Source organism: Micromonospora sp. BQ32 (assembly GCF_059358895.1).
Genome location: NZ_JCADBI010000017.1, coordinates 1 through 57,671, shown reverse-complemented (window position 1 = coordinate 57,671; position 57,671 = coordinate 1). Strand labels below are relative to the sequence as shown.

Below are 57,671 nucleotides of genomic sequence, written 5' to 3'. Positions count from 1 at the left end.
CGCGGCCAGCCGCTCCGCGCTGTCCTCGGCGAACTCCACCAGCAGCGCGGCGTGGCCGGTGACCGTCAGCCCGCGCAGGGTCGGGCTCGCACCCGGGTCGCGCTGGCTGACCCGCAGCGCGGCCGCGTCGAGCAGTTCGGCGGTACGGGCGCCGGCGGCGAGCAGGGCCGGCAGCGCGTCGGTGGCGTCGGTGAGACCGGGCAGGATCAGCAGGCCGGTGGCGGCGTGGTCGTGGATCTCGACGGTACGGAAGACGGCCTCGGCCACGAAGCCGAGCGTGCCCTCGCTGCCGATCATCAGGTGGGCGAGCATCTCGACCGGGCTGCTGTGGTCGAGCAGCGAGTTCAGCCCGTACCCCATGGTGTTCTTCATCGCGAACAGCCGCTCGATGGTGGCGCGCGACCCCGGCGCGGATCGCACCCGGTCGCGCAGCCGCAGCAGCCCGGCGTGCAGCTCGGGCTCGTCGACCCGCAGCCGGTCGTCGGCGTCGCGGGCGCCGGAGTCGACGACGGTGCCGGACGGGAGCACGAAGCGCAGCGACTCCATGGTGCGGTACGCGCTGTCGGTGGTGCCGCAGGTCATCCCGCTGGAATTGTTGGCCACCATGCCACCGACCGTGCAGGCGGCCTCGCTGGCCGGGTCCGGGCCGAGCCGGCGTCGGTAGCGGGCCAACCGGGCGTTGGCCTGCCGGATGGTCAGGCCCGGCTGGAGCCGGATGCGGCGGCCGTCGTCGAGGACCTCGGCGTGTCGCCAGTCGGTGCGGACGTCGACCAGCACGCCCGCGCCGCCGGCCTGCCCGGCGAGGCTGGTGCCGCCGCCGCGCAGGGTCAGCGGCACGCCGGCCTCCCGGGCGCCGGCCATCAGCGCCCCCACCTCGGCGGCCGAGGTGGCGCGAACCACGGCCTGCGGCTCGAACAGGTACGGCGAGGCGTCGTGTGCCGCCGCCAGCCTCCGGGGCAGCTCGGCGCTGGCCCGGCTCGGATCATCGAGGCGCGAGCGCAGCAGCTCGGCGACCGCGCGGGCGCGAGCGCCGGCCGCGGTCGGCGGCGGCACGGGTACGACGGGTCTCATCGACGGATCCTCCCGGGAACGTGGTCAGCCGGCCACCGGCGGCACGGCGGGACGGCCGACGATCAGCAGTCGGCGGGGTGTGGTGCTGGCCGGTGCCGGCAGCCGCAGCGGCTGCCGGCCGGGGGTGATGCTGCCGAGCACCGAGGCGTGCCGCGCGCCGGTGCCCGAGCGCAGGGTGCCCGGCAGCCCGTGCACGGTCAGGTAGCCCAGCAGCGCGAAGGCCAGGGCCTCCTTGGCGTCCGACGCGATGCCCAGCTCGTCGCTGGACGACAGTTGGACGCCCGGCAACTCGTCGGTGATCATCCGCATCAGCGTCGGATTGCGTGCCCCACCGCCGGAGACGACGAGCCGGGTAACGCCGTGGTCGCGGCAGGCGTCGGCCACCGTGACCGCCGTCAGCCGGGTGAGCGTGGCCAACACGTCCTGCGGGTCCGGCGTGGGCGCGTCGGTGAGGGCGGCGAGCAGGTAGGGCAGGTGGAACAGCTCCTTCCCGGTGCTCTTCGGGCCGGGCAGCCGGTAGTACGGCTCGTCGAGCAGCCGCCGGAGCAGGTCCGGGTTCACCTGCCCGGCGGCCGCCCCGCGCCCGTCCCGGTCGTACTCCTCGGCGCCCCCGCTGAAGTGGCGGACGGCGGCGTCGAGGAGCGCGTTCGCCGGACCGGTGTCGAAGGCGAGCGGGTCCGCGCCCGGCGCGACGACAGTGATGTTGGCGATGCCGCCCAGGTTCAGCGCGGCCGGGACGCCGGGCAGACCGCCCAGCAGCAGTGCGTCGAAGAGGGCGACCAGGGGAGCGCCCTGACCGCCGGCGGCGACGTCGCGGCTGCGCAGGTCGGCCACGACCGGAAGGCCGGTGGCCTCCGCGATCCAGGCCGGCTGACCCAGCTGAAGCGTGCCCCGAACCGTGCCAGCCTCGACCCAGTGGTGCATGGTCTGCCCGTGCGAGACCAGCAGGTCAGCGTGGCCGTCGCACAGCTGGGCGAGGGCCCGCACGCCGGCCTCGGCGAAGGCCTGGCCGATGCCGGTGTCCAGCACGCAGATCGCCTCGGTGGTGGTCGGCGCGGGCGGCAGGGCGGCGGCGATCTGCGCGCGCAACTCCTCGGAGTACGGGTGGCTGAGCCGGCCCAGGGGGCGCATCCGCAGGGTGTCGCCGCTCAGCTCGAACTCGGCCGCGGCGGCTTCGATGCCGTCGTAGGAGGTTCCGGACATCAGGCCGATCACGCGCATCACGTCCTCCTTCACGCCCGGCCGGCGGGCGCCGCCGCTGCGTCGTCGTCGACCTCGTCGCTACGTCCATGGTCGTACGGCGTCTCCGGGGCCGGGTGGAACCGGCTGGACACCGCGCCGACGACCAGTGTGATCAGAACGCCGATCGGGACCAGCCACTGCGCGGCGATGGCGGTGGCGGTGGTGGTGCCGGCCGTCGTCACATCGATCTTGACGTAGCGGACGATGTAGGTCATCACCGCCACGGTGACGAGGAAGGCGATCATCGCGTCGACCTGGTTGGCCCGCTTCACGAGGCGGCCGAGCAGGAAGGCCCCGAGCAGCGCCCCGTAGGTGTAGCCGGCGATGGTCAAACCGGTCAGGTAGACGTTTCCGGTGCTGGAGCTGAACGCGCAGGCGAAGACCGCCATCAGCACCGCCCAGACCAGGGTCATCACCCGGGCGAGCCGGAGCATCGTGTCGTCCGACGGGACCTTGCGGAAGAAGCTGTGGATGAAGTCGGCGACGGTGGAGTTCGACATCGAGTTCAGCGCCGACGACAGTGAACCCATCGCGGCGCCGAGGATGCCGGCCACCAGCAGACCCGAGATGCCCACCGGCAGGGCGTGCAGGATGAAGCTCGGGTAGAGGTTGTCGCTGCTGGCCAGGCCGAGTTCCGTGAAGGTCTGACCCTTGTTGTACGACCACAGCAGCGCGCCGACCAGGGAGAACGCCGCGAACTGGATCACCACGAAGATGCCCGAGGAGATCATCGCCTTCTGCCCCTCGCGCAGCGTGCGGGTGGACAGGATGCGCTGGACGATCAGCTGGTCAGACCCGTGGCTGGCCATCGCGAAGATCGCGCCACCGATGATCGCGGTCGGCAGGGCGAACGGGCTGGTGAGCACGTGCGCGAGGGTGAAGTTGGTGTCGAAGAGCTGGAACTTGCCGGCGTCCAGCGCCTGCGAGTAGCCGTCGAAACCGACGGCGTGGCTGAGCACCGCGATGGCCAGGATCGCCCCGCCCAGGTACAGCCCCATCTGGATGGCGTCGGTCCAGATGACCGCCTTGATGCCACCGAGGTAGGTGTAGACCACCGTGATGAGCGTGAGAACGATGATGATGGCCTGGTAGCCGACATTCAGCCCGAACTCGTCGAGAAGAAGCTTGATGGGGATGGCCGAGGCGAACAGCCGTACGCCCTCGGCGAGCAGTCGGGTGAAGACGAACGTCACCGAGGCAAGGCCCTGGACTTTCAGGCCAAACCGCTCACCGAGGTACTGGTAGGCGCTGACGAACCCACCCCGCTTGTAGAGCGGGATGAGCACCGCGGCCACGACGACCCGACCGATGACGTAACCCAGGGCCAGTTCGACGTTGCCGAAGCCCTGACCGCTGTAGGCGCCGCCGGGAACACTGATCACGGTCAGGACGCTGGTTTCAGTGGCGACCACGGAGAACGAGACGGTCCACCAGGGCAGCCGACCCTCGCCCACGAAGTAGTCCTTGGCGGACTTCTGTTTACCGGACAGGCGTAGTCCGACGTAGGCGATCACCACGAGGTACAGCACGATCACGACGAGGTCGAGTTGACGCACGGCTCGCTCCCAACCAGCAGTTGTCAATAAGTGACGTTCGCCCACCCTAACGCGAAACTTTTTGTCACCGCCCGTCCGGGCTGGTTACGCTGTGGTTTCAGCCTGCTGATACGGGGACTGTTCGCAGCTGCGCCCTCGGCCTGGCCGCGGCTGCGGGTCGCGAGGACGCGCTCGACGGTGAGCCGTCGACGGCCGCCGGGCGACCGGAGACCGCCCTCCCCGCCGGCCGGCGACTGCACACCAGCGAGAGGAACGAGCACCCCGTGGACCTCAGCACCCTCGGCACCGAGACCCGCAACGACAAGACCAGCGACCTCGACCGGATGTCTCCCACCGAGTTGCTTCTCGCGATGAACGACGAGGACCAGACCGTCGCCGACGCCGTCCGCCGGGCCGTGCCGGACATCGCGGCCGCCGTCGACGTCATCGTGGCGTCGCTCCGCCAGGGCGGACGGCTGATCTACCTCGGCGCGGGCACCAGCGGCCGGATCGGCATGCTCGACGCCGTCGAGATCCCACCCACCTTCGGTACGACGCCCGACCGGGTCGTCGGTCTGCTCGCCGGCGGGGCACGAGCCTTCGGCGTCGCCGTCGAGGGCGCGGAGGACGACCCGACCCGCGCCGTCGCCGACCTCGACGCGGTCGGCCTGACCGCCCGCGACACGGTGGTCGGGCTCGCCGCCAGCGGCCGTACCCCGTACGTGGTCGGCGGGCTGGACCACGCCCGCGCGCGTGGCGCGGCGACCGTCTCCGTGGCCTGCAACACCGACGCGGTGACCAGCCGGCACGCCGACGTCGCCATCGAGGTGCCCACCGGCCCCGAGGTGCTCACCGGCTCCACCCGGCTCAAGGCCGGCACCGCCGAGAAACTGGTCTGCAACATGCTCTCGACCGCCGCGATGGCCCGGCTGGGCAAGGTCTACGGCAACCTGATGGTCGACATGAACGCCACCAACGAGAAGCTCGTCGACCGGGCGCGGCGGATCGTCGCCGAGGCCGCCGACACCGACCTCGACACGGCGGCGCGGGCGCTCGCGGCGGCGCACGGGCACGCCAAGACGGCCATCGTGCTGCTGCTGGCGAACTGCACCGCCGAGGAGGCAGCGGCCCGGCTGCGCGCCGCCGACGACGACGTCCGGGCGGCCGTCGCGGCCTGACCCAGGGGGTTCGCCGTGGCGTCGTGACCGGGTCGGGGTGAGGGTGAGCGGTAGCTCGTTGCCCGGCTCGGGTCAGTCCTCCAGGTCGAACGCGAAGGTGCCCGCCTCGATGCGGTCGATGAGCTGGCTGACATCGTCGGCTTGCCGGATGGCGCTGTCCCACCCGCCACTGGCGATGTCGACAAGCAGCACCGGGGCGGGGTCACTGCGCAGGTCGAGCACGAGCTGTTCGCTGGAACCGTCACCGCCGATGATCGCGATACCGGGGTGCGCGACGGTGGCCTGGCCCCACGCCTCGTGCAGCTCGAGCATCTCGCGTGGCGAATTGAGCCACACGTAGGCATCGGTGGTCGTCCAACCTCGCCGGAACCACGACTCGCCCTGGAGGTAGGTGCGCCACGCCTCAGGCAGCGTCCGGCCCAGGGCCTCCTCCGCGTCGGTGAACTCCTCGTCGTCGACGGGGCCCCGGTACTCGGCCTCCGCGATGATCGCGCCGACGAGGTGGGCGTTGAAATCGTCAAGCTCCTCGGCGGGGACCCAGTACTCCAGCACATCGCGACCACCGGCCTGCTGCACCTGGTAGCGGTCCAGATAGGAACGTCGCACGTCGAACCGGGTCACGTAACCGACGCCTTTGGCGGGGACGTTCCACTCCCGGGCGATCTTCGTGGCGTACCAGCGGTTGAGCACGGGGTAGAAGATCGGCTGGTCGGGCAGGCGTGGTGGCCAAGCCCGCCAGCCGGCTGCCGCCACGAGGTCGAGTTCGGCCTGCCCGGTGGGCCGCCACAGCGTGATCGTGTCGGAGTTGCCGATGGTCTGCTCCCTGTCAGTCCCGGTGATGGCGGCATGATGCCACCGCCCGACATTCTGGTGGTACGGGTTTCCCGGGTGGGTGCCGCGGCTCGTGCCGGCGGCGATCGCCGTGCTGTCGGCACGGATTCGCTGTCGGTCAGCTCGCCTAGAGTGCGCCGCATGTACTTCGTCTGCCGGTGGCGCGAGGAATCGCCGTTCAGCAAACGGGTGGTCACCGTGCCCGACGCGACCCCGCTCGAGTGGTTCCGTCGGGGCTGGGGTCGCGACGACCCACGAGAATGGATCGAGAGCGAGCTGGGCGAGGACGTCTACGGCCTGGACTCGATCTTCGAGGAAGCCCGGGAGCGGCACCTGCCACCGCCGGAGACGGTTGACGAGCTGCGCGACCTGCTGAACGAGCACCTCTGGGTGGAGGGCGACGACGACACGTTCATCCGGCTCGGTGAGCACGCCCTGCGTGTGCGGACCGACGACGACGAGGTGGATCTGGCCTACTATTTCGTCGACGAGGACGCCGCCGCCGCGTCGCCTGACCGGCTCGCGTACCTGCTCCACGACACCTGGCCGCTGCCCGCGCACGCCGCCGCGCCCGGTGCGGTCTTCGAGCATGGCGTGCCGGTCCGTACCGTCCGCATCGCCCCGCCCGGTCCGGAGTCCGTCTTCTCGGTCCGGTTGTGCTGGGATCCGTCTGACACTGACACGAACCTGGACCTGGCTGGCGCCCTCGTCTTCCCCGGCCTCACCCTGCCGGACCTCGCCGCTGGTCTTCGGGCCGCCGACGCGCCCGGCACCCGGCTTTGGCCGCCCGACGCCCGGCTGCTGCGGGCCCTCATCGCGCCGGACGAGGAGGACGTTGGCGTGGCGCTGGAACGTTACGCCCGGCTGCCCGGATACGACCCGTCGCCCGCCAACCTCGACCGGGTGTCCGCGCACGACGAGATCCACCGGGAGACGCTGGAGATGATGGCCCCGGAGCCGTCCGTCGGGTCGCTGATCCGGTTGGATGCGCACATCGCACAGGTCGCTCGATACATCGACGATTTCTTTGGGTTCGACCAGTGGTTCCTCTTCGACACCAGATGGGCGGCGGCAAACAAGGACCTGGGCCGCTCACTGCTGCGCTATGCCGCGCACTGGGACCCGTACGACGGCCAGATTGACGAAGCGCCCCGTCCATAGCGGACGGGGCGCTTCGTGGTGTCAGCCGAACTGTGTGTCCGGAACCGTTTGGTCCTCGTCCGCGTCGCCGTCGGGGGAGCTGGCCAGCTCGATCCGGGGGGACCGGTCCGGCGGGAGGTGGGCGAAGTCGGCGATGACGACGACATCCACCTCCCCGTCGATCATCGTCTGCTCGACGGTCTCCCACGGGGCCCGCATGATTCCTGCGAATCGGTAGGAGTGTCGGCGAAGGTGGCTGAGACACCTCGCGACGGCAGGCTCCGACGGCTCGATGTGGGCCGGGATCCAGATAACGGCGATTTCCATGAACCTCTCCTGATCAACGTCGTGGACGCGGGTGGGTGATCAGGAGTTGTCGGGGCGGGGGAGGACCCCGCTCGACGGGACGGCTGGTGGCGCGCATGTCGACGGCGGTGATGGTGAGCCCTGGCCGCAGCGGCGAGATGGGCGGCGAAGCGTCGGCTGTCGACGTGGGTGGATCAGCGCCGCCGGCGCCGACGCCGGTTGGTGCGGACGCGAGCGCCAGCACGAACGCCGGTGGCCCCGGTGCGGGACGGGCGGGCGGGTTGGGCCGTTGTCCGGTGACGGCGGTCGTCGTTGCCCGCGCCTGCTTCGACGCCCGGCCGTCGGCCGTGCCGTGGCCGGCGTCCCGGGTCACCGTCGCCGACGCGCGTGTCGACGGTGCCGGCGATGGCGGCGAGACAACGCGTGCCGTCGATGCCGCCGAGGTCGACGATGCGGGTGTGGCCTGCGGCGACGACGATGGCGTCCGGGCCGGCCGGCTTGCTGGGGTGCTGGGTTTGGCCGACGGCGTCGGCAGCGGAACGGCCGACGGCAGGGGCAGCGGGTCCGTCGACGGTAGAGGCACGGGCAGGGAGACGACCGCGGTCGGCAGGGGCAGGGGGACGGTCAGCTGCACCTCGACCACGTCGGCCACCGAAACCTTGACGGCCTCCGGCGAGGTGGCGACCTCCACCAGCGGGAGCCGCGGCGGCGACGATGTGTCGGCATGGGCGGGGTTGGCATTGAGAGCCGCGCCAAGGGCCATCGCGCCGAGCGCCACCGGGGGGAGGCTGCGCCTCAGCCGCATCAGACGGAGGCTGCCGACAGCGGTGTCGCCAGCCCTGCCCGGTCCGATTCACCGGTGCGGTGCCGCTGGCCGAGCAGTTGCCCCTCGCGCCCTGCCGTTCCCTCCATGCGCGGGTTCTTGCCCCCGGAAGCCGAGGGCTACACCTTCTGTCGATATCTCCACTGAGCGATGTGGACGGACCGGGAGCGCACCTGGCCGGTTCACACCCGGGCCTGAGTGGGTGTCGGCGTGGGGTCGAGCGGCAGGTCACGCAGTCGGCGGATCGGCGTCGACAGGTAGATGATCGGGGACAGCACGGTGAGCGCCCCGAAGATCAGCAGGGTGGTACGGGCGCCGAGTGGCCCGGCCAGGATGCCGGCGAGCAGGCCGCCGACCGGGATGGCGCCCCAGGAGACGAACTTGACCGTGGCGATCACCCGGGACAGCAGTTCCGGTGGGCTGGCGAGCATCCGGTAGGTGCGGGTGGTCACGCTGAGCACCACAGTGGAACTCGCGAAGATGAGGTTTCCGACGGCGAAGGCCAGGAACGCGGCGGTGCCGGTGCCCAGCGGGATGATGAGCGCGCCGGCCACACCGACGAAGGCCGCGATGATCAGGCCGCGTGCGGTGCCGAACCGATTGGTGAAGCGGGTCGTCAACGCGGCGCCGATGAGCGCGCCGAGGCCGTCGGCGGCGAGCAGCAGCCCGACCATGAGCGGCGATGCGTGCAGCTCACGCACCAGGTAGTACGGGAACAGGGCGAGCATGGCGCCGTTGACGAAGTTCGTCGCGGTGGCGTCCCACATGGCCGGTCCGATGATCGGGTGCCGGAGCGCGAAGTGCCAGCCCTCACGGATCATCGTGGTCATCGGCGGCCGTTCGGTCGGTCGCTGCACCCGCCGGGCCGGAAGGGTGCGCAGCAGCGTGGCGGAGAGTAGGTAGCTGACGGCGTCCACGAACAGTGTCGGCACCGCGCCCAGCAACTGCACCGCGAGACCGCCCAGGGATGGCCCGCCCAGCGCGGTGGCGGCGTGCGTGCCGGAGGTGAGGCTGTTGCGGGCCTGCAACTGCGCGGCCGGCACGATCTCCGGCAGGAAGGTCTGGTTCGCCACGTCGAACAGCACGTTGGCGAAGCTCACCACCAGGGCGACCGCGACTAGCTGGGCCACCGTCAGCATGTCGAACCACCAGGCCAGCGGGACCGACGCGATGGCGAGGGCCCGGACCAGATCCAGGGCGACCTGCATGCCGCGCAGCGGCAGGCGCTGCACGATCACGCCCGCCGGCAGGCTGATCAGAAGGTACGCCAGGTAGCCCGCCGCCGTGATCAGACCCATCTCGAAGGCCGATGCGTGGAGCACGGTCAGCGCGGTCAGCGGTAGGGCCAGCGCGCCGACCGCCGAGCCGAGTTGGCTGGTCGTGCCGGCGACCCACCACCGCCAGAACACAGTAAGTCCCATAATGGAACTCACTATAGGGGCGCGCGGGAGAAGACGTCGACCCCGCCGATGCGGGCTCGACCGAGAACCCGCCGCCTATCCCGCTCGGCGCACCATTTCGCCGATCCAGGTGGGCGCGAACGGGGACGTGCAGCCGGGGGAGGTGGGGTAGTCCTTGAGCACCTCAAGGCGTTCGCCGATGTCGATCGCCCGGGCGCGGTGCTCGGCGTGCTCGATGCCGATCTGCGCCAGGCAGTGGTTCATCGCCCACTGCAGGCGATCCGGCGCGTCCTTCATTCCGGTCTCGATCACATCGAGCAGTCCCGGGAGGTCGAGAATCTCGGGCTTCCTCGTCACGCGCTCGGTGGTCAGCGCCCAGCCGGCACTCGCGACCACGGGACCCGGGTCGGCGAGCCAGGCCAGCCGCAGCTCCTCGGAGTGCGGATGCTTCTTCACCACGTAGTTCACAAGCCAGTCGTGCACCTTTGGGGTGCGCGCCTCGCGCACCATGACGTCCAACTCGTCCCGCTCGAACGCCCGGGGACGGCAGATCAGAATCGCCAGCAGCCGCGCCGAGGCATCACCCGTCGCCCAGAGCTGGCGCGCGAGATCGTGCTGCGTCTTCAGCCGCTTGGCGAGGGCGCGAAGCGCGCCGAGGTGCACACCATGATCGTCACCGTGTCTGGCGTTCACCTCCCGTGCCTTCGGATCCTCCAGCTCGGCCAGTTCGGCCGTCACCTCAATCAGCGTCATCGCAGCCACCGCAGCCTCCTGCCCGTCGGGTTGATGCACCTTACGGCGAAGGTGGGACACCGGCCGGTCCGGCGCGGGCCCGGCGGGGTGCCACCGACACGTTCGGCCGGACGGGCGCAAGCCGTCGGGACGGCACGTTTCACACTCGCGTAACGGGTATCCAGGCGTACCAGTGCGACCGGCGGTGAAGAGCTTCACAGAGTGAGGGGGCCACCTATCATGCCTGATCCACAGCCCACCATCGTGCTCGTGCACGGCGCGTTCGCCGAGTCGGCGAGCTGGAACGGTGTGCTCGAGCGGCTGGGCGCCGGGTACGACTCGGTGGCCGTCGCGAACCCGCTGCGGAGCGTCGCAGGCGACGCCGCGTACGTGCGGGATGTCGTCCGTGGGATCGGCGGGCCGGTCGTCCTCGTCGGCCACTCCTACGGCGGCATGGTGATCACGCAGGCCGCGGCCGGCGAAACCGTGGTGCGGGCCCTCGTGTACGTCAACGCCTTCGCCCCGGACACCGGTGAGTCGGCGCTGACGCTGTCCGCGAAGTTCCCGGGCAGCACCCTGGCCGACACGCTGGTGCAGTATCCGGTGTCGACCGGTGGGAACGAGGTGGCGATCGGCCAGGACCAGTATCACGCCCAGTTCTGCGCGGACGCGTCGGACGACATGGCCGCGCTGATGGCCCGGACCCAGCGGCCGATCACCGAACAGGGCCTGGGTGACAAGCTCACCGGCGACCCCGCCTGGCGATCGCTGCCCAGCTGGTTCGTGTTCGGTGACGCTGACAAGAACATCCCCCCTGAAGTGCACCGCTTCATGGCCGAACGGGCCAAGCCCCGGGGGCAGCGCGAGGTCGTCGGCGGCTCGCACGCGATGACGGTGGCCCGGCCGAGCGAGGTCGCCGAGACGATCATCGAGGCGGTTCGGGGCGTGAGCTGACGGCCGGACGGGCAGCTGACGGTGGGCCGACGACGAGAGGTCGCCGGCCCACCCTGCCTGCTCTCTAGCGAACCCGCAGCCGAGACTGGCGAGCACCTCGACGGGCGTGCTGCCGCAGCCTGCGGGTTTTCCCAGCTGGCCGCCGCTCGGATGGCAAGGTGATGGCCATGGACAGGAAGCACGTCGAGGAATGGCTCGCCGCCTACGAGGGGCTCTGGCGGACCCCGGGCACGGACGCGCTGGTCACCCTCTTCACCGAGGACGCGACCTACCAGCAGGGGCCGTACTGGACGCCCGTCGTCGGCCTACCGGCCATCGCCCAGATGTGGGAGAAGCAACGCAAGGGCCCCGACGAGGTGTTCGAGATGACCACGGAGATCGTCGCGGTCGAGGGCGACACCGCGGTGTCGCGCCAGGAGGTCCGCTACGGAGACCCGGTCGACCAGGAGTACCGCGACCTGTGGGTGATGCGGTTCGCCGACGACGGACGGTGCCGGTCATTCGAGGAGTGGCCGTTCTGGCCGGGGCAGCAGCCGGCCGACCAGCCCGACGGCGCCTGAACCCTGAAACGGTTGCGGTGACGCCCCAGCCGCCGAACTACCTACCCTGAGCTGGGGCGTAACCGCGACGACGGGGACGCGTCAGACCGGGGCGGCCGGGCAGCTCGCGCCGACCGGCGGTGTGGTTCTGGAGATGAGATACCGCTCCACCTGGCGACGCGTGCAGTCGGTCCGTGGGTAGCTGGCGTGGCCTGACCCCTCGTAGGTGAGGAGGTGGCCCTGGCTGCCGAGCTGGCGGACCACCCGCTGGGCCCCGTCGTACGGGGTGGCCGGGTCGTACCGGCCGTTGAGCACCAGCAGCGGGGCGCTCGTCTGTACCCGCAGGCGATGTTGCGGATTGTTCGCTGTCCAGCCCAGGCAGATCGCGGTGAAGCGGACGGCCACCGGGGAGGCGCGCAGGTGCGGTGCCGCGGCACGGGACAGTTCGAGATACCGGTTCCACTCGGCGAACCCGTCGACCGGCAGCGACCAGTCCTGGCAGAACGCCGGTAGCGCGTACTCGGTCAGGTCCTCGTCGCTGTTGACCGGCACCATCGGGGACGCGAGCGCAGCGGGCTCGCCCCGCTCCAGCGCGAGAAGCATGTTCGCGAGATCGGCCCAGGTCGCGTCGAAGAAGTTGACGAAGGTCGCGAATCCCAGCTCGAACCAGGTCAGCGTGGCGCCGGTGCCCGCGTCGACAAGCGTGCCGGCGTCGGCACGGCGCATCAGTCGGTCGTAGAGCGCCGGCACGTCGCGTCCGTGCAGCGCGCAGCCGGGGCTCCGCTCGCACCAGGTCACGAACTCGTGGAACAGCGCCTCATTACTGGCCGCTCCGCTGCGGAAGTAATCTTTAACCCCCTGGCTGTGGTCCATCACGCTGTCCATGACCAGTGCGCGGACGCGGTCGGGAAACAGTTCGGCGTAGGACTGCCCGATCAGGGTGCCGTAGGACCACTGGTAGAAGCTGAGCTGCCGCTCGCCGAGCGCCGCCCGGATGGCGTCCGTGTCACGCGCGACGCTCACACTGTCCAGGTGGTCGAAGAGTGGGCCGCTGTGAGCGCGGCAGTCATCGCGCAACTGGCGGTTGTAGGCACGCAGTCCCTCGAACTCCGCCGCGTTGGCAGGTGTCAGGGAGGGGTGCCGGGCCAGCATCGCCGATGAGCAGCGCACCGGCGCGCTGCGGACCGTGCCCCGAGGATCGAAGCCGACGATGTCGAAGCGGCGCAGGACGTCCGGCCCGAGCTGGCTGTCGGCCGTCAGCGCCACATCCACGCCGGACAGGCCGGGCCCGCCGGGGTTGAAGACCAGAACACCGATGCGGGCGGCCGGATCGGTGGCGGTGCGCCGGGCTAGGGCCAGTTGGAACGTCTCCCCGTACGGTCGGGCCCAGTCGACCGGCAGGCGCAGGGTGCCGCATCGCGTGCCCGGATCGTCGGGCCGTTCCGGGCACGCCTGCCAGTCGATCCGACCGTTCCACCCGCCGGTGATGTCTGCGGTGACCGGCCCGTTGCCGCCGGTCACCGCAGACGTGGTGGCAGCGAACGACGGTGGGGTGTTGAGCGACAGGACGAGGAGGATCGCGACGACGGCCGAGAGGCTGCCGAGGGGCCGCCGGCGTCGACGGTCAACCCCGCTGGGATGCCAGAAGGTAATTCTCTTCGTGGTCAACATTCGTCCAGCCTGCCGACGCCCGGTCCACGTCGGATCCATGCCTGTCCGGGGACGGTCGACGCAGGGAGTTCAGCGGTACGCCGCCAACCGCTCGGACAGCACCATCGCCTGCGGATGACCGACCCGGTCGAGGATCGCCAACGCCTGCCGCCACAGGTCGACCGAGGTGTCGAGGTCGCCCACCGCCTGATGGATGTCGCCGAGGCGGACGAGTGTGTCCGCCCTCCCGCACTGGTCCTCAACATCGGAATAGAGCGTGAGCGCGTGCCGGTAGCAGTCTGCCGCGGTCGAGTGTCTCCCGAGGCCGTGGTGGGCGAATCCGAGACTGTCCCAGGTGTGAGCCGCGCCCAGCCGATCCTCGGCCTTCTCGTAGAGCACGAGCGCCTGCTCGCAGTAGGTGATGGCGCGGGCGTGCTCGTCCAGCCGCGCGTGGCTCCAGCCGAGCGCGTTGAGCGCCGCCGCCTCGCCGAGCCGGTCGTCGGTGCTGCTGGCCAACGCCAACGCCTCCCTGGCGTGCGGCAGCGCCGCACCGGCCTCGCCCTCGATGTCGGCCAGCCAGGCGAGGTGCAGGTGTGCGCTGGCCTGCCCCGGGCGGTCGCCGGCCTGCTCGTACCGCGCCATCGCGCGTCCGAGGTGATGGCGAGCCGCACCGAAGCGGCGGTGCTGGATGTGGGCCAGCGCCAGGTCCCGGTGGGCCAGCGCTTCGGCCCGTGGATCGGCGCGGCGACGCGCGACCGTGACCGCGATGGTCTGTACGGCGGCCAGGTCGTGCCATTGTGAGAGCCGGCTGAGCAGGGGAGTAAGGGCCCGGGCGAGGTGCCCGGCGTGGGCGTCGAAACTGTGCGTCACCGCGGCGTCGATGGCGGCCAGCAGCGCCCGCTGTTCGATGGCGAACCAGGCCAGCGCGGACCGATGGTCGGCGAACGCCGGCGGTGACGCGTCGGCGGGCGGCGGCGGATCGAGCGGCTGCCAACCGGCGTCGACCAGCCTCGCCGCGTCACTGGCGAGGGTCAGGTAATGGTCGAGCACACGTTCCCGGACGGCGTTGCGATCGGCTGGGCAGTCGAGCGCGTATGTCAATTCCTCCCCGTAGGCGCGGAGCAGGTCGTGACAACGGAAGCGGTTGGCGGACTGCTCGGCCAGCAGGTTGGCCCGGGTCAACTCGTCGAGCGCCGGCCGAATCAGGTGCGGCGGCGCGCCGGCGAGGCTGGCCGCCGCCGCCGCGCTGACGTCCGCAGCGGGATGCAGACTGAGCTGCCGGAACAGGCGTGCCGCGTCCCCGCTGAGCAGACGGTACGACCAGGAGAGCACCGTCCGCACGTCGGTGGCGGCATCGTCGGTGGCCAGGGCGGCGAGCCCGCCCCGGCTGGCCGCCAGCTCGTCGGCGATGGCCTGGAGCGCAAACGTGGGACGGGCCGCGGCTCGCGCGGCCACGATGGACAGGGCCAGGGGCAACCGGGCGGTACGGCGGATCAGTTCGGCCACCGCTGCCGGCTGGCCGGCGGTTCGCTGGGCACCCAGTCGGCGGACCAGCAGCTGGCGCGCTTCGTCGTCGCTGGGCAGGTCCAGCGCGAGAAGCTGGGCGCCCTCGGCGGCGACCAGGCCGGGCAGTGTGTGGCGACTCGTCACGAGCACACCGCAGCGGGCCGACCCTGGAAGCAGCGGCCGCACCTGTTCCGCGTCGCGGGCGTTGTCGAGCAGTACGAGCAGCCGTCGGTCCGCGGTCAGGCTGCGGTACAGGGCGAACTGGGCCGCCGGCTCGGCGGGGATCTCCAGGGGCTTCACGCCCAGGGCGGGCAGGAGCGAGCGTACGACGACGGCCGAGGGCGACGCCTCCTGCGTCGCGGTGCCGAACCCACCGAGGTCGACGTGGAGCTGCCCGTCGGGGAAGTGATGCAGATTGTCGTGCGCCCAGCGCAACGCCAGCCAGCTCTTTCCGACGCCGCCCATGCCGGTGATGACGACCGTGCCGGCCTGTCCGGGGTCATCGAGCAGCAGCGTGGTGAGCCGGGCCAACTCCCCGGTCCGGCCGGTGAACAACCTCGGTGGGGCCGGCAGCTGCCGGGGAACGATCTGCGGCGGGCGACTTCCCGGCGGCCGTGCGTCGGATGTCAACAGTTCCCGCTCCGCCCGCAGGATGCGGGTGTGCAGGCGTTGGAGATCGGGACCAGGCTCGACTCCCACCTCGTCGGCGAGTAGCTGGCGTAGCCGCCGGTACGTCGCCAGCGCGTCGGCGCGTCGGCCCGCCCGCGCCAGGGCCACCATCAGCTGCCCCCATGGGCGCTCGCGCAGCGGATCGTCGTCGACCTGGACCCGGAGCGGTTCGATCAGCTCGTGATGCCGTCCGGCGCGCAGCTGGAGGTCCGCGACCTCTTCCACCAGGTTCGACCGCTGCTCCTGGAGCCGCGCTCGGACGGAGAGCACCACCCCCCAGCCGGGGAGGCCCGCGAACGGTTCCCCACGCCACAGCGCCAACGCGGCCTCGAACGACTCCTGGGCGGCGGACCGGTGGCCCTGCCGCAGGGCGGAATATCCGCGCTGGGCCAGGTCGTCGAAGGCCACGCTGTCCATCGTCTGCGCGTCGAGGGCGAGGCGGTAGCCGGTGGGCCCGGCGAGGATGGCGGGATCGGGGAAGCCGGGGGACCGCAACGCCCGGCGCAACGCCCAGACGTAGGTCTTCACGTTGCCGGCCGCCGTCTTCGGTGCGCGTCCCTGCCACAGCTCGTCGACGAGTTGGTCGATGGACCACCCGGTGCCCGGTTGCGACATCAGGATGGCCAGGAGGCGCACCTGCATCGGCGTGCCGAGGGCCAACCGTTCCCCGCAGGCCGACCACACCTCGATCGGTCCGAGCAGGCGGTACCGCATCGCCGGCGGCGCGCCCGCGGGGTCCATCGCCTCATCGTAGGGGCCTGAACCATCCCGCTTCATCGGCTGGACAGCCGCAGCCCGTACCCGTCCCCTGGTGTGCTCCGTCACGGAGGTGGGCATGGTCAGGACGTTGGGGTGCCGCGAGGTGGCTGCTACAGTCGAGATTGTTGCGGCCGCAAATTTATCAGCGGCAACTACTTTGGGAAGGATGCCTCCGATGACCAAGCTCTCCGTCATCTACTACTCGTCCACCGGTACCCTCCACGCCATGGCCAAGCGCCTCGCCGAGGCTGGCGAGAAGGCCGGTGCCGAGGTGCGGCTGCGTCAGGTTCCGGAGCTCGCCCCGGCGGAGGCCATCGCCTCCAACGCCGCCTGGAGCCAGCACTTCGACGCCACGAAGAACGAGCCGAAGGCGACCGCCGACGACATCGTCTGGGCGGACGCGGTGCTGTTCGGCACGCCCACCCGTTACGGCAATGTCGCCAGCCAGCTCAAGCAGTTCATCGACACCCTCGGCCCGCAGTGGGCGCAGGGGCTGCTCGCCGACAAGGTGTACGCCGGCTTCACCGCGTCCATGACCGCGCACGGCGGCCAGGAGTCGACCCTTCTCGCGCTCTACAACACCGTCCACCACTTCGGCGGTCTGGTCGTCGCCCCGGGCTACACCGACCCGCTGAAGTTCGCCGACGGCAACCCGTACGGCGTCTCGCACGTCACCGGCGGAAGCAACGACGCCCCGCTGGGCGACGCCCAGCTCACTGCCCTCGACCACATGGCCGAGCGGGTCGTCAAGATCGCCGGGAAGCTCAGCGCCTGAGCGCGCTGCCGCCGTACCGGACGCCCGCGCCGACGCGGGTGCTCAGATTGACGAGGACCGGCCTCCCACGAGGGGAGGCCGGTCCTCGGCGCTCTCACACCGCCATCGCCGCGATGTCGGCAAGCGGCCGATGCTTGTCGGTGCCGGGCCGCCGGAGGCGTTCGACCTCCCGGAAGCCGGCCCGGCCGAGCCGCTCGGAGATCTCGTCGACCGACCAGCGGTAGGCGGTCAGGACCTTGTGGTCGAAGGCGCCGACCTCCTCGGCGTCGAAGACGCCCAGGACCAACCGTCCGGACGGGACCAGCACCCGCCGGAACTCCTTGAGGGCGCCGTCGAGTTCCTCCGGCGGAAGGTGGATCAACGAGTACCAGGCCAGGATGCCGTCGATGGAGCCGTCGGCGACGTCGAGACGTTCCATCGAACCGAGTTGAAACTCAACCCCCGGGTGGGTCGCCCGCGCATGCGCGATGAACTCGGGGACCAGGTCGATCCCCATCGCGTCGACGCCCAGCCCGCGAAGGTAGCCGGTGAGGTGGCCGGGCCCGCATCCCAGATCGAGGACCCGGCCGGGTCGGCTCGTCAGGTGTCGTCTGATGAAGGCGAGGTCGTCGGTGTCCACCTGCTCGGTTGCGCCGAACAGTTCGATGTAGAGCTCCGCGACGGACGTGTAAGCCTGCCGTACCCTGTCCGTTTCCACTGCAGGACCATACGCGTCAGCAGGCATTGCTGAGGCGGCCTACGCGTCCCTGGGCTACAGCGACTTCGGTGGCGGGGGAAGTGGCGGCGACGGGCGCTTGCCAACCTGCGGCTAATTCAGTTAGCCTATAGCTAACCACATTAGCTACTGGAGGACGCCATGATCGAACACCTGGACATTGCCGGCAACACCATCGCCTACGAGGTGACCGGGCAGGGCCCACTGGTGGTCCTGGCGCACGGCATGGGCGACAGCCGGCACTCCTACCGGTTCGTGGCGCCGGCTCTGGCCGCGGCCGGATTCCGGGTCGCCAACGTCGACATCCGCGGCTGCGGCGACTCCAGCCTCGGTTGGGACGGCTACAGCCGTACCGACATCGCGGGTGATCTCGTCGCCGTCGTGCGCCACCTCGGCGGTCCGGCCGTGATCATCGGTCAGTCGATCAGCGGCGGCGCCGCGACCATCGCGGCCGCCACCGCGCCGGAGGTGATCGCCGGCGTCATCGAGCTGGCGCCGTTCACCCGCGCCCAGTCCGTCGACCTGGGTGGGCTGGTGCGGGTGAGGCGCTTCCGGGTCGGCTACCTCCAGCTGGCGCAGGTGCTCATGCGGGGCAGCCTGGCGAACTGGCGCAGGTACCTCGACGTGGCGATCCCGACGAAGCCCGCCGACTGGCACAGCGAGCTGGCGCGCATCGAGGCCAAGATGAGTGAACCCGGCCGGATGAAGGTCCTCCAAGCCATGGCCAAGACCAGCCCGGGCGACGCCGGTCGGCAGCTGCCCCACGTCACCTGCCCGGTTCTGGTGATCCAGGGCAGCGTCGACCCCGACTGGGCCGACCCACGGGCCGAGGGCGAGCGCATCATCGCCGACCTGCCACGAGGGCTCGGCGAGCTGGCCGTCATCGAGGGCGCGGGCCACTATCCGCACGTCCAGACGCCCGACGAGGTCCTTGCCCTGGCCCTGCCCTTCCTCGCCCGGACGCTGACCAATGCCTAAGGCCAGGCTCACCCCAGCATCGGTCACCGAAGCCGCAGCCGCGCTGGTCGACGAGGTCGGATTCGACAACCTCAGCATGGGCCTGCTCGCCGAACGGCTCGGGATCAAGACCCCCTCGCTCTACAAGCACGTCACCAGCCAGGCCGACCTGGCGCACCGGATCGCCATCCTGGCCATGACCGAGGTCGCTGATGTCGTTCGGGACGCCATTCAGGGTCGGTCCGGCAGCGACGCCCTCGCCGCCGGTGCCCAGGCGATGCGGACGTACGTGCGGGAACACCCCGGCCGGTACGCAGCGGGCAACGCGGCCCGCCCGACCGGCCCGGACGACCCGTTCGTCCCGGTCACCGAGCGGGTGCTCGACACCTGGGCGGCCATGCTGAGCGGGTACGGACTGGAGCCCGGCCAGGAGATCCACGCCATGCGGATGCTGCGCAGCGTCCTGCACGGGTTCGCGACCCTGGAGGGTGCCGGGGGGTTCCAGATCGACACATCCGTCGACGAGAGCTTCACATGGTTGATCAAATTCCTCGATCATGGCCTTCGCGCCGGCGCCACCAGCGGCAGCGCCGTCGCCCGCGCCTGATCGTGTCGCCGCCGTGCGAGGATTTCCGGCGTGGCGGAGACCGCGGCGACGCTGACCAAGATCCGCGCCCGGATCGACGATCTGGATGGGGTTAACTGCTGCTAACACGTGGGTCGTCAGTAGTGCTCACTAGGCTGATCATGGTCGGGGAACCGTTGACCGGTGCGAGCACCGGGGTTGGGCAGACCGTCGTTTATGCGCGCGTGTCGTCGGCCGACCAGAAGCCGGACCTGGACCGGCAGGTCGCCCGGGTCACCGTGTGGGCGACCGGGCAGCGCCTGGCCGTGGACCGGGTGGTGACCGAGGTCGGTTCGGCGCTCGACGGGCACCGCAAGAGGTTCCTCGCGTTGCTGCGCGACCCGGGTGTGTCGACGATCGTGGTCGAGCACAGGGACCGCTTCGCCCGCTTCGGCGCCGAGTACGTCGAGGCCGCCACCGAGGACCGGGCGTGAAGACGATCCAGGCGTACCGGTTCGCCCTCGACCTCACCCCCGGGCAGGAACGTGACGTGCTGGCGCACGCCGGGGCGGCCCGGGTGGCCCACAACTGGGCGCTGGCCAGGGTCAAGGCGGTCATGGATCAGCGGGCCGCCGAACGCACCTACGGCGTGCCGGACGAGATGCTGACCCCGACCTTGTCGTGGACGCTGCCCGCGCTGCGTAAGGCGTGGAACGTCGCCAAGCCCGACGTCGCGCCGTGGTGGCGGGAGTGCTCGAAGGAGGCGTTCAACACCGGCCTCGACGCCCTCGCTCGCGCGTTGAAGAACTGGGCCGACTCGCGCTCAGGTAAGCGCGCCGGCCGGCCGGTCGGGTTCCCGGGGTTCAAGTCCCGCCGCCGCAGCATCGCGTCCGTGCGGTTCACCACCGGGACGATCCGGATCGAGTCCGACCGCAAGCATGTGGTGCTACCCCGGCTGGGCCGGCTGAAGCTGCATGAGTCCGCCCGCAAGCTCGCCCGCCGGATCGACAACGGCACCGCCCGGATCATGTCCGCCTGCGTGCGACGTGACGGCGGCCGGTGGCACGTCGCATTCTGCGTCGAGGTCGAGCGCCCCGAGCGGCTACCCGCCCGGCCGGGCTCGGTGCTCGGCGTCGACGTCGGCATCAGGCACCTAGCGGTGCTGTCGACCGGCGAGCTGATCGACAACCCGCGATACCTGGCGACCGCGTACCAGCGGATGCGGGCGCTCGGTCGGGCGCTGGCGCGCAAGACCGGCCCGGACCGGCGCACCGGCCGACGCGCCTCGAAGCGGTGGGAACGAGCGGCAGCGCGGCTCGGCCGCGCGCACGCCCGGGTGGCGAACCTGCGCCGCGACGGACTACACAAGCTCACCACCCGGCTGACCCGCGAATACGCCACGGTCGTGGTCGAAGACCTCAACGTCACCGGGATGCTGCGCAACCGCAAGCTGGCCCGGCACATCGCCGACGCCGGGTTCGCCGAGATCCGCCGGCAACTGACCTACAAGACCAGGTGGAACGGCGGCCGGCTGATCCTGGCCGACCGCTGGTATCCCTCCTCCAAGACGTGCTCGGGCTGCGGCGCGGTGAAAACCAAGCTCGCCCTGTCCGAGCGTGAATACCAGTGCGAGTCGTGTGGCCTGGTCCTCGACCGGGACCTCAACGCCGCCTGCAACTTGGCCGCGCTCGCGGCTGACGCAACAACCGCCGGGAGTGGCCCGGCGGCTGGACGTGGAGCCGACCGCAAGACCCCGCTCGCGGGGCTGGTGGCATTGAAGCGTCAACCCGGCACCGCGCCAGCGGGTCAGACCGGGACCGTCTCACCGCAAGGCGAGACTGCCAACCGCGTGCTCGCCAGAGCGCACTGAGAGGCAACGGAACTGGTCGGGCTGCTCGGCGGGAGGCGTTGGTCCGGCAGGCCGCCCCGCTCAAGAGCGACGGCCAGGCGGTCCGCGCGCCGGACCGGGTGGCGCAGGTGGTGGCCCGGGTCCGCACGCTGGCCAGCGAGGCCGGCGCCGACCCGGATCTGATCGAACGGATCTACCGGGGCATGATCCATGCCTTCATCGACATGGAGACCGACGAGCACCGCCGCATCACCGGCGGGGCGGCGCCGAGAACGCGGTGACACCCGGGGCGCGCGGTCAGATCGCCGAGCGGCCGTCACCGTCCGGGCCGGCCGAGGACGGCGGCACGTAGCCCAGCTCGTACGAGATCTTGTTGGCGGTCTCCAGGAGCAACGGAAGGTTGCTCTTCAGCTGGTCGAGGCTTGCGATGACCTCGATCGCGGTGATCGAGGCGGCGGCGATGACCTGTCCCCGCGAATCCCTGATCGGCGCGGCCACGCACATCACGTAGGCGTCGTGCTCGCCGTTGTCCACGGCCCAGCCGCAGTCGTGGATGCGGGCAAGCTCGGCTTCCAGGGCGTCCTGGTCGGTGAAGGTGGTGTCGGTGAATCTCTCGAAGACGACGTGCGAGAGCAGCCGATCGCGTTCCTGCCGGGGAAGGTAGGCCAGGATCGTCTTGCCCACGGCGCTCGCGTAGATGGACACCGCGCGTCCCACCCGCGACGGCAGCTTGACGGCGTCGAACGCCGGACTGTCCACCTTGTCGATATAGATGATCTCGTCGCCGGTCAGTTGCGCCAGGTGTACGGTGTGGCCGGTCTCGCGTTGCAGCGCACGAAGGTGTGCGGCCGCGGGCTGGCGGAGGTCCATCGAGCCGAGCGCAAGCTCGGACAACTCGATCAGGCCGCTGCCGAGCACGTAGGTGCCCGCGCCGGTCCGGCGGACGAAGCGCGCGGACTCCAGTGTCTGCAGGATGCGCAGGGCTGTGGACTTGTGGACGCCGAGCACGTCCGCAGCCTCCGTAAGGGACAGCGGGTGCTCCGCGGATCGACGGATGAGGTCGATCGCGCGGCGAATCGATTGCGCCAAGGCTGTGTCTCCCCTCGCGCGACGGGCAGCGCCGTCGCTTTCATTGCACATTATGCAATATAGATGACGCGATGCGCAATCGCCACTTGACTTCGTTGCACATGACGCTACGATCGTTGCAATTTCATCGGCTTGACGCCAACTCGTAACAGTGGAGTAACGATGGGTAATAAGCGCGCTCATTTCGGCATCGCCAGGGCGACCTGTGCCCTCGGCCTGGTCGCCACCCTCCTGACCGGTTGCGGCTCGGACGGCGACTCCGGTGACGGCGTCACCAAACTGACCTTCGCCGCCTCGACCTTCGGCGACCCGGGCCGTGGGCCCCTGTTGACGAAGTGGCTCGACGAGTTCAATTCGAGCCAGACCAAGGTCCAGGTCTCCGCCGCCGCGGTGCCGTACCCGACCTTCGGCCAGACCGTGCTCACCCAGATGGGCAGCGGCAAGGGTCCCGACCTGGTCCGCTTCGACATGCCCGAGTTCGAGGCGGCCTCGGACGCCGGCCTCGTCGCGCCGCTGGACAAGGTGATCGACGCCAGCAAGTACGACCTGCTCAAGCAGCCGGACCAGTTCATGGTCCACGACGGTGTCCGGCACGGCGTCATCTTCGAAGCGTCGAACTACGCGATGTTCTACAACGCGGACCTGATCCCGACGCCGCCGACCACCTACGAGCAGTTCGCCTCCACCGCGAAGTCGCTGACCAAGGGTGACGTCTTCGGCCTGGCGTTCCGCCAGACGGAGGCCGAGGAGGCCGGTGTCTGGCAGGACATCTTCAACTACGTCTACGGCTTCGGCGGAGCGTGGTCCGACGGCAAGAACCTGACGATCAACTCGCCGGAGAACCTCAAGGGCCTGCAGGCGTTCAAGGACCTGTACGACGCGAACGTGATCCCGCGCGGCGCGGACGCGGCCACCTTCCGGCGGATGTTCGCCGAGGGCAAGGTCGGGATGGAGCTCAACAACGGTGGCTACGTGACCGCCACCCGCGGCCAGAACGCCAAGCTGAACTTCAACGTCGCGCCCATCCCGTTCCCGGTCCGCAAGCAGGGCGCGATCCTCGCGCCGATCGTGATCAACGAGGCGAGCGAGGGCAAGGACGAGGCGGCGACCTTCATCAAGTGGGCGCTGGAGCCGCAGAACCAGATCAAGCTGCAGGAGATCCTGGGCGCCAGCAGCGTCGCCACCACCACGCAGCGCAGCGCGGAGGCGCTCAAGGCGACCCCGTTCCTCCCCGTCTTCGACGGGCTCACCGAGACCAGCCTGCCGCAGATCGTGCTGGGGTTCGAGGCCAAAACGCCGGACATCCGCAAGGTGGTCGTGCAGAACGTGGTCGCGGCACTGCAGGGCAAGGCCGACCTGAAGTCGGCACTGGATCGCGCCCAGCAGCAGGCGACCGAACTGGTCCGCTGACCGCTCGACACGGCGACGCTGCCGGCGCGACGATCCGTGCGCCGGCGGCGTCCTTCCCCCAGAAGGATCGAACCCGATGACTGTGGTCGAGCAGACCGGAGCACCGAAGACAACACCCCCAGGCCGGCCCCGGCGTCGGCCCAGCCCACTGGGTAGCAAGTGGACGCCTTACCTGTTCCTGGCACCCGCCGCCCTGTTCATCCTCGTCTTCCAGGCGGTACCCCTCGTCCAGGAGGTGTACCTCAGCTTCACCAGGACGAGGCTGCTCAACCCCACCCGCAGCGAGTGGGTCGGGCTCGACAACTTCAACCGGATCTTCGGCGACCCCGAGTTCCACCGCACCCTGCTGATCACCTTCGTCTACGTGATCACCTGTGTGGTCGTCGCGATCGGCGCCGGGCTGGTCGTCGCGCTCCTGCTCAACAGGAAGTTTCGCGGCCGCGGCGTGGCACGGGCGCTGGTGACCGTCCCCTGGGCCGCCCCGGGCATCGCGGTCGCGCTCATCGCCACCTGGATGCTCAACGCGCAGTACGGCATCGTGAACCGCTTCCTCGACGCCGTCGGGCTCGGCGTCCCGGGTGGCGCCATCCTGGACAGCTCGCGCTACGCGCTCCCGGCGGTGCTCGCCACGACCATCTGGCAACTGTTCCCGTTCACCTCCGTGGTGCTGCTCTCCGCACTGCAGTCCGTTCCGCAGGACCTCAACGAGGCCGCGACCGTGGACGGCGCCGGCCGATGGGCCACCTTCCGCGCCGTCACCTGGCAGGTCATCAAGCCGACCGTGGGTCTGCTGGCCCTGCTGATGACGATCTGGTCACTGCGGCGGTTCGAACTGATCTGGCTGATGACCAAGGGCGGACCGGTCGGCGCCACCGAGACACTCGTCATCGACCTCTACTCACAGGCGTTCGACTCGAAGGAACTCGGCTCGGCGGCGGCCATCGGAATGGTCGGCGTCGTCATCTCACTCATCGTCATCATCGGCAGCCGACTGGTCGCCCGTGCCGTGGAGAAGGGGGACGTCCGATGAGGCGCTTCCGTTTCGGGGTCACCGCACGGATCATCGCCGTGCTCGTCGTGCTGGGTCTCGCGGTGTTCCCGCTGTACTGGATGTTCGTCACAGCGCTGTCCAGCAACAGCGACCTCTTCGCCGATCAGCCCCGGCTCACGCCCGACCTCGGCCAGTTCGGGGTCTTCGTCGACGCGCTCGCCGAGGGCAAGGCGGCCGGCTGGCTGCTCAACAGCCTGATCATCGCCGTCGGCACGATGGTCCTCTCCGTCGGCCTGGGCATCCCGCTCGGCTACGCGCTGTCCCGATTCTCGTTCTGGGGCAAGGCCGTGCTGACCGTCGTGCTGCTGTTCACGCAGATGCTTCCCGAAGCGCTCATGGTCGTCCCGCTGTTCGCGCTGTTCCGCCGCTTCGAACTGCTCGACTCACTGACCGGCCTCGTCCTGGTGAACTCCGCCTTCGTCCTGCCGATCGTCGCGCTGATCCTCAAGGGCGCCATCGACGGCATCCCGAAGGAGCTGGAGGAAGCCGCGCGTGCCGACGGCGCCCGGCCCTTCACCACCCTGACCCGCATCAACGTGCCGCTCATCGCGCCGTCGATCGCGGCCACCGCGGTCATCGCCTTCTTCCACGCCTGGAACGAGTACGTGTTCGCGGTGACGTTCATCTTCAACCCCGAACTGCAACCCGCCTCCGTCGGCATCGCGAACTTCATCGGCGAACTGGGTACACCGATCCAGACGGTGATGGCTGTCGCCTTCCTGTTCACACTGCCCGCCGTCGCCTTCTACCTGTTGGTCCAGAAGTACGTGGTGTCCGGCATGACCGCCGGTGCGGTGAAGGGTTGAGTCGGAAGATGAAGATCGTCTCTGTCGACACGCTGGTCGTCGACTTCTACCGCACGAACCTCGTCATCGTGCGCGTGCACACCGACGAGGGGATCATCGGGCTGGGTGAGGCCACCCTGGAGGGCAAGGAACGCGCCGTCCAGGGTGCCATCGCTGAGCTGGCCGAGGCGGTGGTGGGCCTCGATCCCACCAGCATCTCGAAGATCCTCTACGAGACCGCGCGGGACTGGTACTGGCGCGGCGGGCCGGTCATCATGACCGCGTTGAGTTCGCTGGAGATGGCCCTGTGGGACATCTCGGCGCGCGACCTCGGCGTCCCGGTCTCCCGGCTGCTCGGCGGTGCGACCCGCGACCGGGTCCGCGCGTACGCGAATGGTTGGTTCTCCGGCGCGGTCACGCCGGAGGACTACGCGGCCGCCGCGCGCCGGACGGTGGAGTCCGGCTTCCGGGGCCTCAAGTGGGATCCGTTCGAGAACTACGACCTCACCATCACGACCGCGCAGTTGGACCGGGTGCTCGCCCAGATCGATGCGGTCCGTCAGGCGGTGGGCCGCGAGGTGGAGCTGTTCGTCGAGGGGCACGGCCGCTTCGACGTCCGCCACGCCATCAAGGTCGCCAAGGAGATCGCCCAGTTCGACCCGGTGTGGTTCGAGGAGCCCTGCCCACCGGACAACCTCGATGCGCTCGTCGACATCCGTCGCGCGTCGCCGGTGCCGATCGCCGCGGGGGAGCGGTGGTACGGCCGGCAGGGCTTCGCGCCGGCGCTGGCCCGCCAGGCGGTCGACTTCGTCCAGCCCGACGTGACGCACGCCGGCGGGATCGCCGAGCTGGCCTTCATCTCCACGCTCGCCGCGACCAGCTACGTGGGCTTCGCGCCGCACAACCCGAGCGGTCCACTCAGCACGGCCGCGACCCTGCAACTCGGGGCGACGCTGCCCAACTTCCGGTACCTGGAGATCATGGCGACCGACGTGCCCTGGCGTCCCGAGATCACCAACGAGCGGCTGGTGCTGACCGACGACGGCGACATCCTCATTCCGACCGGGATCGGCCTGGGCATCGAGGTGGATCTCGCCGCGATCGAGCAGCACCCGTTCACACCGCACCCGCTGCGGATGTTCCAGGACGCCGTCTTCGACATCCGTCCCCGCGACGAGCGGTCCTTCTTCAACCTGGCGAGCGACTCATGACGCTGCCACGGCCCCGGGGGCCGGGCGCGGACTGGGTCGGTACCGCCGCCGAGGCGTTGCCGGACGACGCCGACAGCGTCCTCATCGGCCGGATCTGGGACCCGTCCGGCGGCGGTCCCTCGCCGGTGACCGTGCGCGACGGCGAGGTCATCGACATCAGCCACCGGTTCCCGACGGTCCGCGACATCTGCGAGCTACCCGACCCGGCCGCGACGGTGGCCGGACTGGACGGGCCGAGGGTGGGCGACTTCGGGGAGATACTGGCCAACACGGGGGCCGCGACCCGGGACCGTGGCCGGCCCTGGTTGCTCGCCCCGGTCGACCTCCAGGCGCTCAAGGCAGCCGGGGTGACCTTCCCGATCTCCATGATCGAGCGGGTGATCGAGGAACGGGCCCGGGGAGACCTGGCGCTGGCGGCGGACATCCGGCAGCGCATGCTCGCCGACGTCGGTGTCGACCTGCACAGCCTGGAGGCGGGCTCGCCGGAGGCGGATCGGCTCAAGAGTCTGCTGGTCGCCGAGGGCATGTGGAGTCAGTACCTGGAGGTGGGGATCGGCCCGGACGCCGAGATCTTCACCAAGGGACAGATCCTCTCCGCCGTCGGCACCGCCGTTCCGGTCGGCGTGCTCGCCGCGTCGACCTGGAACAACCCGGAGCCCGAGGTCACGCTCATCGTCCAGTCCAGCGGCCGGATCGTCGGCGCGACCCTCGGCAACGACGTGAACCTGCGCGACATCGAGGGCCGCTCGGCGCTTCTGCTTCCCCTGGCGAAGGACAACAACGCCTCCTGCGCCCTCGGCCCCCTGATCCGGCTCTTCGACGACCGGTTCGGCATGGACCGGGTACGCGAACTCGAGGTGCGCCTGGAGGTTCGCGGCGTGGACGGCTTCCACCTGGAGGCGGTCTCGGAGATGACCCAGATGTCGCGTGATCCGGAGGAGCTGGTCCGGCAGCTGATCGGGCCGCACCACCACTATCCCGACGGCGCCGCCCTGATGCTCGGCACCATGTTCGCGCCCATCCAGGACCGGGACCGCCCCGGTGAGGGTTTCACCCACAAGGTCGACGACGTGGTACGGATCAGCTGCCCGGCGCTCGGCACCCTGGTCAACCGGGTGCGGCACGCGGAGGAGTGCGAGCCCTGGCACTTCGGCATCCGCGATCTCATGGGCAATCTGGTAAGGAGAGGACTGCTGTGAACGTGGTCATCACGGTCGATCCGCGCGACGGTCAACGTCGCGCGACGGATCTCACCGAGACCGACGAGTCTCGGCTGGAGGCGATCGCCGGTCAGACGTCCCCGGCGGCGCAGTGGCTGGCCGCCCGCGGGAGGCTCGGCCGCGCGGAGTTGCTGGACGCGATCGCCGCGTCGCTGGAGTCCCGTCGGGTGGACCTGGTCGCTGCCGCCGAGGCGGAGACCGGGCTGAGCCACGCGCGCCTCGACCAGGAACTCACCCGCGCGGCGCTCCAGTTCCGGATGTTCGGGGAGGTGCTGCGCGACGGCGCGTACGTCGAGGCGACCATCGACCACGCCGCCGACACACCGCTCGGTCGCGGTCCGGATCTGCGGCGGATGCTCGTACCCCTCGGGCCGGTCGCCGTCTTCGGAGCCAGCAACTTTCCGTTCGCCTTCTCGATCGCCGGCGGTGACACGGCCGCCGCGCTCGCGGCCGGGTGTCCGACGATCCTGAAGGCCCATCCGTCCCACCCGTTGACCTCACACGCCTCCGCCGCCGCCATCGAGTCGGCCGTCCGCGACCTCGGCGGACCCGAGGGTGTCGTCGCGACCGTGTACGGGGAGCAGGCCGGCCGCTCGCTGGTGCGCCACCCGGCGATCCGCGCGGCCGCCCTGACCGGCTCGGTGAACGCCGCCCGCGCCATCCAGGCGGCCATCGACGAACGGCCCGACCCCATTCCCCTGTACGCCGAACTGAGCAGCGTGAACCCGATCGTGGTCCTGCCCGACGCGGCCGCCGCTCGGGCAGACCAGATCGCCGAGGGGCTGTTCGGCTCCTTCACGAACTCCGGCGGTCAGCTGTGCACCAAGCCCGGCCTGGCGTTCATCCCGTCGGATCCGGCCGGTGACCGCCTGGTCGACGCGCTGCGGGCGAGAGTCGACACGTCGGGCGGCACCGTCCTGCTCAACGAGCGCATCCGGGACGCGTACGAGAACCGGTCCACGGAGTTCGAGCGGGCCGGCGTGCGGGTGTCGGCGCGGCCCAAGGTCGAACCCGGGGCGGGCTTCACCGTGGCGCCGACCCTCCTGGAGGTCGGCCTCGCCGGCCTGACCGCCGAGATCGCCGACGAATGCTTCGGCCCGCTCCTGGTCGTGGTCCGCTACGACGACGCGGCCGACCTCGACGCCGCGCTGGCCACCGTCCCGCCGTCGCTGACCGGCTCGCTTCACCGCGGACCGGGCGACGACGCCGACGTCGTACGCCGGCTGGTCGACGTGCTCGCCGGCCGCGCGGGTCGCATCGTCTTCGACGGCTACCCCACCGGTGTCCGGGTGTCGTGGGCCCAGCACCACGGTGGACCGTGGCCGTCGACCAACGCTGTGCACACGTCGGTGGGCGCCACGTCGATCCGACGGTTCCTCCGCCCGCTGGCGTGGCAGGACGCCCCGGCCTGGGTCCTCCCCGAGGAGTTGCGCGACGAGTACACCGCCATTTCCCGGAGAGTCGACGGGAGGTTGCAGCCAGCGGCCGAATAACCGCCTTTGCCGGTCTCTCCCAGGCGCGTTTCCGGGCCACCTGCGGCTGGCGCGCGAATTCCTTGACGAAATTGACCCGACAAAGAATTCGCACGCCAGCCGTTCTGGCGCCGATGAAGCGCGCCCGAATTGTTTTCGACGATCCTTTGCTCGATTTCCGTCTTGACCGTCAATGCAATTCATGGTTTTGTTTTCGACAGGGAACGATGTTAGCGCTCGCATAGCTGCATCGCTCGTTACTGGTATCCCTTCACCTCACCATCGAATGGTCGGTCGGCCGCTCGGTGCGGTCTGACCACACGCCGAAGAGGGAGCAGGAACATGCCCGTCGCACCTCCCCGTCCCCTGATGCCGGCACCGACACGCCGGCTGATGCTCGCGCTGCTCGCCGCCGTCACCGCCCCGCCCGCCTCGGCCGCACCCCCCGCGCCCCTGGGCCCGACCGTCTACCAGTGCGGACGTCTCCGAGATCAGCCATAGACCAACGCTAGACTCGACGCGTGCAGCTTCGGTACAACTACCGGCTCTACCCGGATACCGCCCAGCGCGAGGCGCTGGCGAAGGCGTTCGGGTGCGCGCGGGTGGTGTTCAACGACGGGCTGCGCGTGCGACAGGAAGCACACGAGGCTGGCCTGCCGTACCCGACGGACGCCGAGCTGTCTAAGCGGGTTACCGTGGCCAAGTTGACCCCGGAGCGGGCGTGGCTGGGCGAGGTGTCATCGGTGGTGTTGCAGCAGGCCCTCGCGGACCTGAACAAGGCATACCGCACCTTCTTCGCCTCGCTGTCGGGCAAGCGCAAGGGCCGCAAGGTCGCCGCTCCCCGGTTCCGGTCCCGCAAGGACAGCCGGCAGGCCGTCCGGTTCGCCGCCAACGCCCGGTTCAAGGTCCTCGACAATGGTCGACTGCGGCTGCCGAAGATCGGCGACCTGGAAGTCCGTTGGTCGCGGGAGTTGCCGGCTGCGCCGACGTCGGTGACGGTGCTCCGAGACGCCGCCGGTCGGCACTTCGCCTCGTTCGTGGTGCAGACCGCCGACCAGCCGTTGCCCGAGCTGGACTCGGAGGTCGGCATCGACCTGGGGTTGACGCACTTCGCAGTGACGGCCGACGGAACGAAGGTGAGCGCGCCGAAGTTCCTGCGCCGTGCAGCCCGCAAGCTGCGCCGGTTGCAGCAGGGCTTGTCCCGCAAGCAGCGGGGCAGCAGCAACCGCAAGAAGGCCGTCCGGAAGGTCGCCCGCGCGCACGCGAAGGTGGCCGACACCCGGCGGGACTGGCAGCACAAGCTTTCGACGCAGATCATCCGCGACAACCAAGCGGTGTTCGTCGAGGACCTGTGCGTGACCGGTCTCGCCCGGACACGGTTGGCGAAGTCGGTGCACGACGCCGGGTGGTCGCAGTTCGCGGCCATGCTGGAGTACAAGGCCGCCCGGCACGGGCGCACCTTCGCCCGGGTAGATCGGTTCTTCCCGTCGACCCGCATGTGCTCGGACTGCGGCCGGATCAACGACAAGATGGCGCTCAACGTCCGGACGTGGGGCTGCCCGTGCGGCAGCCTGCACGACCGAGACGTGAATGCCGCCAGGAACATCAGGGCCGCCGGACGGGCGGACCTCAACGACCGTGGAGCGCAGGTAAGACCGGCACCCGTGCCGGCGCCGCGCGGCGAAGCGGTAACCCGCCGGGAGCTTGCCCCTTCGGGGGCGTAGCAGACCGGAATCTCCGCCCTCCAGGGCAGAGAGGGCGTCAAGCGTTCACCCACGACTGTCGACTTTCTACGCGGGTGACACACACCTCGGGTCGGCGCCGGTGCACCACGGCGTCGCCCGGCTGAAGAAGACCGTCCACGGTCAGCTGGACGCGCCGGTGGTCGCCCGCTACCGGGGCGACAAACTCCTCAACGAGTCCCAGAGCGCGCCGGTCGACGCCCGGTAGCGACAGGCTCGACCCCGTACTCCCTGTTGCGGGGAAGTCCCGGCCGCGCACCCCTGGTGAAGCCAGGGTGTGCGCGGCCGGGGCGCGTCCGGAATCGGCGGGCCGGCGGATCGTCAGCCGATCACGGGGTCGTGTCGGTGGCGCGCAGGCGCAGCATGGTCCAGGACGCGGGCGGAAGAGTCAGCTGGACGCTGGCGTCGGCGCCGCGTGCCGTGCCGTTGGGGCGCGGCGCGGCGTGGTCCGGGCCATCGGCCGTGTTCTTGGCGTGCAGGTCGTTGCCGCCGACGGTGACGCACTCGATGATGTCGCTGACCTGGGCGCCGGCGACGTCGATGGTCACCTCGGCCGGGGTGTCGAGGGCGCGGTTGACGAGGAAGACGGTCATCTCCCCGGTGGTGTCGTCCCAGGTGGAGACCGCGTCGACCGCGTCGATCTCACCGTAGCGGTCGGTGGTCGTCGTGCTGCCCTCGCGCAGCACGTCCAGCACGGTGCCCTGGGCGTGTCGGGCGGTGCGGGCGAAGGGGTGGAAGATGGTCTGACGCCAGGCCGAGCCGCCCGTCTCGGTCATGATCGGTGCGATGACGTTGACCAGTTGGGCCTGGCAGGCCGCGCTCACCCGGTCGCTGTGCCGGAGCAGGCTGATGAGCAGGCCGCCGACGACGACCGCGTCGGCCACGCTGTAGTGATCCTCCAGCAGCGGCGGCGCGACCGGCCAGTCCTCGCCGCTCGGCGGCGTGGACGGTGCGGCGGACTGGTACCAGACGTTCCACTCGTCGAACGCGATCATGATCTTTTTGGTTGACCGACGGATCGCTCCGACCGAGTCGGCGATGGCGGTGACCGCGTCGATGTACCTGTCCATGTCCTCGGCCGAGGCGAGGAAGCTGGCCAGGTCGTCGTCGACCGGCTGGTAGTAGGCGTGCAGCGAGATCAAGTCGACGTCGTCGTACGCCTCGGTCAGCACGTCGCGCTCCCAGCTGCCGAAGGTCGGCATACCGAGGTGTGAGGAGCCGCAGGCGACGAGTTCGAGATCGGGATCGAAGCGGCGCATGGCCTTCGCGGTCTGCGCCGCGAGCCGCCCGTACTCGGTCGCGCTCCGCTGGCCCACCTGCCACGGGCCGTCCATCTCGTTGCCCAGGCACCACAGCTTGATTCCGTACGGGTCGACCGCGCCGTTGTCGCGGCGCTGGTCGGCGAGGTGGCTCCCACCGCGGTGGTTGGCGTACTCGAGCAGGTCGACGGCCTCGGCGGTGCCGCGGGTGCCGAGGTTGACCGCCATGATCGGATCCACGCCGGCCTTGCCGACCCAGCGCATGAACTCGTCGAGCCCGAACGCGTTGGTCTCCAGGCTGTGCCAGGCGAGGTCGAGCCGCGCCGGTCGTTTGTCGACCGGGCCGACGCCGTCCTCCCAGCGGTAGGAGGAGACGAAGTTGCCGCCCGGGTAGCGCACCGTGGTGACGCCCAACTCGCGCACCAGCGCGAGGACGTCGCCCCGGAATCCGTCGGCGTCGGCCGTCGGGTGCCCCGGCTCGTAGATTCCGGTGTAGACGCAGCGGCCCAGGTGCTCGACGAACGAGCCGAAGAGCCGGCGTGGCACCGGTGCGACGCGTCGGCGGGGGTCCAGGGTCAGGCGGGCCTCGAGGTGGGTGTTCAGGGCTGGCTCCCTTCGTGCGAGGTCCGCCGCGGAGATCCTTACCGGAGCCGCCGGACCGAGGGGTGGTGGGGCAGTGCGAGCTCTGGACAACGTGATCAGCTTCGATTACGTTCTCGATCTATGTAAACGTTACCGATTACGTTTACGTAAGGGAACACGACGCCTGGATCAATGTCCGGCCGGCACGACCCCCGGGCCGTGCCGGCCCAGCTGACCGGGTGTCTCGCTCCCGCGCGCTTCGCCACCACCGCTTCCCGGCCGCCGTCCGCAACGTGCGGCCAGGCGCCCGTGGCGTCGTGACCGACGGGGCCGGATGACGAGCTTGTCGCGGTGATTGGGGTGACCGGGTGACCACTGTTGAGCCGGAGACCGAGGCGATCTACGCCGACGCGACCGCGCCCGTCGACGAACGGGTGTCGGATCTGCTGGCCCGGATGACCCGCGAGGAGAAGCTCGCGCAGTTGGGCAGCACGTGGGCGTTCACCGTGCTGGAGGGCGGACGGTTCGCCGCGGAGCAGGCTCGGCCGATCCTCCGACACGGCCTGGGGCACGTGACCCGCATCGCGGGCGCGACCAGCCTCAAGGCGGCGCAGGTGGCGCGCGCCGCCAACGCCATCCAGCGCTTCCTGGTCACCGAGACCCGGCTGAGGATCCCGGCGATCGTGCACGAGGAGGTCTGTTCGGGGGTGATGGCCCGCGAGGCGACCATCTTCCCGCAGGCGATCGGTGTCGCGAGCACCTGGGCGCCGGAGCTCAACCGGCAGCTGGCGGACGCCGTTCGCGCCCAGATGCGCGCCATGGGAAGCCACCAGGGGCTCTCGCCGGTGCTGGACGTGGTGCGCGACCCACGGTGGGGCCGGACGGAGGAGACCTACGGCGAGGACCCGTACCTGGTGTCCCGGATGGGGGTGGCGTTCGTCCAGGGTCTCCAGGGCGCCGACCTGACCGACGGCGTCCTCGCCACGGCCAAGCACTTCGTCGGCTACGGGGCGTCCGAGGGCGGGTTGAACTGGGCACCGGCCCAGCTGCCACCGCGTCTGCTGCGCGAGGTGTACCTGTACCCGTTCGAGGCGGCGGTCCGCGACGGCGGGCTCCAGTCGGTGATGGCCGGCTACCACGAGCTCGACGGCGTCCCGTGCCATGCCAACCAGGAACTCCTCGCCGACGTCCTGCGTGGGCAGTGGGGCTTCACGGGCAGCGTCGTCTCCGACTACTTCGCCGTCAACGACCTCCACTCGTACCACCACTTCGCTCAGGACAAGCAGCAGGCCGCGACGGCGGGCCTGGGCGCGGGCGTGGACGTCGAGCTTCCGGCGACGGACGTGTACGCGGACGCCCTCACCCGCGCCCTGGACGTCGGTGAGGTCAGCGAGGCCCGGCTCGACGAGGCGGTCGCACGGGTCCTGCGGCACAAGGTCGAACTCGGGCTCTTCGAGAACCCGTACGTCGACGAGGACGCGGCCGCGACGACGGCGAACGCCGAGCGGCACCGGAACGTGGCGCTGGAGATCGCCCGTCGCAGCCTCGTCCTGCTCAAGAACGACGGTGTCCTGCCGCTGGTCGGGGAAGCCGGAACTGTCGCTCTCATCGGCCCCAACGCCGACGACGCCCGACACCTGCTCGGTGACTACTCGTTCGCGGCCCACATCGAGACGTTGATGGAGGCGCGCAAGCGGCGCGGCCTGCTCGGCGAGACGATGACGATCCCGGACGATCTGGAGATCGACGAGAGCACCGACGGTGTGCCCACGGTGCGGGACGAACTCGCGGCGCGGCTGGGTGACCGGCTGCGCTTCGCTCCGGGCTGCGCGGTGCTCGACCCGTCGACGGAGGCGTTCGCCGAGGCGGTCGCGGTCGCCGCGGCGGCCGACGTCGCGGTGCTGGTCCTGGGGGACCGGTCGGGGCTGACGACCGGGGCCACCACGGGCGAGTCGCGGGACCGGTCCAGTCTGGACCTGCCGGGTGTGCAGGAAGAACTGGTCCGTGCCGTCGTCGCCACCGGCACACCCGTCGTGGCAGTGCTCGTCGCCGGCCGGCCCGTGGGCAGCGACTTCCTGCACGAGAAGTGCGCCGCGGTGCTGATGGCCTGGTTGCCGGGGGAGACCGGGGCGCAGGCGATCGCCGAGGTGCTGCTCGGTGAGGTGAACCCGAGCGGAAGGCTGCCGATCTCGTACCCCCGTAACGTGGGCCAGATCCCCGTCTTCTACGGCCACAAGGTGTCCGGTGGGCGGTCACACTGGCACGGCGACTACGTGGATTCGCCGGTCGCCCCGCGATACGTCTTCGGCCACGGCCTCGGGTACACCTCGTTCGTGATCGACGACGCCACGGTGGGCAGCGCCGAGGTCCGCGCCGGTGACAGCGTCGGTGTCGAGGTCACGGTCACCAACACCGGGCAGCGGGCGGGGGAGCAGGTCGTGCAGCTCTACGTCCGCGACCCGCAGGCCACGATCACCCGACCGGTGCTGGAACTGAAGGCCTTCGCCCGCGTCGAGGCCGCCGCCGGCCAGCGGGTGGCGGTGCGGTTCGAACTCCCCACGGGCCAGCTCGGTTTCTACGACCGGAGCATGGCCTACGCGGTGGAGGCCGGGCAGATCGAGGTGTACGTGGGCTTCTCAGCCACCGACCGTACCCATGCCGGCACCTTTGTCATCAGTAAGGACCCGGACCGGCCGACGCCGAAGGTCTTTACCGGGACCACCAAAGTTCGGCAGCTGTGATCGTTCACCCGGGCCGGAGAATGGTTGACGGAGCGTGCCGTCCTGTTGTCAACGGGTAGGACCGGCGCAGAAATCGGGGCCCCACTCCGACCGCCGGGAGAGGTCGCCCATTGCGTTCTCTGCAACGGCATCCTGGGTCAACCCCACCCTTGCAAGGTTCCAGTTAGGACGTTCTTCTCGGCAGTCGGGTAAGGACGAAGAGGTCTTGTGTTCGTAATCGTTGTCGGTTACGTTGGCAACATCCTGGAAACGTAACCGATAACGATTGCAGTCCAGAGAGAGCGGCATGATTGAAGTCAATTCGCCGGTAACAATGAGTGATGTTGCCCGAGCCGCAGGCGTTTCCACCGCCACCGTCTCGCGCGTCGTCAACGGGCATTACGGCGTCAGCGCTCGCACCGTCGCTCAGGTGCGCTCCGCCATCGAGCAGCTCGGCTACGAGTCGAGTCTGGTGGCCACAAGCCTTCGGCGCAGCCGCACCAACGTTCTGGGCCTCGTGGCGCACAGCTTCCAGTCGTACACGGCGGAGGTGCTCAAGGGCGTGATGAAGGCGCTGAGCCGCTCGGGCTTCGATCTGATCATCTACGCCAACAGCGACCTCTACGGGTCGTATTCGGAGGGTTGGGAGCAGCGGCACCTGACCCGCCTGTCGGGCACCCTCACCGACGGGTGCATCGTCGTCACGCCCTGGGGTGAGGTCCGCAGCCGGACGCCGGTCGTGGCCATCGACCCGGTGCGCGGCTCGACGGCGCCCTCGGTGACGGCCGACAACCTCGCGGGCGCCACCACCGCGGTCGAGCACCTGCTCGGCCTGGGTCATCGGCGCATCGGGTTCATCGCCGGCCGCGACAGCCTGGCCTCGGCCTGGTCGCGGGAGGAGGGATACCGCGCCGCGCTGACCAACGCCGGCGTCCCGGTCGACCCGACGCTGATCGGCCGGGGGGATTTCAACCCCGAGTCGGCAACTCCCCTGGCGCGCGTGCTGCTGCAACAACCGGACCCGCCGTCGGCGATCTTCGCGGCGAGCGACGGGATGGCCCTCAAGGTGCTGGAGGTCGCCCGGGAGCTGGGGTTCTCCGTGCCGGGGGACCTGTCCGTCGTCGGGTTCGACAACATCCCCGAGTCGGCGTTGACCGAGCCGGGTCTGACCACCGTGGACCAGTCGATGTATCAGCTCGGGTACGAAGCCGCGCGGATGCTGAAGTCACTGGTGACCGGCGAGTGGGACGAGCCGCGCCAGATCGTGCTTCCGACCAGCCTCGTCGTGCGCAGCTCGACCGCAGCACCGACGAGCGCGGCACGACCATGACATCCGTCCATGGGCGCACACGCCTGATCGCTCTGTCGGGAGCGATCAGGTCAGCGGTGCCGGTGGCGGCAGCCTGAAGGAGGTGCACGCAGCACGCACGGCCAGATCCACCGTTGAGTTGAGCCGGTCAGTCGGGTCGCATCCGCTGCCGGCACATGAAAGGAGTGGAGTGTGACTACCGAACAGTATCACGGGCGTTTACGCCGTCTGGGCGTACGCCGACGGCTCTCGGCGGCGTTCACCGCCGGAGTCATCGCCACCGCGGCGGTGCTCCTCGCCCCGCACCCGGCAGCGGCGGACACGCCGTGGCTGGACGTCTCCTCAGACCGTTACGCCACGTTCGCCGTCCCGGCGGCGTACGTGCAGGAGAACCTGGGCACCGTCTCGCAGGTCGTCGTCGAGGGCAACTTCGGACCGTCGGACTCCTGGGCCGAATTCGGTCTGACCCGCCGGGGTGACGTGTGGTCGGGTGTTCTCGGCGCGCTGGAGCCCGGGCTGTACAACTACCAGCTCACCGCCGACGACACCTTGACCATCAAGGACCCGACGAACAGCACCAGTGTCGCGTCCAACCCGCTCCTGAGCACCTTCCTCGTCGCGGGTGACTCGGCACGGTGGCTGGTCGACGCGCCAGCAGGCACCGGCGGAACGATCGGGACGCTGACCTACCGGACCAGCGATGAACAGCGCTCCGCCCTGGTCTGGACGCCACCGGGCTACGCGGCCAAGGGCGCGAAGAGCTACCCGACGCTCTTCCTGCAGTCGGGTGACGGCACAGCCGCCACCGATTGGCTCGATCTCGGCCGATCCAAGCAGATCCTCGACAACCTCTCGGCCGCCCGCGCCATCAGCCCGATGGTGGTGGTGGTCAACAACGCCTCGGACGACACGGAGTTGAAGGACCTCCGGAAGGCGGTCACCGACAACTACCGGGTCCTTCGCGATCCGGCGCACCAGGCGATCGCGGGCGTGTCCGACGGCGCGACGGACGCGGTGCGCGCCGCGCTCACCAAGCCGGGTCAGTTCGGCTACGTCGGCTGGTTCTCGGGCACGTCGGCACCGGAGATCGACCGCAAGGACGCCAAGGCGATCAACCGGCACGTCAGGTTGCTGCGCCTGTACACGGGCAACGTCACCGATCCCGCGTACAACACCACCTACCGGTTGACGAAGGCGTTGGGCCGCGCCGACGTCCGGTTCGAGTTCGACGGTGTCAACCCGGACGGCGGCGCGAACTGGACCACCTGGCAGGAGAACCTCGTCGACTTCCTGCCGCGACTGTTCGGTCACGTGCGGGACCACGGGCCGAGCCCTGGCCACCAGCCGCTCAAGCGGGAGTTCACTCCACCGCCGGCCGGCACCACCCCGACGCCCTTCGTCACCGAGGACGGGTTCGTCACCTTCGAGACCACCACGGACTTCACTGACGCTCAGCACGTCACGGTCTGGGCGAACGTTGCGCCGGGCGGCAGTTGGCTGCGACTGCCACTGACGCGCGACGGTGACCGGTGGCGGGCAACCGTTGGTCCGCTGAAGCCCTGGTTCTACTACTACCGGCTGATCGTGGACCGGGTCGCGGTCAAGGACACCTCCAACCCGACGAAGGTCACCACCGAACCGATGTGGAGCACCTTCTTCATCCCCGGGCCCGGCGCCCGACTGCTGTCGGACGTGCCCGCCGGTCGCGGCGGCAAGGTCGAGAGCATGACCTACACCAGCACGGTGGCCGGCCAGGACCGCACCGCGCTGGTGTGGACCCCACCCGGGTACGACCCGGGCCGGGCACAGCCGTACCCCGTTCTCTATCTTCAGCACGGCGGTGGCCAGAACTACACGGACTGGGTCGAGATGGGCCGCGCCAAGCAGATCCTCGACCACCAGTACCTCGACGGCGATCTCACGCCGATGGTCGTGGTGATGGGTAACGGCAACTCGTCGAACTTCAACCGGGAACTGCGGGAGAACATCGTTCCGACGGCCCGTTCCCGCTACCACATCTCCAGCGATCCGTCCCAGCAGGCCCTCGCCGGCCTGTCGATGGGCGGCGGGCAGGCGTTCGGGGTGCTGCGGGCCCACCCGGGCGAGTTCGCCTACGTCGCGGCGTTCTCGGCCGGGTTCGGGAGTGGCACCGGCGTCGACGTGGAGGCGATCAACAACGGCACCACGATGCTGCGCCTGTACGTCGGTGACCAGACGGACTTCGTGTACCCGAGTTTCATGGCATCGCTGACCACGTTGAACAGCCTCGGTGTCCGCTACGAGTTCGACGGGGTCACCCCCGGGCCGCACGGCTGGGACGTGTGGCAGAAGAACCTCATCGACCTGGCGCCGCGTCTGTTCAAGCGCTAGGAGCCTTCGCCGGCGACGCCACCGGAGCAGGGCTTCCTGCCCCGGTGGCGCCCGCCAGCGCATGGATGCTGTGCACCGCCATCGCCGAAGGGAACCATCTCAATGAAGAGAAGACGAATACTCGCCACGGTAGCCATGCTCGCGGCGGGGAGCGGCCTCGTCGCCTGCTCCTCCGACGGGGGCGGCAGCGACGCGAGCAATTGCACGAACACCATCACCAAGAAGGACCTGCCGGTCGTGACGATGTGGGGCTGGTACCCCAACACCCAACTCGTCGTCGACAACTTCAACAAGCAGAACAACGAGGTGCAGGTCTGCTGGACCAACGTCGGCCAGGGCAGCGACGAGTACGACAAGTTCCAGACCGCCATCTCGGCGGGCACCGGCGCGCCTGACGTGATCATGGTCGAGGCGGACCGGATCCCGACCTTCCAGATCCAGGGCGCGCTCGTCGACATCAAGCAGTACGGCTTCGACGCGGTCAAGGCCAACTACGGCGAGGGCGCCTGGAAGGACGTGTCGGTCGGTGACAAGGTCTACGGCGTCCCGGTCGACGGCGGGCCGGTGGCGATGATTTACCGGAAGGACATCTTCGACAAGTACAAGATCACGCCGCCGAAGACCTGGGCCGAGTACGAGCAGGCCGCGCAGAAGGTGAAGGACGCCGGCGGCCCGCTCTTCGGGGACCTTGGCGCGAACGTCTCGGCGCTCACCATGGCGTTGCAGATCCAGAAGGGCGCCTCGCCCTTCACCTACGACCCGGCGCAGCCGAAGGCGATCGGCGTGAAGCTCAACGACCAGGCGTCCAAGGACGTGCTGGACTACTGGGGCGGCCTCGCCAAGAAGGGCCTGGTCGGTACGCAGGACCAGTTCACCCCGGAGTACATCTCCGGCGTGATCAATGGCAACTACGCGACGTACATCTCGGCGGCGTGGGCGCCCGGCTACCTCACCGGCGCAGGCGTGGGTAAGGGACAGGACACCGGCAAGTTCGCGGTGGCGCCGCTGCCGCAGTGGGATCCGGCCAACCCGGTGCAGGTGAACTGGGGTGGATCGGCCTTCTCGGTGACCAAGCAGGCGAAGAAGCCGGAGCTGGCCGCGAAGGTCGCCTACGGGCTCTACGCCGACAAGGAGTCGCTCACCGACGGCTGGACCAACCAGATCATCTTCCCGTTGAACCTCACGGCGCTCAAGGACCCCGCGTTCGTCGACCTGAAGGTGGCGTTCTTCAACGGCCAGCAGGCGAACAAGGAGGTCTACCTTCCCGCCGCCGAAGCCTACAAGGGCGTCGCCTACGCCCCCTTCGGTCAGTACTACCTCGACGCCATGACGAAACAGGTCAGCGAGATCATCAAGGGCTCCGTCACCGGTTCGCAGGCTGCCGACCGGCTCCAGGAGGACGTGGCGAAGTACGCCAAGGAACAAGGTTTCACCGTTCAGTGACCGGATGGGTGGGCCGCGCCGGCACTGGGCGGCCGGCCCACCCGCCACCCCTCAGCGTCCACGTCCCGGAGACAAGATGACATCCCTGACCGAGAAGCGCGCACCGCGTACTCAGCATGAGACGCGCAAGATCCGTGGCAAGGTGCACCTCCGCGAACACCTGATGGGGTGGCTCTTCGTCGGGCCGTTCGGAGTCGTGTTCCTGGCGTTCCTCATCGCGCCGCTGGCGTACGCGCTGTACCTCAGCCTGTTTCAGAAGAAGCTGATCGGCGGCACCAGCTTCGTTCTCTTCGACAACTACGTGAAGGCGTTCACCGACCCGAGCTTCCTGTCCGGGGCATGGTTCGTCATCCGCTTCTCGCTGGTCTCGATCCCGCTGCAGATCATCATCGCGCTCGCGATGGCCCTCATCCTGGACTCGGTGACCACCCTGTTCGCCCGCTTCTCCCGCCTCATGATCTTTCTTCCGTACGCGATCCCCACCGTCATCGGGGCCGTGATGTGGGGGTTCCTCTACAGCCGGGGCTTCGGCCCGCTCACCGACATCTTCGGGCTGTTCGGCGCCACCGCACCCGACTTCCTGAGCAGTGACCTGATCTTCTACGGGCTGCTCAACGTCGTCACCTGGCAGTGGGCCGGCTACTACATGATCATCCTGTACGCGGCGTTGCAGGGCGTCGACCCGACGCTCTACGAGGCGGCCCGGATGGACGGCGCCGGGCGATGGCAGATCGCGACCCGGATCAAGATCCCGCTGATCGCGCCCGCCCTGATCCTGATCCTGGTCTTCTCGCTCATCGGCACCCTGCAGTTCTTCAACGAACCGCAGATCCTGCGATACCTCGCCGCGGGCACGATCGGCTCGGACTTCACCCCGAACATGTACGCGTACCAACAGGCGTTCTCGCTCGCCAACTTCAACTACGGGTCGGCGATCTCCTTCGCCCTCGGCGGAATCGTGTTCATCTGCGTGTACGCCTTCCTGTTCTTCACCCGCAAGCGGAGGAGCTTCCTCTGATGACCGACCACACCAGCGTCCGCGCCGGCGCCCGCCGACCGCAGCGCTATCTCCCTCTACAGATCCTCCTCGGCTTCCTGGTGATCTATTTCCTCGTACCGTTCTGGTGGGTCATCGTCAACAGCTCCAAGGACGCGCCGGGCCTGTTCGGCGGCGGCAACACCCTCTGGTTCACCGATCAGATCGACTACCTCGGAAACCTCAGGCAGCTCTTCACCTACGACGGTGGCATCTACCTGCGGTGGATCCTCAACTCCACGCTGTACGCCATCGCCGGCGGCGTCGGCGCCACGATCCTGGCGGTCATGGCCGGCTACGGGTTCGCCAAGTACCGGTTCGCCGCCCGACGCTTCAGCTTCGCCGTCGTGCTCGGTGCGCTGATGGTGCCCGCCACCGCTCTGGTCATCCCGACCTTCATCATGTTCTCCGGGCTCGGCCTGACGAACACGGTCTGGGCGGTGATCCTCCCGTCGCTGCTCAACCCGTTCGGCGTCTACCTGATGCACGTGTACGCGCGCGACGCGGTGCCCGACGAGCTACTGGACGCGGCGCGGGTCGACGGCGCGGGGGAGGTGCGGACGTTCATTCAGATCGCCCTTCCGATGATGCGTCCCGCGGTGGTCACCGTGCTGCTCCTGTCGGCCGTGGCGTCCTGGAACAACTACTTCCTGCCCCTGGCCATGCTCTCCGACAACCGGCTCTTCCCGGTCACCGTCGGCCTCGGCCTCTGGCAGGGAATCGCGTCCGCGAACAACGCGGGAACCACCTCGCTGTGGAGCCTCATCATCCTGGGCTCCCTGGTGTCCGTGATCCCACTGATCATCGCGTTCTTCAGCCTGCAACGACACTGGCGCGGCGGCCTCTCCGTCGGAGGTCTGCGGTAGGCCGTCGACGCCACCAACCAATCCACCACACGCGCATTGATCGCCGCGCAGGACGCGGCCGGACGGATGACAGAGAGGTGTGCTGATGTCGACGACGAATCGACCGCTGCGCAGCGGGCAGTGGTTCGGTGCGGAAGGCCGCAACGGGTTCATCCATCGGTCCTGGATGCGCAACCAGGGGTTCGCGGACGACGTCTTCGACGGTCGCCCGGTGATCGGCATCGCCACCACCTGGTCGGAGCTGACACCCTGCAACGCCCACCTGCGCGACCTGGCCGAATCGGTGAAGCGGGGCGTGTGGGAGAGCGGGGGCCTGCCGCTGGAGTTCCCGGCGATGAGCCTGGGCGAGCCGCTGATGCGACCGACGACCATGCTCTACCGCAACCTGCTGGCGATGGAGTTGGAGGAGTCGGTCCGCGCCAATCCGCTCGACGGGGTGGTCCTGCTCTCCGGCTGTGACAAGACCACACCCGGCCTGCTGATGGGAGCGGCGAGCGTCGACCTGCCGACCCTGATGCTGACCGGCGGCCCGATGCTCAACGGCAAGTTCCGCGGCCAGGACATCGGCTCCGGCACGGTCGTCTGGCGTTTCACCGAGGAGATGCGGGCCGGCCGGATGACCGCGGCCGACTGCTCCGAGGCGGAGGTCGGCATGTCCCGCAGCCGGGGTCACTGCATGACCATGGGTACGGCGTCCACGATGGCCTGTGTGACCGAGGCGCTGGGCGTGCAGCTGCCGGGGGCGGCCGCCGTGCCGGCGGTCGACTCCCGACGGTACGCGCTCGCGCACGCCGCCGGACGCCGGATCGTCGCCATGGTCGAACAGGACCAACGGTTGTCCTCGGTGCTGACCAGGCAAGCCTTCGAGAACGCCGTCCGGGTCAACGCCGCCATCGGCGGCTCCACCAACGCGGTCGTCCACCTGCTCGCGATCGCCGGACGCCTCGGCGTCCCCCTGTCGCTGGAGGACTTCGACATCCTCACCGCCGACGTGCCCATGCTCGTCAACCTCATGCCGTCCGGGAAGTACCTGATGGAGGACTTCGCCTACGCGGGCGGCCTGCCGGTGGTGATGAAGGAACTCGCACCGCTGCTGCACATGGACCACGTCACCGTCAGCGGTAGGAGCGTGGCGGAGAACGTCGACGGCGCCCAGTGCTGGAACCGGGACGTCATCGGCACCCTGACCGAGCCGTTCCAGCCCGCCGGCTCGGGCACCGTGGTGCTGCGCGGGTCACTCGCCCCGTCCGGGGCGGTGTTGAAGGTCTCCGCCGCCTCCGCGCAGCTGCTCACGCACACCGGCCCGGCGCTGGTCTTCGACCGCATCGAGGACTACGTCGTCGCCGCCGACGACCCGGACCTCGACGTCACACCCGACACGGTGATCGTCGTCCGCAATGCCGGACCACGCGGCTACCCCGGCTTCCCCGAGGTGGGCAACGTGCCCATGCCACGACGGTTGCTCGCCGACGGCATCACGGACATGGTGCGGATCTCCGACGCTCGGATGAGCGGCACCGGGTACGGCACCTGCATCCTGCACGTGGCGCCGGAGGCGTCCGTGGGCGGTCCGCTCGCGCTGGTACGCACCGGTGACCTGGTCGCCGTCGACGTTCCGACGCGCCGACTGGACCTGCTGGTCGACGACGCGGAACTCGCCCACCGCCGCGCCGCCTGGCAGCCACCGCAGCCGGTGGCCGACCGGGGTTGGGTACGGCTGTACAGCGAGCACGTCCTTCAGGCCGACAGCGGGGCGGACCTCGACTTTCTCGTCGGCGGCAGCGGCAGCGCGGTGCCCCGTCACTCACACTGACGACCACGAACGGACGATGCCGCGAGGAACTGATTCCATGGAAGAACGGACGGCCCGCCAGTGCGAGTTCACGCAAAGGCCGCGGTGACAGCGGCCGACCGGCCACCAGTGATGGCCGACGTCGCTCGCCTGGCGGGCGTGTCACACCAGACGGTGTCCCGGGTCATCAACGGGGCGCCCAGCATCAAGCGCGAGACGCGGGAGCGGGTCTTAGAGGCCATCCGGCGACTCGACTACCGCCCCAACACGGCCGCGCGGGCGCTGGTTCGCGGGCGCTCCGGGATGATCGGCATCATCGGTACGGCCCGGACCCTGTTCGGTCCGACGAGCATCCATCGCAGCGTCGAGGACGCCGCCCGCGCGGCCGGTTACTTCGCCACCTCGGTGAGCCTTTCCGAGGTGACGGTTCGGGCGCTCAGCGACGCCACCGAACATCTCATGCGCGTCGGCGTGGAGGGCGTCGTGATGATCGCCGGCAACGACGAGGCGCTCGAGGTGGTGCGGATGACGCGCTCGGGGGTCCCCTTCGTCGTGGTGGAGGGCGATCTGTCCAGGGCCAGCGTGACGGTCGGCGTCGACCAGGTGCTGGGCGCCCGGATGGCCACCGAGCATCTCCTCGACCTCGGACATCGCGAGATCGTGCACGTCAGTGGCCCGCTCAACTGGGCCGAGGCCCGGGCCCGGCTCGAGGGTTGGCGTCAGGCGATGAGCGCCGCGGGTCTACGTCCGCCGGAGCCGGTCGAGGGCGACTGGAGAGCGCACAGCGGCTACCTCGCCGGGCTGCGGATCGGTGCGATGCGCGGAACCACGGCGGTGTTCGCCGCCAACGACCAGATGGCCATCGGCGTGCTGCGCGCGCTGCACGAGCGCGGGCGGCGGGTGCCACACGACGTCTCCGTCGTCGGATTCGACGACGTCCCCGAGGCGCCCTACCTCATCCCGCCGTTGACGACGATCCAGCAGGACTTCGACGCGGTCGGTCGACGGGCCATCACCGCCGTCACCCAGGCCATCGACGACACGGTGCCGCAGCGCCTGCCGCTGGTCATCCCCAAGCTCGTGGTGCGGCAGAGCACGGCGCCGCCGACGTCGGCCAGCAACGCCTTCCCGGGCGCTGGCTGATCCGGCACCTGCGGGTCGATCGGCCTATAAGCCCTTTCACCGAAATTCGACTAGCTGTCAGCTTCTGTCCGATGCGTGCTTCTGTTCGCTCGCCAGGCTCAGGGCATGACTGTTCGCACTCCTGGCCTGTCCGGATTACGCCGCGCCGGTGCGCTCGCTGCCGCCACACTGGCCGCGGTGGCGCTTGGTGTCGTTCCGGGTGCCCGCGCCGACGCCGCCAGCGGCATCTTGCCGATCGGCGACGCCGACCTGACGGAAACCACCACCAGCCGGGTCCTGGCCGACGGCGTGACCCTGACCCACATCGTGCGCGGAACCGAGCCCGCGCCGGCCGACCAGATCAACACCACCAGTCGGGGCCCGTGGGTGGTCAACGTGCTCACCATCGACCCGCATCGGGCACGTGGGCACCTGAAGGCGACGTACGGCCCGAACCTCGGCCAGGTCGAAAAGACCACTGATCTCGTGCGCCAGTCCGGTGCCCTGGCGGGCGTCAACGCCTCCTTCTTCACCTTCACCGCCAGCCCGCTCTACCCCGGTGACCCGGTGGGCTTGGGCTTGTACGGCGGGAAACTGCTCAGTGAACCCACCACCGAACCCGGCGAAGTCAACTTCGTCGTCGACGCCAACACCAACCGCGCACTCACCGGAAAGCTCACCTGGTCGGGCAGCGTACGGAACCGGCAGACCCAGGTCGTGCTGCCACTGGAGTTCATCAACCACCCACCGGTCGTCCCTGCCGGTTGTGCCGCCCTGGCCGATCAGAGCGCGTGTACCGAGCCAGGCGACGTTGTTCAGTTCACCTCCGAGTTCGACTCGGCCACCCCGACGGGCGTCGGCGTGGAGGTCGTCCTCAACCGCCTGGGCTGCGTGGTGCGGACCGCGACGACCCGCGGCACCACCCTCGCCGTGGGCCAGACCTCGCTGCAGGCCACCGGGCGGGACGCCGGCGGTCTGCTCGCGGTGGCCAGCCGGGGATGCCTGGACCTGACCTCGACGGTGACTGACCAGCGGGGGCGGAAGCTCCCGCTGCGGCCCGGACTGTTCGGCGTCAACGGGCGGTACCCGTTGACGGCGGACGGCCAGGTCGTCGTGCCCGACGGCGGGTCCGACAGCTTCTTCGCCCGCAACCCTCGTACCATCGCCGGCACCACCCGGGATGGGAAGGTCGTGCTCGCGACCGTCGACGGTCGCCAGACCACCAGCGTCGGCGCCACCCTGGACGAGACCGCCGCCGTCGCCCAGGCACTCGGCATGTCCGACGCGGTCAACCTCGACGGCGGCGGCTCGACCGCCATGGCCGCTCAGGGCACGCTTGTCAACCACCCCAGCGGAGCCGAGCGGGCTGTTGGCGACGCGCTCGTCTACGTCGAAGGCCGGTACCACGGCGGGAACTGACCGTCGCTGGCATAAGCGGGTGCCCCAGCGCGTGGCTGGGGCACCCGCGACGCCGACCGTGCAAGGCCGAGCAGAGTTTTCAGAGGGTGAAGACGAGCGTGGAGATGCTGCGCGCGCCGACGTTGATGGTGGCCTGACCGCCGTTCACGCTGGTCGGTTGGCTGGCCGCGTTGGCGTTCTGCGAGGTGAGGTAGTGCTCGGCCCGGCTGACGTTCTGCGGGGCCTGGATCACGGCGTTGTTGACCGCGCTGTTCGAGCGGTTGAGGATCACCAGGGCGATCTTCCCGTCCCCCTGGTAGGCGGTCACCTCCAGCGGTGATGCCTTGGAACTCTTCGTCAGGGCGACCCGCTGGTAGCCGGGGCGGACGTACTTCGCGTACTGCGAGAAGGCGTACCCGCGCTTGAGCGGAGCGCCCGCGACGGTGCCGAACGCGGCTTCGCCGTCGCCGATGAAGGAGTAGTAGCGCTTGCCGTACCACCAGATGTAGGCGTTCCAGTTGGCCTCCATCGACTTGTGCACGGTGCGCATGATGTCGTCCAGGGTCTCGTTCCAGACCGCCGCGTTGGCGGGGTTGCCCCAGATGTTGGAGCCGCCACCGTCGGCGGCGTGCAGGTTCCACTCGGTCATCCACACCGGCTTGTTGTGCTGCTCCGCCAGGGAGTACGGCCGCAGCCGGCCCGACTCCTCGGTGCCGTAGAGGTGCCCACCGATGTAGCCGATGTTGTTGCGGGCGGTCGCGTCGTTGAGGGTCGGATCGGTGTAGGCGTAGTTCATGTTCACCGCCTCGGCGACCATCAGCTTGGTGTTCTGCACCTTGGTGCCCTGGTCGCGGACGAAGGTGCGCAGTTCGGTGCCGCTCCAGTCCATCGAGTCGTAGTCCGGGTGCCAGTCGGGCTCGTTCTGCACCGAGGTGACGTCGACGGGTACGCCCTGGCCACGCATGTACTGCACGTAGCTGTTCAGATGGTTGGCGTAGTCGTCGTAGTAGTCGGTCTTCAGCTTGCCGCCGTTGACCCGGCTGTTGTTGGTCTTCCACGCCGCAGGCGCGGTCCACGGCGAGGCGAGGATCTTCACGTTGGACCCGTACGACTTTGCCGTCTTCAACGAGTTCACGTGCGTCGCCCACTCGCTGGAGACCGGCGACAGGCCGGTCCGCACGATGGACAGCCCCAACTGGTTGGCGCCCATCCCGACAAGCGTCTGGGTGTCGGCCGTCGACCAGGCGCTACCCCAGATGGACTGCGCGGCGCCGAACCCGTCGACCGTCTGGTATCTGGTCGCGCTGTTCACCGTGATGTCCGCCGGCCCGTTCGGCGGTGGGGTGGTCGGCGGCGGAGTCGGCTCCGTGCCGCCGGTGCAGGCCACCCCGTTCAACGCGAAGATGGTCGGATCGGGGTTGCTGCCGGTCGACGAGCCGTTGAATCCGAACGAGACCGTACCGTTGGTCGCGATGGCCCCGTTGTAGCTGACGTTCTTGGCGGTGACGGCGGCACCGCTCTGGGTCAACGTCGTGTTCCACGCCTGCGTGACGGTCTGTCCGGCGTCGTAGCGCCAGGTAAGCGTCCAACTCGTCACCGCGTCACCGAGATTGGTGATGGTGACGTTGGCGCCGAAGCCTCCCTGCCACTGCGACGACACGCTGTAGTTGACCGAACAGCCGGCGGCTGCGGCCCCCGCCGGCACCGCCACGGCGACCCCTGTCGACGCCAGCAGGACGGCGCCGGCCGACACCAGGGCGGCGTTGGTCAAGCTTCTTCTTCTCATGAAACTCCTCCTGAAGTGGTGGTGGCTTCCACGCCTCGGGAGGGCTCGTCTGCGGCGAGATTCAGCGATGGTTTGGGCGGCGGAAAAATTGGGAGCGCTCCCAGGTGTTGATTCCAGAAAGTTAATTCGTCCAACGATTCCTGTCAATGCAATCGGCCCACCGTCAGTGGTGCCGTCACCGGCCGCAGGTGCCGCACCGCGTGCGAGTACGCAGGTGGTAGTCGGTGGACGCGACGACCAGACCCAGCCCCATGACCAGATACGCCGACATCGCCACCCACAGGAACGTGTCGGAGAACTCGCTGTACGAGCCCGACGTCACCTGCACGATCCCCATGCCGAAGTAGGCCACGATGCCCGCGCCGAGCCCGAAGCCGGGCACCAGCAGCAGCGCACGAGGAATCGTGTGGCCGGCGAGCAGCGGCACCCACCCCGGCCAGACCTCACCCCAGTGGTGCACCAGCGCCAGTGGCAGCAGCACTCCGGCCAGCACCAGGCCGATCTCCAACCCGAGCAGCGAGGCGTTCTGGTCAACGCGGTCGAACCCCACCACGAACTGGGCCGCGAAGCGGGTCACCAGACCGCTCACTGCGGCGTACGCGGCCCAGCGCGCCCGCCGCGCGGCCGCCGGGCGCCGCGTACCCGGTCGGACCGTCCGGCAGCAGTCCGGGCAGTCGCCCCGGGTGCGCCGCTGGTAGCGCGCGGTGGCCAGAGCGAGCAGACCCGCTCCGGTGACGCAACCGAGCCGGCTGGCGAACGCCAGCGGGTCGAAGAACGGGCCGACGGTGAACAGCAGGAAGCCCACCAGCTCCGGCAGCAGGATCGCGGCTGCCGCCACGAGCGCGCCGGCGACCGTCCAGGCGAGCCCCGCCAGCGCCGGCCGCCAGGTCCCCACCCGGTCCAGGGCAATCGCCAGCCCGCCCGCGGCCACGCACAACGCCACCGCCCACCAGCCGGTGAAGCCGAGCAAATCCAGCCCGAGCCGCCCGAACTGTGGAGCCTCGCCGACCGTCCACGCCAGACGCACGCCCCCGTATGCCACGGCCCAGCCGAGCACTGCGTACGTCAGGCCGTGGACGGACCGACCGACCATCGGTGTCGATGTCGTCATGCACCCGATCCTGCCGGCGTCTTACAGCGGGCGGACCCCGCTGACAGGGGACGGCGCTCCCTCGCGGGAGGGACAGGCCGCACCGTGGGTGCGGCGAACAGAGCCGGGGGAGTGCCGCTGTCCGGTGCTCCCCGCTGCCTGTTCCAGCCTCGGTCTGTTGTGGAGTGACCGGGTGTGGTGTGGATCCTCGGCCTTCTATACCGTGGCGGTCGGCGTTGAGCGTCGCCGCCGCCAGCCCTTGATCCACTCGGCCTTCAGGAAGGCGGGGTGTCTCCGCGGCGGGGCACCCCGATTTTTTGAGACCCGAGTCGATCTAGGCCACCCTCGGGGTCCTACCTGTCGCCTTCGAGGTGTTTTATCGCCTACGCCTCGTCGTCGCCGTCCGTCGGGCGAGGCGGGCGGTTGTGCCTGGCCCACTCGTCCACCAGCTCAACGTCTCGCCCGCTACCCGGGTCAGCTGCCGAGACGGTGAAGTAGCCAGTCGATGATCGCGCGGCTGACGCCGGCCAGGAGTTCGCTCAAGGCGGCCGCGGCGATGCGGGTTCGGTTCTCGTCTGGTCATGAGCGGCGATGAGTGCCGGCGAGTCCCGACCACAGCCGAGTCCCAGCACGCGGCCGTCGCCGAGATGGCCCCCATCGACGCCCGAGCTGGCTGAAGCCGCTTCATCAACGCAGCCGATTCGCGGTTTCGGCGTGATTACCTGCCAAGCATGTGCGGCAAATCACACGCGGGCGCTCACGTTGAACCCCCCCCGCCGAGTCACGTCTATCCAGATGTCCACCTAGGACCCACCTGAGTGTCCACCGGGGACTCACCTGGAAGGGGGTGTCTCAGTCCAGTCTCCGGGACGCTTGGGTAACAGCGGACGCTCTTTGGTCCATGCCCATGCGTTGCCCATTCAACCCGCCCTGCGTGAAGGCGTACATCTACCAAGAAAGAAGTAAGAGAACATGTTAAACCGCATTAGTGCGGCCCTGAGTGCAGCGGCCTTGGCTGCTGCGTTGTTGGCGGTCCCTGGGGCGGCCGCGGCGGCCACCCCGGCCCCGACGCTTATTAAGCTAGACCCGGTGCTAGGAGATGCTGCCCGGGACTACTGGACTCCAGAGCGGAGAGCGAAAGTTCTTGCCGAGTCCGAACTCGCAGATCGTTCGAGCGAAGCTGCGCTCACCCCTGAGTATCCGGCCATCGGCAAACTCTTCTCCAGTTTTGCAGATGGTTTCCACATTTCATGCACAGGTTTCGCTATCCCCGCTCGCAGGCACGCCGACGGTGTCTTTATGACCGCAGCGCATTGTATTTCTCTGCCGCAACACGGCGCCCTTCAGAACGTCGTCTTCTACCCAAACTACGCATACGGTAACACGCGAGGGGAGTTCGTGGGTACCGCGATCGGCGTCCAAGGCGGCTTCAATCCCAACAACAGCTTCTACAATGACATCGCGATTGTGCAGGTTAGAAAGAGTGAACGCGGTGAGAAATTGAATGATGCCGTCGGAGCAATGAATCTCCTGTTCGGTGGCGATAGGGCTGGTGTACCAACAAGAATGATCGGTTACCACGGTCGCGACACGAGCCCTGACAACGCCTCAGAATGCCGTCCCGGCAACAGTTGGACTCGTGATGACTGGTGGCTGCCAATCATCGTGGTGCTCGACAACAAGATTTGCAAGTTCGCTCATGGCTCAAGCGGGGGGCCATTCATCTCGAGCGGTAACTTCGTCTACGCCGTTCAGCACAGCATATCCAACGATAGCACCCTCATCACCGGAGGTCACCTTAACGCTAGTACCGGCACACTCTATGATCTAGTTGGGTAGCGACCTATCCAGGGTGGATAAATTCGAGCAGGTCGAATAAATCCTCTTTCGCGTTCCAGGCGGCCAGGATCGGTGCCCCGATCTTCGTCGGCAGGTTCCCGAGCACGTCGGCCAGCCGGTCGACGTGCTCGGCGTGCATCCGGGCTGCTGACTTGGTCAGCCGATTACGTTTCTGCCATTCCGGTCCATGGCACGGCCACGCCGGCCGCGGTAGGTCATCGTCATGCGCGGCGGACCTCGGTGACGGCTTGGTTGGCCAACTGCACGACGTGGAAGTGATCCAGCCCTCTCCCACGCCTCCCCGAGCCGCAACGAGTTAGGACCTACTCGTCTAGCTGTGAACCGCCCCCGCAGCCAGGGTCACTCCCGGGGGGTTGGCGTCTAACGCCAAGCCTTGCCTGGCGGGCGCCCACCATGTCCGCGTCCTTTGCTCTGCTTCCCTCAAGGCGATACTCGGGCCCCGCTCGCCGTAAGCCCGCCCGGCCTTCGCCCAAGTCCACACATTGCGAAACCTCGATCCCAGATGGTGACGGGTCGAGGCCGTACGGCAGTCTGTCCGTCGTGCAGCATGATCGGTTGCTTGCGGGCCGCTACCGGCTTCTGGAGCGCCTCGGCAGCGGCGGTATGTCCGCGGTGCACCGGGCGTACGACGAGGTGTTGGAACGGGACATCGCCGTGAAGGTACTCGTCGGCTCGCAGGCCAACGTGCGCCAGCGCATCCGGGCCGAGGCCAAGGCGGCGGCCCGGCTGGCGCACCCGCACGTCACAAGCGTCTACGACTTCGGTGAGTCGCACCTCGACGGTGCCCAGGTTCCCTTCGTTGTGCTGGAATTGCTCACCGGCGAAACCCTCGAACAACGGCTCTCCACCGGGCCGCTGCCGCCGGCCGTTGGGCTGCGGATCTGCGCGGAGGTGGCGTCGGCGCTCGAAGCCGCGCACGCCCAAGGGCTGGTGCACCGCGACATCTAGCCGGCGAACGTCATGCTCACTCCGACCGGCGCGAAGGTGCTCGACTTCGGCATCGCGGCGGCCATCGGCGATCCGGAGATCGACTTCGAGGGGCGGCTGCTCGGTACGCCCGCGTACCTCGCGCCGGAGCGCCTGGAGGCCGGCGAGGTGCAGCCGGCCTGCGACCTTTACGCCCTCGGCCTGCTTCTGCACCGGGTGCTCACCAGTCGGCTGCCCTGGGCGCCCGAGACGCGGGCCGGGATGCTCCGTGCCCACGCCCCGGTCGAGCCGGACCCGCTGCCCGAGATCGACGGGGTGCCCGCTCAGGTCCGCCGGCTCCACCGCTGGTGCCTGGCCCGCGACCCCGCCGACCGCCCGGTTACCTTTTTGATCGTCCCCAGCCGGGGACTGCTCGGTCGCCCGGCTCGGTATGACTGAGTGCCCCTGTCGTACGCATGATCCCGGGGGTGTTGTCGCCGGGCCGGGTGGCGTCGATGGACCGCTGATAGGGACACGGCCACCCGCAGCGTTGGGGTAGGTCTCTTCGTAACGTGGCTGCCGGCAGTCGACGCCAGACTGGCGACCGAGACGGCAGGCGACGTCGCGGGGAGGCGATGCGGTGCACGGCGACTACCAGGTTTTTCTCGGTCTTGATGTCGGCAAGGACGGCCACCACGCCGTCGCTCTCAACCGGGAAGGCAAGCGGCTGCACGACGCCGCACTGATCAACACCGAGGCCAAGCTGCGGCAGGTCTTCGACAAACTAGCCAAGCACGGGCCGGTGCTGGTGGTGGTGGACCAGCCAGCCTCGGTCGGAGCGCTGCCCGTCGCGGTCGCTCGTGCCTGCGGCCAGCAAGTCGCCTACCTGCCCGGCCTGGCGATGCGCCGGATCGCCGACCTGCACCCCGGCAGCGCGAAGACCGACGCCCGCGACGCTTACGTGATCGCTGACGCGGCCCGCACCATGCCACACACGCTGCGCCGCGTCGACGTCGGCGACGAAGCCCTCGCCGAACTGGAGGTCCTGGTCGGCTTCGACGACGATCTGGCCGGCGAGGCCACCCGGCTGACCAACCGCATCCGCGGCCTGCTCACCCAGATTCATCCGGCCCTGGAACGCGCCCTCGGCGGCAACATCGGGCACAAGGCCGTCCTGGAGCTGCTGTCACGCTGCGGCGGCCCGGCAGGGCTGCGCAAGGCCGGCCGCCGCAAACTGCTCTCGACCGCCGGCAAGAACGCGCCGCGCATGGGCGAACGCCTGGTCGAGCGGATCATGACCGCCTTGGACGAGCAGACCGTCGTCGTCCCCGGCACAGCGGCGGCCGAGACGATCCTGCCGCGGCTGGCCGACAGCCTGCGTGACGTGCTGCAACAGCGCGGAGCCCGGTGGGGCGACGTGGCCCAGGCGCTCGCCCCGTATGACCTGGCCATGAGCTCGGGTGACTACGGAGACGTGGGCGTCGGTGGTCTCGCCACCACCGCCGGCGTCGGATACCTGGCGCGCAAGCACGGCCTGACCATCGACCACGTCGTGGCCGTCGAGATCGTCACCGCACTGGAACTGGAGGCGTACGAGGTCGACAACGTCGTCTACGCCCAGCTCGTCGCGGACGCGACCGACACCGCCGAGCTGCTGCGCCGGTGGGGTCAGCTCGTCGAGGACGCGCCACGGGAGCTGACCAGCTTCCTCTCCCTCTTTCCCGGCCGCCGTGGCAACCCCCCGGCTGCCCAGGTCACCCTCGTCTACGCCGGTGACGACGTCGAGGCGGCGCAGTCCGCCCTGAGCCCGTTCCTGGAGATCGGGCCGATTCTCGATTAGCAGGCGCAGCTCGTGCCGTACCCGGCGATCGTCGTGCCGCCGGGCAACCAGCACCGGGGGCAGGGGCTGAAGGACACCCGCAGCGGTCTGTTGCACCACATCACACCGGAGGCCGCCGACCTCATGGAGAACATGATCCACTCCGGCGACGTGATGATCATGCAGCTCCGGTCCGTCGGCGGGGCGGTCAACGACGTCGCCCGCGACGCGACCGCCTACCCGCACCGGGAGCAGAACTTCTCGGTGCTCGCCGCCACCGTCCCGGACCGCCGGCCCCAACTCGACAAGCTCTGGGCCGAGCTGTACGCGCACCTCGACGGCCTGTATCTCAGCTTCGAGAGCGACACCGACCCGGCTCGACTGCTGGATGCCTGGCCCGAACCCACCCTCGGCCGGCTGCGCGCCGTCAAGGCCAGCTACGACCCGGACAACGTCTTCAACCGGAACTTCCCGATCCCACCGGCGGGGCCGGTCGCCTAGAGGGCGCCGGACAGGTACTCGCGGCGACGCTGCGGTTCGAACTTCTCGATCGCGTACCGCAGCATCACCCGTGGCATGACCCGGTAGCGGCGGGCGAGGAACTCCTCCTCCGCCGCTCTGTCCCGGTTGCCCACCTCGCGCAGCATCCAGCCCACCGCCTTCCGGACGAGGTCGTGCGGGTCGTGCAGGAGCCGGTCGCCGAGTCGGAAGGTCCACTCGAAGTCACCGGCCCTGACGAACGCGAAAGTCGCCATGACGGCGATCCGTCGGTCCCACACCAGGCTCGACCCGGCCAACCGGTCCAGGACGCTGCGGTCCCGGTCGACAAGCCAGGGGCCGACGATGTACGGCGCGGACGAGTCCACCAGGTCCCAGTTGTTGATCCGGCCGGTGTTGGCCAGGACGGTGTCGAAGACCAGGCCCCGTTCCCGCTCGTCGCCCTTGGTGAACTTCCGCACCAGGATGAGCAGCGCGGTCAGCCGCTCCTCGTGAGCGCCGTCGGTGAGCAGCGTCGTCGTCTCGGCCAGCGAGAGGTCGCGCCAGAACCGGGCGGCCACCCTGCGCTGATCGGGCACGGAGACACCGAGGGCCCGGTCGCCCTCGCCGTACCCGCCGGGGACCATCTGGAGGAACCGGCTCGACGCCTCGGCTCGACGGGGATCGGCGAGGCTGGCGAGTTCCCGACGCACGTCGACGCTGGTGGCCATGACCGACCACGCTACCGAGGGTCAGCCGGCCCGGCGGCGCGGGCGGCGGGGATGGGGGCAGGCCAGGGTGCCGACCGGGTCCGCGTGCGCCTGGGTGACCGGGACCGTCGTGCCAGCGGCGACGAAGTGGACCCGCACGCCGGACGGCCGCAGCACCGCCCACCACATCAGCCAGTTCACCGCCTCGGTGTGACGGGCCGCTGACCGACCGTCGTCGTGACCGGCGCTGACGCCCCGACCCGCTTGAGCTGATCGGCGCAAACGCAGGCGGCCCGCTCCTCGGCAGGGTGTGAGTGGGTGATTCAGGGGGTAGGAACCTGATTGCTGACGACCGCCCCGGAGCGGAGCTGCCGGGCATCTGACGAGGTGCCGGCCAGGATCGGAAACCACCAATTCCGGCGGACGCTGATCGAGGAGGGCGTACACGCGATGACGCAGCCGACGATGGATCCCGCCGACGCGCTCGCCGAGCTGGGCCGGGTCAGGCTCGACGAGGTCAGCCTCGACGACATGCTGCTCCGGATCGCCGAACTCGCCAAGGGAAGCATTCCCGGGACGAGGGAGGTGACGGTCACTCTGGTTCGGGGTCGGGTCGGTTGGACCGGGGCGTTCACCGGCGAGCTGGCCCGCCAGTTGGACGAGTGGCAGTACGAGCAGCACCGGGGCCCCTGCCTGGATGCCTCCGCCAGCGGTGACACCATTTCGGTGCCGGAGATGGCCACCGAGGAGCGCTGGCCGGCGTGGGCGGAGCGGGCTCGCGCCGCCGGGGTGCAGAGTTCCCTCTCGATCGGGCTTCCCATCCAGGGGTCGGTGGTCGGTGCGCTCAACGTCTACAGCAATTCGGCGAACGCCTTCGATCCGCCCTCGATCGCCAGCGCGGAGGGCTTCGCCGCGTACGCGGCGGTGGCACTGGCCAACGCGCACCTGTACGAGAACGCCGCGACGCTGGCCACGCAGATGCAGGAGGCGATGCGGAATCGGGCCGTGATCGAGCAGGCCAAGGGAATCATCATGGGGGGCCGGCGGTGCTCGCCGGAGGAGGCGTTCGCGCTGCTGTCGAAGATCTCCCAGGACACCAACCGAAAGGTGCGCGAGGTCGCCGAGGCCCTGGTCGCCCAGGCGGTGGGCACAACTCGGGGGTGAGTGTCGCCCTGACTGTTGGCTGATCGCCGACAGGGTCGCCCGCACGAGGCGGGCGACCCTGTCGACAGGTCGCGCGGACGGGTCACCGCCCGGCTGATCCGGTCAGCTCTCCGAAGGCTTGCGCACCGCGTCGCGTACCCGGTCGATGACCGCCAGCACCGGCCCGGCGGCCAGGTTGCCCTTCGCGGACTGCGCGTTGGGATGTGGCCGGGTCGGTGCGGTGGCCTCCGCCGCCCGGACGGCCGTGGCGAGGCTGCGAAGCCGATCGACCGGAACGTGCTGGCGAAGCCGGGGGAACTCGTAGCGCTCCTCGTGCCGGGCGTGCAGGAGCACCGCGTCGCGCAGCAGGACGATGCCGGTGTCGAAGCCGTCGGCGTCCACGCCCCCCTCGATCAAGGTTTGCAGGGTCTCCTTCGCCTGCCGCTCCTCGTCGAGCCGGTCGTCGACCATCGCGTCACCACCCCCACCGGGCAGCGTCCGGGCGAGCGGATGGACGACCTCCTCCTCGGCGGTCTCGTGCGCGGCGAGGAGCTTGACCAGATCGTCGAAGGCGTCGCGCCGGGTGTCGGCGGTGCCGCCGATGACCAGCAGGAAGAGCTGTTCGATCTGGGCGTGCTGGGCGAGCAGCAGGTCGACCACATCCTCCGCGGGCCCGGGGGTGGCCGGGGTGCTGGTGTCAGGCATGGCTGCCTCCTTCGGCGCGGAGCGTCTCGATCGGGTGCGGGCCCTCGGTTTCGATGCGGTACTCGTCGCCGAAGCGTTCCCGGTGCATGTCGATGACCTGCT

At 69.5% G+C, this 57,671-nt stretch carries 46 protein-coding genes and 5 pseudogenes (1 of these 51 running past the window's edge); 32 read left to right on the top strand and 19 right to left on the bottom strand.

Annotated elements, in window-relative coordinates; translation table 11 throughout:
• The 3 genes in view from AC5L30_RS26755 to AC5L30_RS26745 are tightly spaced (at most 24 nt apart) and all read right to left on the bottom strand, a layout consistent with a single transcriptional unit that may run on beyond the window.
• Positions 1–1,071: the start of an FAD-binding and (Fe-S)-binding domain-containing protein gene (locus AC5L30_RS26755; protein WP_494870434.1), read on the bottom strand. The gene continues 1,803 nt to the left of window position 1, outside the view; only the first 1,071 of its 2,874 coding nucleotides appear in the window; the start codon lies at positions 1,069–1,071; its stop codon lies off the left edge, out of view.
• Positions 1,072–1,095: 24 nt separating this feature from the next.
• Positions 1,096–2,292, bottom strand: a complete 1,197-nt coding sequence (locus AC5L30_RS26750; RefSeq protein ID WP_494870432.1) for an anhydro-N-acetylmuramic acid kinase — start codon at positions 2,290–2,292, stop codon at positions 1,096–1,098.
• Between the two features lie 11 nt (positions 2,293–2,303).
• The gene (locus tag AC5L30_RS26745; RefSeq protein WP_494870431.1) at positions 2,304–3,869 is read right to left on the bottom strand and encodes a sodium:solute symporter; all 1,566 of its coding nucleotides are present in this window, start codon (positions 3,867–3,869) and stop codon (positions 2,304–2,306) included.
• 263 nt (positions 3,870–4,132) lie between these two features.
• Here AC5L30_RS26745 and murQ point away from each other — a divergent pair, with 263 nt between their 5' ends.
• Entirely contained in the window at positions 4,133–5,026 is an 894-nt protein-coding gene (gene murQ / locus AC5L30_RS26740) for an N-acetylmuramic acid 6-phosphate etherase (protein WP_494870429.1), read from the top strand.
• A gap of 465 nt (positions 5,027–5,491) precedes the next feature.
• Here murQ and AC5L30_RS26735 read toward each other — a convergent pair.
• A pseudogene (locus AC5L30_RS26735) lies at positions 5,492–5,839 on the bottom strand (ADP-ribosylation/crystallin J1); the annotation flags it as partial.
• Between the two features lie 159 nt (positions 5,840–5,998).
• Between AC5L30_RS26735 and AC5L30_RS26730 the strand changes: the two are divergent.
• Complete coding sequence (locus AC5L30_RS26730; RefSeq protein ID WP_494870427.1) at positions 5,999–7,018, top strand: hypothetical protein; 1,020 nt, start codon at positions 5,999–6,001, stop codon at positions 7,016–7,018.
• Between the two features lie 21 nt (positions 7,019–7,039).
• On the opposite strand, the gene AC5L30_RS26725 is transcribed toward AC5L30_RS26730, so the two are convergent.
• From AC5L30_RS26725 to AC5L30_RS26710, 4 genes are all read right to left on the bottom strand, one after another.
• Positions 7,040–7,216, bottom strand: coding sequence for a hypothetical protein (locus AC5L30_RS26725; protein ID WP_494870425.1), 177 nt, complete (start codon positions 7,214–7,216; stop codon positions 7,040–7,042).
• A gap of 121 nt (positions 7,217–7,337) precedes the next feature.
• On the bottom strand, positions 7,338–8,108 hold the full coding sequence (locus tag AC5L30_RS26720) for a hypothetical protein (RefSeq protein WP_494870424.1): 771 nt from the start codon (positions 8,106–8,108) through the stop codon (positions 7,338–7,340).
• A gap of 200 nt (positions 8,109–8,308) precedes the next feature.
• Complete coding sequence (locus tag AC5L30_RS26715) at positions 8,309–9,547, bottom strand: MFS transporter (RefSeq protein WP_494870422.1); 1,239 nt, start codon at positions 9,545–9,547, stop codon at positions 8,309–8,311.
• 75 nt (positions 9,548–9,622) lie between these two features.
• Positions 9,623–10,279 (bottom strand): DNA alkylation repair protein, encoded by a 657-nt coding sequence (locus tag AC5L30_RS26710; protein WP_494870420.1) that lies wholly within the window; start codon positions 10,277–10,279, stop codon positions 9,623–9,625.
• A gap of 219 nt (positions 10,280–10,498) precedes the next feature.
• On the opposite strand from AC5L30_RS26710, the gene AC5L30_RS26705 reads away from it, so the two are divergent.
• Together AC5L30_RS26705 and AC5L30_RS26700 are read left to right on the top strand one after the other, a co-directional pair.
• Positions 10,499–11,212 (top strand): alpha/beta fold hydrolase, encoded by a 714-nt coding sequence (locus tag AC5L30_RS26705; RefSeq protein ID WP_494870418.1) that lies wholly within the window; start codon positions 10,499–10,501, stop codon positions 11,210–11,212.
• 167 nt (positions 11,213–11,379) lie between these two features.
• Positions 11,380–11,772 (top strand): YybH family protein, encoded by a 393-nt coding sequence (locus tag AC5L30_RS26700; RefSeq protein ID WP_494870417.1) that lies wholly within the window; start codon positions 11,380–11,382, stop codon positions 11,770–11,772.
• An 81-nt stretch (positions 11,773–11,853) separates the two neighbouring features.
• Here AC5L30_RS26700 and AC5L30_RS26695 read toward each other — a convergent pair whose 3' ends face one another.
• Together AC5L30_RS26695 and AC5L30_RS26690 are read right to left on the bottom strand one after the other, a co-directional pair.
• On the bottom strand, positions 11,854–13,422 hold the full coding sequence (locus AC5L30_RS26695; RefSeq protein ID WP_494870416.1) for an alpha/beta hydrolase: 1,569 nt from the start codon (positions 13,420–13,422) through the stop codon (positions 11,854–11,856).
• Positions 13,423–13,491: 69 nt separating this feature from the next.
• A complete protein-coding gene (locus AC5L30_RS26690; protein ID WP_494870415.1) occupies positions 13,492–16,317 on the bottom strand; it encodes an AfsR/SARP family transcriptional regulator in 2,826 nt (941 codons plus the stop codon).
• Between the two features lie 184 nt (positions 16,318–16,501).
• Between AC5L30_RS26690 and wrbA the strand changes: the two genes are divergently transcribed.
• Positions 16,502–17,110, top strand: coding sequence for an NAD(P)H:quinone oxidoreductase (wrbA, locus tag AC5L30_RS26685; RefSeq protein WP_494870414.1), 609 nt, complete (start codon positions 16,502–16,504; stop codon positions 17,108–17,110).
• 94 nt (positions 17,111–17,204) lie between these two features.
• Here the strand turns inward: wrbA and AC5L30_RS26680 are convergent, their stop codons facing one another.
• The gene (locus AC5L30_RS26680) at positions 17,205–17,834 is read right to left on the bottom strand and encodes a class I SAM-dependent methyltransferase (RefSeq protein ID WP_494870413.1); all 630 of its coding nucleotides are present in this window, start codon (positions 17,832–17,834) and stop codon (positions 17,205–17,207) included.
• A gap of 132 nt (positions 17,835–17,966) precedes the next feature.
• Between AC5L30_RS26680 and AC5L30_RS26675 the strand changes: the two genes are divergently transcribed.
• From AC5L30_RS26675 to AC5L30_RS26655, 5 genes and pseudogenes are all read left to right on the top strand, one after another.
• Positions 17,967–18,803, top strand: a complete 837-nt coding sequence (locus AC5L30_RS26675) for an alpha/beta fold hydrolase (protein ID WP_494870412.1) — start codon at positions 17,967–17,969, stop codon at positions 18,801–18,803.
• Positions 18,796–19,389: a TetR/AcrR family transcriptional regulator gene (locus tag AC5L30_RS26670; protein WP_494870410.1), complete on the top strand. Its 594-nt coding sequence runs from the start codon at positions 18,796–18,798 to the stop codon at positions 19,387–19,389. The genes AC5L30_RS26675 and AC5L30_RS26670 overlap by 8 nt, the downstream gene beginning before the upstream one ends.
• A 131-nt stretch (positions 19,390–19,520) precedes the next feature.
• A pseudogene (locus AC5L30_RS26665) lies at positions 19,521–19,823 on the top strand (IS607 family transposase); the annotation flags it as partial.
• 14 nt (positions 19,824–19,837) lie between these two features.
• On the top strand, positions 19,838–21,217 hold the full coding sequence (gene tnpB / locus AC5L30_RS26660; protein ID WP_494870408.1) for an IS607 family element RNA-guided endonuclease TnpB: 1,380 nt from the start codon (positions 19,838–19,840) through the stop codon (positions 21,215–21,217).
• The gene (locus AC5L30_RS26655) at positions 21,121–21,477 is read left to right on the top strand and encodes a chorismate mutase (protein WP_494870571.1); all 357 of its coding nucleotides are present in this window, start codon (positions 21,121–21,123) and stop codon (positions 21,475–21,477) included. The genes tnpB and AC5L30_RS26655 overlap by 97 nt, the downstream gene beginning before the upstream one ends.
• A gap of 16 nt (positions 21,478–21,493) precedes the next feature.
• Here the strand turns inward: AC5L30_RS26655 and AC5L30_RS26650 are convergent, their stop codons facing one another.
• A complete protein-coding gene (locus tag AC5L30_RS26650) occupies positions 21,494–22,285 on the bottom strand; it encodes an IclR family transcriptional regulator (RefSeq protein WP_494870406.1) in 792 nt (263 codons plus the stop codon).
• 162 nt (positions 22,286–22,447) lie between these two features.
• Between AC5L30_RS26650 and AC5L30_RS26645 the strand changes: the two genes are divergently transcribed.
• From AC5L30_RS26645 to AC5L30_RS26610, 8 genes are all read left to right on the top strand, one after another.
• On the top strand, positions 22,448–23,695 hold the full coding sequence (locus AC5L30_RS26645) for an ABC transporter substrate-binding protein (RefSeq protein WP_494870404.1): 1,248 nt from the start codon (positions 22,448–22,450) through the stop codon (positions 23,693–23,695).
• A gap of 76 nt (positions 23,696–23,771) precedes the next feature.
• The gene (locus tag AC5L30_RS26640) at positions 23,772–24,725 is read left to right on the top strand and encodes a carbohydrate ABC transporter permease (RefSeq protein WP_494870402.1); all 954 of its coding nucleotides are present in this window, start codon (positions 23,772–23,774) and stop codon (positions 24,723–24,725) included.
• Complete coding sequence (locus tag AC5L30_RS26635; RefSeq protein ID WP_494870400.1) at positions 24,722–25,552, top strand: carbohydrate ABC transporter permease; 831 nt, start codon at positions 24,722–24,724, stop codon at positions 25,550–25,552. Before AC5L30_RS26640 ends, AC5L30_RS26635 begins: the two co-directional genes overlap by 4 nt.
• A gap of 8 nt (positions 25,553–25,560) precedes the next feature.
• Positions 25,561–26,742 carry a mandelate racemase/muconate lactonizing enzyme family protein gene (locus AC5L30_RS26630; RefSeq protein ID WP_494870399.1) on the top strand — a complete coding sequence of 394 codons (1,182 nt, stop codon included), beginning with the start codon at positions 25,561–25,563 and terminating at the stop codon, positions 26,740–26,742.
• The gene (locus AC5L30_RS26625) at positions 26,739–27,941 is read left to right on the top strand and encodes a fumarylacetoacetate hydrolase family protein (RefSeq protein WP_494870398.1); all 1,203 of its coding nucleotides are present in this window, start codon (positions 26,739–26,741) and stop codon (positions 27,939–27,941) included. Before AC5L30_RS26630 ends, AC5L30_RS26625 begins: the two co-directional genes overlap by 4 nt.
• Positions 27,938–29,455, top strand: coding sequence for an aldehyde dehydrogenase family protein (locus AC5L30_RS26620; protein WP_494870397.1), 1,518 nt, complete (start codon positions 27,938–27,940; stop codon positions 29,453–29,455). Before AC5L30_RS26625 ends, AC5L30_RS26620 begins: the two co-directional genes overlap by 4 nt.
• 500 nt (positions 29,456–29,955) lie before the next feature.
• On the top strand, positions 29,956–31,158 hold the full coding sequence (locus tag AC5L30_RS26615; RefSeq protein WP_494870395.1) for an RNA-guided endonuclease InsQ/TnpB family protein: 1,203 nt from the start codon (positions 29,956–29,958) through the stop codon (positions 31,156–31,158).
• Between the two features lie 100 nt (positions 31,159–31,258).
• A complete protein-coding gene (locus AC5L30_RS26610; RefSeq protein ID WP_494870394.1) occupies positions 31,259–31,384 on the top strand; it encodes a hypothetical protein in 126 nt (41 codons plus the stop codon).
• A gap of 121 nt (positions 31,385–31,505) precedes the next feature.
• On the opposite strand, the gene arfA is transcribed toward AC5L30_RS26610, so the two are convergent.
• Positions 31,506–33,038 carry an arabinosylfuranosidase ArfA gene (arfA, locus tag AC5L30_RS26605; protein WP_494870569.1) on the bottom strand — a complete coding sequence of 511 codons (1,533 nt, stop codon included), beginning with the start codon at positions 33,036–33,038 and terminating at the stop codon, positions 31,506–31,508.
• Between the two features lie 347 nt (positions 33,039–33,385).
• Between arfA and AC5L30_RS26600 the strand changes: the two genes are divergently transcribed.
• The 9 genes from AC5L30_RS26600 (at position 33,386) to AC5L30_RS26560 (ending at position 47,094) form a co-directional block, all read left to right on the top strand.
• Entirely contained in the window at positions 33,386–35,758 is a 2,373-nt protein-coding gene (locus AC5L30_RS26600) for a glycoside hydrolase family 3 N-terminal domain-containing protein (protein ID WP_494870393.1), read from the top strand.
• Between the two features lie 286 nt (positions 35,759–36,044).
• Positions 36,045–37,067 (top strand): LacI family DNA-binding transcriptional regulator, encoded by a 1,023-nt coding sequence (locus AC5L30_RS26595; protein ID WP_494870392.1) that lies wholly within the window; start codon positions 36,045–36,047, stop codon positions 37,065–37,067.
• A gap of 171 nt (positions 37,068–37,238) precedes the next feature.
• Positions 37,239–39,416 (top strand): alpha/beta hydrolase, encoded by a 2,178-nt coding sequence (locus AC5L30_RS26590; RefSeq protein WP_494870391.1) that lies wholly within the window; start codon positions 37,239–37,241, stop codon positions 39,414–39,416.
• A gap of 102 nt (positions 39,417–39,518) precedes the next feature.
• Positions 39,519–40,859 (top strand): ABC transporter substrate-binding protein, encoded by a 1,341-nt coding sequence (locus AC5L30_RS26585; RefSeq protein WP_494870390.1) that lies wholly within the window; start codon positions 39,519–39,521, stop codon positions 40,857–40,859.
• Positions 40,860–40,935: 76 nt separating this feature from the next.
• Positions 40,936–41,877 (top strand): carbohydrate ABC transporter permease, encoded by a 942-nt coding sequence (locus tag AC5L30_RS26580; RefSeq protein ID WP_494870389.1) that lies wholly within the window; start codon positions 40,936–40,938, stop codon positions 41,875–41,877.
• A complete protein-coding gene (locus AC5L30_RS26575) occupies positions 41,877–42,761 on the top strand; it encodes a carbohydrate ABC transporter permease (protein WP_494870388.1) in 885 nt (294 codons plus the stop codon). The genes AC5L30_RS26580 and AC5L30_RS26575 overlap by 1 nt, the downstream gene beginning before the upstream one ends.
• Positions 42,762–42,846: 85 nt before the next feature.
• Complete coding sequence (locus AC5L30_RS26570) at positions 42,847–44,574, top strand: IlvD/Edd family dehydratase (RefSeq protein ID WP_494870387.1); 1,728 nt, start codon at positions 42,847–42,849, stop codon at positions 44,572–44,574.
• Positions 44,575–44,685: 111 nt separating this feature from the next.
• Positions 44,686–45,696, top strand: coding sequence for a LacI family DNA-binding transcriptional regulator (locus tag AC5L30_RS26565; protein WP_494870567.1), 1,011 nt, complete (start codon positions 44,686–44,688; stop codon positions 45,694–45,696).
• A gap of 105 nt (positions 45,697–45,801) precedes the next feature.
• Positions 45,802–47,094, top strand: a complete 1,293-nt coding sequence (locus AC5L30_RS26560; RefSeq protein WP_494870385.1) for a phosphodiester glycosidase family protein — start codon at positions 45,802–45,804, stop codon at positions 47,092–47,094.
• Between the two features lie 79 nt (positions 47,095–47,173).
• Here AC5L30_RS26560 and AC5L30_RS26555 read toward each other — a convergent pair whose 3' ends face one another.
• Positions 47,174–48,859, bottom strand: a complete 1,686-nt coding sequence (locus tag AC5L30_RS26555; RefSeq protein WP_494870384.1) for a cellulose binding domain-containing protein — start codon at positions 48,857–48,859, stop codon at positions 47,174–47,176.
• Between the two features lie 175 nt (positions 48,860–49,034).
• Positions 49,035–49,970, bottom strand: a complete 936-nt coding sequence (locus AC5L30_RS26550) for a hypothetical protein (RefSeq protein WP_494870382.1) — start codon at positions 49,968–49,970, stop codon at positions 49,035–49,037.
• A 951-nt stretch (positions 49,971–50,921) separates the two neighbouring features.
• Between AC5L30_RS26550 and AC5L30_RS26545 the strand changes: the two genes are divergently transcribed.
• Complete coding sequence (locus AC5L30_RS26545; protein ID WP_494870380.1) at positions 50,922–51,788, top strand: trypsin-like serine peptidase; 867 nt, start codon at positions 50,922–50,924, stop codon at positions 51,786–51,788.
• A 25-nt stretch (positions 51,789–51,813) separates the two neighbouring features.
• On the opposite strand, the pseudogene AC5L30_RS26540 reads toward AC5L30_RS26545, so the two are convergent.
• Positions 51,814–52,069: pseudogene (locus AC5L30_RS26540) on the bottom strand (transposase); the annotation flags it as partial.
• A 133-nt stretch (positions 52,070–52,202) separates the two neighbouring features.
• Between AC5L30_RS26540 and AC5L30_RS26535 the strand changes: the two are divergent.
• The 3 genes and pseudogenes from AC5L30_RS26535 to AC5L30_RS26525 all read left to right on the top strand — a co-directional run bounded on the left by AC5L30_RS26535 (position 52,203) and on the right by AC5L30_RS26525 (position 55,035).
• Positions 52,203–53,174, top strand: a pseudogene (locus AC5L30_RS26535) (serine/threonine-protein kinase).
• A gap of 181 nt (positions 53,175–53,355) precedes the next feature.
• Positions 53,356–54,258, top strand: a pseudogene (locus tag AC5L30_RS26530) (IS110 family transposase); the annotation flags it as partial.
• A gap of 309 nt (positions 54,259–54,567) precedes the next feature.
• Positions 54,568–55,035 (top strand): BBE domain-containing protein, encoded by a 468-nt coding sequence (locus AC5L30_RS26525; protein ID WP_494870378.1) that lies wholly within the window; start codon positions 54,568–54,570, stop codon positions 55,033–55,035.
• Here the strand turns inward: AC5L30_RS26525 and AC5L30_RS26520 are convergent.
• Both AC5L30_RS26520 and AC5L30_RS26515 read right to left on the bottom strand, forming a co-directional pair.
• Positions 55,032–55,742: a DNA alkylation repair protein gene (locus AC5L30_RS26520; RefSeq protein ID WP_494870377.1), complete on the bottom strand. Its 711-nt coding sequence runs from the start codon at positions 55,740–55,742 to the stop codon at positions 55,032–55,034. The two genes, AC5L30_RS26525 and AC5L30_RS26520, sit on opposite strands and share 4 nt — an antisense overlap.
• Before the next feature lie 21 nt (positions 55,743–55,763).
• On the bottom strand, positions 55,764–55,922 hold the full coding sequence (locus tag AC5L30_RS26515; protein ID WP_494870375.1) for a hypothetical protein: 159 nt from the start codon (positions 55,920–55,922) through the stop codon (positions 55,764–55,766).
• Positions 55,923–56,171: 249 nt separating this feature from the next.
• On the opposite strand from AC5L30_RS26515, the gene AC5L30_RS26510 reads away from it, so the two are divergent.
• Positions 56,172–56,885: an ANTAR domain-containing protein gene (locus AC5L30_RS26510; RefSeq protein ID WP_494870373.1), complete on the top strand. Its 714-nt coding sequence runs from the start codon at positions 56,172–56,174 to the stop codon at positions 56,883–56,885.
• Positions 56,886–56,987: 102 nt separating this feature from the next.
• Here the strand turns inward: AC5L30_RS26510 and AC5L30_RS26505 are convergent, their stop codons facing one another.
• Positions 56,988–57,569 carry a hemerythrin domain-containing protein gene (locus AC5L30_RS26505; RefSeq protein WP_494870371.1) on the bottom strand — a complete coding sequence of 194 codons (582 nt, stop codon included), beginning with the start codon at positions 57,567–57,569 and terminating at the stop codon, positions 56,988–56,990.
• Positions 57,570–57,671: the final 102 nt, after the last annotated feature.

What these genes read in the sequence shown, in the direction of transcription:
- AC5L30_RS26690 (WP_494870415.1), bottom strand. Translation starts at nt 16,317, where the DNA reads ATGGACCCCGCGGGCGCGCCGCCGGCGATGCGGTACCGCCTGCTCGGA.
- AC5L30_RS26510 (WP_494870373.1), top strand. Translation starts at nt 56,172, where the DNA reads ATGACGCAGCCGACGATGGATCCCGCCGACGCGCTCGCCGAGCTGGGC.
- AC5L30_RS26670 (WP_494870410.1), top strand. Translation starts at nt 18,796, where the DNA reads ATGCCTAAGGCCAGGCTCACCCCAGCATCGGTCACCGAAGCCGCAGCC.
- AC5L30_RS26720 (WP_494870424.1), bottom strand. Translation starts at nt 8,108, where the DNA reads ATGCGGCTGAGGCGCAGCCTCCCCCCGGTGGCGCTCGGCGCGATGGCC.
- AC5L30_RS26580 (WP_494870389.1), top strand. Translation starts at nt 40,936, where the DNA reads ATGACATCCCTGACCGAGAAGCGCGCACCGCGTACTCAGCATGAGACG.
- AC5L30_RS26730 (WP_494870427.1), top strand. Translation starts at nt 5,999, where the DNA reads ATGTACTTCGTCTGCCGGTGGCGCGAGGAATCGCCGTTCAGCAAACGG.
- AC5L30_RS26645 (WP_494870404.1), top strand. Translation starts at nt 22,448, where the DNA reads ATGGGTAATAAGCGCGCTCATTTCGGCATCGCCAGGGCGACCTGTGCC.
- wrbA (WP_494870414.1), top strand. Translation starts at nt 16,502, where the DNA reads ATGCCTCCGATGACCAAGCTCTCCGTCATCTACTACTCGTCCACCGGT.
- AC5L30_RS26640 (WP_494870402.1), top strand. Translation starts at nt 23,772, where the DNA reads ATGACTGTGGTCGAGCAGACCGGAGCACCGAAGACAACACCCCCAGGC.
- AC5L30_RS26710 (WP_494870420.1), bottom strand. Translation starts at nt 10,279, where the DNA reads ATGACGCTGATTGAGGTGACGGCCGAACTGGCCGAGCTGGAGGATCCG.
- AC5L30_RS26625 (WP_494870398.1), top strand. Translation starts at nt 26,739, where the DNA reads ATGACGCTGCCACGGCCCCGGGGGCCGGGCGCGGACTGGGTCGGTACC.
- AC5L30_RS26680 (WP_494870413.1), bottom strand. Translation starts at nt 17,834, where the DNA reads ATGCCTGCTGACGCGTATGGTCCTGCAGTGGAAACGGACAGGGTACGG.
- AC5L30_RS26630 (WP_494870399.1), top strand. Translation starts at nt 25,561, where the DNA reads ATGAAGATCGTCTCTGTCGACACGCTGGTCGTCGACTTCTACCGCACG.
- AC5L30_RS26750 (WP_494870432.1), bottom strand. Translation starts at nt 2,292, where the DNA reads ATGCGCGTGATCGGCCTGATGTCCGGAACCTCCTACGACGGCATCGAA.
- AC5L30_RS26705 (WP_494870418.1), top strand. Translation starts at nt 10,499, where the DNA reads ATGCCTGATCCACAGCCCACCATCGTGCTCGTGCACGGCGCGTTCGCC.
- AC5L30_RS26575 (WP_494870388.1), top strand. Translation starts at nt 41,877, where the DNA reads ATGACCGACCACACCAGCGTCCGCGCCGGCGCCCGCCGACCGCAGCGC.
- AC5L30_RS26565 (WP_494870567.1), top strand. Translation starts at nt 44,686, where the DNA reads ATGGCCGACGTCGCTCGCCTGGCGGGCGTGTCACACCAGACGGTGTCC.
- AC5L30_RS26585 (WP_494870390.1), top strand. Translation starts at nt 39,519, where the DNA reads ATGAAGAGAAGACGAATACTCGCCACGGTAGCCATGCTCGCGGCGGGG.
- AC5L30_RS26675 (WP_494870412.1), top strand. Translation starts at nt 17,967, where the DNA reads ATGATCGAACACCTGGACATTGCCGGCAACACCATCGCCTACGAGGTG.
- AC5L30_RS26595 (WP_494870392.1), top strand. Translation starts at nt 36,045, where the DNA reads ATGATTGAAGTCAATTCGCCGGTAACAATGAGTGATGTTGCCCGAGCC.
- AC5L30_RS26545 (WP_494870380.1), top strand. Translation starts at nt 50,922, where the DNA reads ATGTTAAACCGCATTAGTGCGGCCCTGAGTGCAGCGGCCTTGGCTGCT.
- AC5L30_RS26700 (WP_494870417.1), top strand. Translation starts at nt 11,380, where the DNA reads ATGGACAGGAAGCACGTCGAGGAATGGCTCGCCGCCTACGAGGGGCTC.
- AC5L30_RS26570 (WP_494870387.1), top strand. Translation starts at nt 42,847, where the DNA reads ATGTCGACGACGAATCGACCGCTGCGCAGCGGGCAGTGGTTCGGTGCG.
- AC5L30_RS26560 (WP_494870385.1), top strand. Translation starts at nt 45,802, where the DNA reads ATGACTGTTCGCACTCCTGGCCTGTCCGGATTACGCCGCGCCGGTGCG.
- AC5L30_RS26725 (WP_494870425.1), bottom strand. Translation starts at nt 7,216, where the DNA reads ATGCGGGCCCCGTGGGAGACCGTCGAGCAGACGATGATCGACGGGGAG.
- AC5L30_RS26520 (WP_494870377.1), bottom strand. Translation starts at nt 55,742, where the DNA reads ATGGCCACCAGCGTCGACGTGCGTCGGGAACTCGCCAGCCTCGCCGAT.
- AC5L30_RS26695 (WP_494870416.1), bottom strand. Translation starts at nt 13,422, where the DNA reads ATGTTGACCACGAAGAGAATTACCTTCTGGCATCCCAGCGGGGTTGAC.
- AC5L30_RS26715 (WP_494870422.1), bottom strand. Translation starts at nt 9,547, where the DNA reads ATGGGACTTACTGTGTTCTGGCGGTGGTGGGTCGCCGGCACGACCAGC.
- AC5L30_RS26555 (WP_494870384.1), bottom strand. Translation starts at nt 48,859, where the DNA reads ATGAGAAGAAGAAGCTTGACCAACGCCGCCCTGGTGTCGGCCGGCGCC.
- AC5L30_RS26550 (WP_494870382.1), bottom strand. Translation starts at nt 49,970, where the DNA reads ATGACGACATCGACACCGATGGTCGGTCGGTCCGTCCACGGCCTGACG.
- AC5L30_RS26505 (WP_494870371.1), bottom strand. Translation starts at nt 57,569, where the DNA reads ATGCCTGACACCAGCACCCCGGCCACCCCCGGGCCCGCGGAGGATGTG.
- AC5L30_RS26635 (WP_494870400.1), top strand. Translation starts at nt 24,722, where the DNA reads ATGAGGCGCTTCCGTTTCGGGGTCACCGCACGGATCATCGCCGTGCTC.